The following is a 57,671-nucleotide window of genomic DNA, read 5'->3' as shown; positions in this document are numbered from 1 at the left end:
CCACTTCATCCAGATCGCGCCAGTGGTAGACCGTCGCCAGTTCAGGATGATGCTGGTAGCCACGGCGTGCCCAGAAGGTATCGAGCGGCTGGTAGTCAGCAGGCCGCCGCGGATGATCCGCCGGGCGCTGTACCGCGCAGAACGCAGACCAGTCGAAGCGGCCGAGGCGCCGCGCATGTCCTTCGCGCTCGGCAAAAAACCGCACGCCGAGCCCCTTGCCGCGCCATTCGGGCAGCACAACGGATTCGGCGCAATAAAAGATGCGTTCGCAATCCCAACCCTGTTCGACAAAGGGCTGCTTGAACTCGTCCGTCTCATCCGCCAACGGCAAGGCCGTAGACGCACCGACCACCTGCCCTTGGTCCTGCACCAGCACACACAGGCTGTCGGGACTGCGCAGGTAAGTAGACAGGTACTGCGCTTCGTACTCGCGGCTGCCGTCGTACAAATAGGGAAACTCGCGAAACACGCGGATGCGCAGATCGGCCAGCGCATCAATCCAGGGCGCGATCTGTTGCCCGCTGAGCAGTTGAATGTCCATACCAAAACTCGCTGCCAGTTTGTCTCGCCGGCGTCTATACCGGCACCTGCGGGCAACTTATCATGGCTGCAGCCCAACCCGTAACAGGAGCTCTATAACCGTGACCACCCAAGATCTGATTCAGGCCTACTACGACGCCTTCAATGCCGCCGACATGCCGGCCTTTCTTGCCCTGCTCAGCGACGACGTGGTGCACGACATCAATCAGGGCGAACGCCAGGTCGGCAAGGCGGTCTTTGCCGAGTTCATGAACAAGATGAATCGCTGCTACCGCGAACAGCTGACTGACATGGTCATTATGGTCAGCGCCGACGGCAGCCGCGCCGCTGCCGAGTTTGTCGTCAACGGTGAATACCTGGCCGACGACGAAGGCCTGCCGCTAGCCAACGGCCAGAAATACGTGCTGCCGGCCGGTGCGTTCTTTGAAGTCAAAGACGGCAAGGTCGCCCGTATCAGCAACTACTACAACCTGAACGACTGGGTCGCGCAGGTCTGCTGAAAGCAGCGCTACCGCACAACGCAAAACGCCCGGCAAAGCCGTAATGCTGTTCACTTAAGCATTAGCTTCCTAATGGCCATTCTAAAATCCCGCTGCCGAGCGTTCGGCAGCGGGATTTTTTATATTTTCCAGCCCATCCAAAAGGGATGGTGCTATTCCCAAGCTCAAAAAACATGCAATGGAAAACGCCGCACCCCTATTCGGAGCGCGGCGTTTCTATTAAGTGAACAGCATTACGGCAAAGCCGGGCGTTTTGGTTCCTGCAACGAACGCTTAGCGCACGCCAGACTGACGAAGAGCAGTCGGAGTGAACTCGGCGCCGGTCAACTCATAGCCATAGCTGTAGTTGCTACGCTCTTCGTTGTTGGCACCCATGACCAGGTAACGACCGGCGATCAGGTCGTACAGGGTTTCCATGGTGTAGCCCAACACGCCGTCAGCATAACGCTGAATAGCATGCGCCTCGCCTACACGCCACAGCTCGCCACGACCATCGTAGTGGTCGATGTGAGCGGCCTGCCAGGAGTCCTCGTCGATAAACATGTGACGCTTGGCGTAGATGTGACGCTCAGTCGGCTTGACGTTGGCAACCACTTCCCAGACGCGGTGCAGCTCATAGCGCGCCAGATCCTGGTTGATATGACCAGCCTGGAAGATCTGGTCGTACTTGACCTGCGGCGAGCCCAGCTCGTAGTTGTTGTAGGAGATGAACATCTCGCGCTTGCCCACCAGCTCCCAGTCGTAACGATCCGGAGCGCCGTTGTACAGGTCGAGGTTGTCGGAGGTGCGCATGCCGTCAGCAGCAGTACCTGGGCCGTCGTAGGAGACCTGCGGAGCGCGACGAACGCGGCGCTGACCGGCGTTGTAGATCCACGCCATACGCGGGGTGGCTACCTGGTTGATGGTCTCGTGAACCAGCAGCACGTTACCGGCCAGACGTGCCGGGTCGGTCACCTGTTGCTTGAAGTAGTACAGCATGTCGGTCGCGCTGCCGGCCTGGTAGTCCTGCAGGCCAGTCGGGATCGCATACTCTTCTACAAAGCGAACAACGTTGTAGTTGCCGTTAATCTGCGGAGTGGCTTGCACCACGGTGCGCTGGAAGGACTCACCACGGTAGCGGGTGACGTGGTTCCAGACCACTTCCAGGCCGTCAGCCGGGATCGGGAAGGCATTGGCCACAGAGTAGTTCTCCAGGCCGTTACCGCCCTGTACCAACGTGGTGTTGGTCGCGTTCTTCGCAGTGGCGTCATAGACAGCCTGCGGGAAGGCAGCAGAACGGTGGCTGGGGAATACGCGCATCTTGAAGGTGTCGGGGTAGCGCTTGAACATCGCGATCTGGCCCGGCGCCAGGTTATCAGCGTATTGCTCGTAGTTGGCGGCGGTGATCACAAACAGCGGCTGCTCACCACTGTAGGGGTTGGACAGAAAGCCATTGCCGTCGACAGGCGCGGCGTCGGTCGCCAGACCGCCGGTCCAGGCGGGGATGGTGCCCGCTGCGTTGCCTGCGGTTTCTGCACCGATCGGAGTCAGGCTGTCGCCCAGCTTGGCGGCTTCCTGCTCGCTCACGGCGGCGAAGGCAGACGGCGCCAGCAGCGCGGAGGCCAGGAGTGTAGATGCAAGATGTGTGGGTTTCATTGATTCGCCCTGTTCTGCTTGGAGTTGTTTGGGGTGACCGGCCCAGCGCAGAGCTGCAACGACCATGACCGGTGTGATTCCCTCAAGGGGCACACGCGGTGCCTGCCGTCAGACCTTCAGACGCACAACATCGCCCGCATTACCCAAAGAGTAGACAACAAGGGTAAGCAGCGACGGATTTATTAGGTTTTTTATAAGACTTGAGAGGGCCATGACTCTACTGCGTGAGTGCGAGCTAATCAAGCCTGAGTGTCCCGCGAAGACACGACAATAAACCAGCCGAATAACGCAAAAACCCACCAAAATCAGCACTTACAGCAGAAAAATCAACATCTTGTGCAAACGATCGTTTGAGACATTTATTAATAGATGAACCACACTGAGCAGCAAACGCCGGGCACAAAAAAGGCCGCAGCGGGCAACGCCCGGTGCGGCCTGTCTCAGCGCAGCCAGCTTAGTCCAGCGAGGAGATGCAGCTTGCCTCGGACTCCAGCCAGCCGGCGATATCACCACGGATACGCTTCTTGTCGAGCTTGCCGACACTGGTCTTGGGAATTTCCGATACCACAGCGATCTGGCGCGGAATTGCCCACTTGTTGATGTGGCCTTCTTCGACGCTCGGCATCAGGTGATCGGCAATCGCCTGAGCGGTCACGGTCTGACCGGCAGCCGGCACGACCAGCGCAAACGGGCGTTCATCCCAGCGCGGATCGGGGATACCGACCACAGCCACCTCAGCGATCAGCGGGCTGCGACTGATACGGTCTTCCAGCTCCAGGGAGGACAGCCACTCGCCACCGGTCTTGATCACGTCCTTGATGCGATCGCGGATTTCGATAGTGCCTGCCGGGCTGATGGTGGCCACGTCGCCGGTATGCATCCAACCGCCGGCCCACAGCTCCTGGCTCTTCTCCGGCTCGCGGAAGTAGGCCTGGGTCAGCCAGGGTGCACGCAGCACCAGCTCGCCCTGGGTTACACCATCCTTCGGCAGGAAGCTGCCGTCAGCGGCCATGAGTCGTGCCTCAACCAACGGGCCAGGTACACCGGCCTTAATGCGCTGGGAAATGCGCTGTTCCTCGCTGGCGGCTTCATCCTCGAGGTTGATATAGCCGGCAGAAATCAGCGGGCAGGTCTCGGACATGCCATAGGCTGCCCCCAGTTGCATGCCCTTGGCCTTGGCCGCGTTGTACAACGAGCGATTGAGGGCGCTACCGCCGATAATCACCCGCATACCGCCAAAGTCGAAATCTTTTGCGCCTTCGGCATTGAGTACCATCTGCAGGATGGTAGGTACGCAGTGCGAGAAGGTGACCTTGTGGTCCTTGATCATCTGCACCAGACGCTCCGGCTCATAGCGACCGGGATAAACCTGTTTTACCCCCAGCATGGTTGCCGTATAAGGCAGGCCCCAGGCGTGAACATGGAACATCGGTGTGATCGGCATGTACACATCGCGGTTGCCCAACAGGCGCACGCTGTCCAGCGCGGCCATTGAAGTAGCCTGGCCAAGGGTGTGCAGCACCAACTGACGATGGGTGAAATACACGCCCTTGGGGTTGCCGGTGGTGCCAGTGGTGTAGAAGGTGGTGGCGACCGAGTTCTCGTCAAAGTCCGGGAAGTCGTAGGTCGGCTCAGCAGCGGCCAGCAGTTGCTCATACTCACCGGCAAAGCCCGGCAGATCCGCGGTCTTGTCTGCTTCGTCCGTCAACAGAATGGTGGTGGTGACGGTGGTCAGTTGGTCTTCGATGGCCTTGTAGATCGGCACGAACTCGCTGTTGATCAGTACCACGATGTCTTCGGCGTGATTCATCGTGTAGAGAATCTGATCCGGGGACAAACGGACGTTGATGGTGTGCATCACCGCGCCGATCATGGGTACGGCAAACATGCACTCCAGATAACGGTGGCTGTCCCAGTCCATCATCGCAACCGTATCACCCGCCTTGACGCCCGCTTTGGTCAGAGCATCGGCAGCACGGCACACACGCTCATTAAAGGTGCGGTAATCGTAGCGCACCAGGTCACGGTAGATGATCTCCTGCGTCGGCTCGTAACGCTGGCCGGTCAGCAACAGGTTCTTGATCAGCAGCGGAGTGGAGTGAGCCTCGTCGGCCGGCTTGAGGATTCGAGTATTGAGCATTGAATGACCTACTGTTGTTGGGATTGTCAGGGCATGGAAGCGGTCGTAAAGCGCTGCCGACCAGCCACTTCAAGTGTGCAGACTGATTCGCCAAGCGCAAGCGAAATCATCATACGGATTTTCATTGGCACCATCATGCGTATAATTGTAAACAAAGTCGTTTTGTGACCAGAACGCCCGCCACAGTCTAAACAAGCAAAATCAACCTCTATCAGGAGCTGTCATGTCGGACCAAAGCATCGTAATCGTCGGGGGCGCACGCACCCCCATGGGTGGTTTTCAGGGCAGCCTGTCCAGCATCAGCGCTGTTGATCTGGGCGCCATCAGCATCCGTGAAGCGGTTGCCCGTGCCGGCATCGCCGCCACTGACGTCGACGAGGTCATCATGGGCTGCGTCCTGCCCGCCGGCCTGAAGCAAGGCCCCGCCCGTCAGGCCAGCCTCAACGCTGGCCTGCCAGCGGCGACTGGCTGTACCACCATTAATAAGCTGTGCGGCTCCGGCATGAAAGCCGTGATGCAGGCCCACGACGCGCTCAAGGCCGGCAGCAATAGCATCATGGTTGCCGGCGGCATGGAGAGCATGTCCAACGCGCCGTACATTATTGAGAAGGCCCGCAGCGGTCTGCGCATGGGTCATGGCGAGATCAAGGACCACATGTTCTTTGATGGTCTGGAAGACGCCCGCACCGGTCGCCTGATGGGCTCCTTTGCCCAGGACACGGCCGACCAGTACGGCCTGACCCGTGAAGAGATGGACGCCTACGCCATCGAGTCGCTCAAGCGCGCCCAGGCCGCCATCGAGAACGGCACGCTGGCCAGCGAAATCGTCCCGGTGACCGTCAAGACCCGCAAGGGCGAAGTCGTGGTCAAAGACGACGAGCAGCCGCTCAATGCCAACTTGGACAAGATCCCCAGCCTGAAGCCCGCGTTCAAAAAAGACGGCACCGTCACCGCCGCCAACGCCAGCTCCATCTCCGACGGCGCCAGCGCGCTGGTCATGATGACCGCAGCCGAGGCCGAGCGCCGTGGCCTCAAGCCACTCGCCCGCATCGTTGCCCACGCCACCCAGAGCCAGGACCCGAGCGAGTTCACCCTGGCCCCGATTGGCGCCATGACCAACCTGTTCAACAAAACCGGCTGGAGCGCAGCCGACGTTGACCTGTTCGAAATCAACGAAGCCTTTGCCATGGTCGCCATGCTGGCGATGCGTGAACACGGCCTGGACCACGCCAAGGTCAACATCTACGGCGGCGCCTGCGCCCAGGGCCACCCGGTCGGCTCCACCGGCTCGCGCATCATCATCACCCTGATCAACGCCCTGCAACAGACCGGCGGCAAGCGCGGGGTTGCCTCGCTGTGTATCGGTGGTGGTGAGGCGACGGCGGTTGCCATCGAGCTGGTCTGACGCTGTTTCCGAAAGCACCGGTGGTGAAGTGTGCACATGGGGTTCGTCCCGTTTACGCGGGCGAGTAGCGCAGGGCTGACGGGAAAAAGAGCCGTAGGATGTCTGAGGCGCGAAGCGCCGAGTTTTACGGCTCCCCGTCAGACCGAGCAACGCAGCGAACCCGAAGGGCCGCGTAGTCGGGTGCCCGGGGGGTTCAGGGAAGCACTAACCCATTTCACACGCCCTCCGCGAGTGCTCAAGCATGCAGATGCAAGGCGCGATGTGCAGCCAATAGTGGTTCTATTGGCAAACAGCGCAACGCAGTCAGATGCATGCTTGAGCGCTCGCCCTACGGGGCGTTCAGGCCGGTCCGCACCCTGCGTTGTGATTTCTCGACAGGTCCCGACATGCCATCGAAACCACGCCTTGATTGCGGACCGGCCTGAGCGCCAGAGGGCATGTGAAATGGGTTAGTGCTTCCCTTTGGGGGCTGGGCAAGCAGCCCCCCTTGGCTCGCCGTGAAAGGCGAAAAGCTGACTCAAATACAGCACTATGCAACAGTCGATCGGCAGGGAGCCTCTCCCAATTGATCCGGCAGAAACAAAAAAACGGCCAACCCTCTCGGGTTGGCCGTTTTGCGTAGCGGCAAACGCCTAGAACCGCATCGCCATACCCAAACGGATTTCACGGCCTGGCTCGTAAGCACCAATTACGCCTTCATAGCCGGGGATAGCCTCAAAGTCGCCATTGCTGGCGTGATCCAGATACTGCTTGTCGAACAGGTTCTTGACCGTCAACGACAGGGTCAGGCGCTCGTCGTCGAGGACCATCCAGTTGGCGTAGACGTCCTGTACGCCATAACCGGCCTTGTCGATTTCGCCCACCAGCGTATCCACCGACACCTGCTCGACAAAGCGGCCCTGCCAACCCATTTCCAGCGATTCGCTGAAGCGATAGTCAGCACTCAGGGTCCAGGTGTCACCAATGGTGGTGCCCAGTCCATTGTGCTGCCATATGTTCAGGTCGTAGCCGTCGTTCAGGTCAGTGTCGTTATGGTGGTAGCTCATGCCGACACGGAGCTGACTCCAGTGGTAGGCGGTTTCCAGCAGGTAGCCCCTGGACTCCAGATCACCCGCGTTTTCATAAATACGCGGGCGCGGTTCGGGGTCGCCGATGGCGTCCTGAATGGTCGAGCGATAGTACTTACCGGACAGCAACCAGCCACCACTGACGTAATCGAAGCCGATCTCGTTGCTGCGCGCCTTTTCAGGTTTGAGGTTCGGGTCCAGCGGCGCAATGTCGACCTTGAAGCCGTCACGAATCTGCGGCCCGCGGAAGGCACGCGCATGAGACACCCACAACCCAAGGCTATCGGTGGCCTGAAAGCGCAGGCTGGCGTTGGGGCTGAAGCCGCTTTCGCGGAAGCGCTCGCCCAGATTGCCATCTAGCTGGTAGCGGTCATAACGCCCGCCAAGGCCCAGCAGCCAGCGCTCACCCAGGCTCCAGTAGTCCTGCACAAAAACGCCGTACACCTTGCCCTGCTGCTCGTTCGCATCCGGGTTACTGCCCGGGCCAGCGGTCAGGCTGTCGCGCCGATAGTCCACGCCGTAGGTCAGCTCATGGCCGCCCAGGCGGCTGGTGTTGCGCACATCACCACCCCAGGACTGAGTCTGCGCGCCATAAATACCCCAACGACCGATGACGTTCTGCTCCAACTGGTTCTCGGTGTGATAGGCCGAGACCTCCAGGTGCAGCAGCGGGTTATCGCTGGGCGCCAGCTCATAGCCGACATTCCAGGTTTCACGCACGTTTTCCAGCGGGTAGCTGGGGTTCCAGCTGCTGGCTTGCCACTGCGGGCGCTGGTTACGCAACCCCGCATCCTCACGCCGCTCATAGCTCAAGCGCACGGTCTGGGTGTCAGTCAGATGCCCCACCACCTTGCCGAAACCAAGCGACTGACGAGCGCCGGTCGCAGCCACGGTGTCGCCGTTACCATCCTCGAAATCATCCAGATCCTGATAGGTGGCCATCAGCATGCCGGACCAGGCATCGTTCAGACGGCCAAACAGGGTACCGTTACCCTTGAAGCCTTCGGCGTTACTGAAGTAGGTGGTCTTGAGCAAGGCGCCAGCGGACTCGCCGGGGCGCAGCAGGTCTTCCGGGTCCTTGGTTTCAAAACGGATGGCACCACCCAGTGCACCCGGACCAGCCAAAGCGTCAGGCGTACCGGCCTTGACGTCGACCGCCTTCAGCAGCTCGGGCTCGACATTGATACGACCGGTGTGGTGAAAGGTCTGACCGACCTGCTGGGCTCCATCAATGCTGATATTCACCATGGTGTCTTCAACACCGCGCAGATACAGCTTCTGCGCCACGCTATGGCCGCCGCCAACGCTGACTTCCGGCTCAGACGCAAACACATCTTCCAGGTCCGTAGCCTGAAAATGCTCCAGCGTCTCGTTAGTCACTTCAGCTTCCTGGATGTGCTGGCCGGTCACATCCAGGGTGGGCAATTCGGCAGGCTCTTCGGCCTGGGCGCTGGCTGCCGCCAGTGCGAGCGCCAGAGTACAAAGACGAAATGGCAGGCCAGCGCGACCTGCTGTGGGGTAACGGTGCATACTGCATCCTCTGCATATTTGTTGGCATATATTCTTATTTGCGCAACATTCTTGTTTAGCAGAGACAAAAATCAAACCGCTTTTACATTTGTTACCTTTCAGCCCTTGGGTAAGCGGATAACCATGCACAGGCCACCGTTATCCGCGGCACAGGCCGCGATGCTGCCGCCGGTTGCCATAATCTGCCGCCGTGCCAGCGCCAGCCCCAGCCCAAAACCTGCGCGCTCAGCCCCACCGGGCGCCGTTTGCGGAGCACGGAAGAACGGCTGGAAGATGTCTTCCAGCAGCTCATCCGCAACGCCCTTGCCCTGATCACTGACGGTCAGCTGCCAGCTGTCGTTCAGCTCAACCAGCGCCAACCGCACCACACCGCCTGCCGGCGTGTGGTCCAGCGCATTGCGCAGTACATTTTCGATAGCCTGCCCCAGTGCCCGATGGCTACTGCGGCTCAGCGGCGCGACCGGCGGCAGCGAGACCTGCAGCTCGCGATCAGCGAACTCGAAGCGGGCGTCGTCAATCAGGCTGTCGAGCAGCTCGGTCAGGTCCAGCGACTCATCACGCAGCACCGGCGCTTCCTGCTCAATCCAGCTCAGAGTCAGGGCATCCTCTACCAGTTGGCGCATGCCATTGCATTCACCGCGGATACGCTCCAGCAACACCGCATCGCCGCCCTGCTGGCGCGCCAGGCTGACGGCCATCTCAATCCGCGTGAGCGGCGTGCGCAGCTCGTGGGACATATCCGCCAGCCGTTGGCGTTGATGCAGAATCAGCTCTTCGGTGCGCTCGGCCATCGCATCAAAAACCTTGGCCAGACCGGCCAGTTCATCCTTGCGCCCGCGCAGCTCATTGCCCACGCGAGCGCTGTAGTCACCATCACGAAAACGCCGGGTCGCCTGCTCCAGCCTACGCAATGGGTGCATCAAATGACGATAGAGCAGCAGGCAAATGATCAACAGTACGGTAAAGGGCAGCACCACCTGCAGCAGCACGCGCGAGTGGGTCCAGTAGTTGCCGGGGCGCATGCGCTGCGGCAACTTTATTAGAAAGCGCGTATGCCCATCGGCAAAGGGCACATCCATCACCGGATTTTCGGCAAAGTAGAGGTGGATCTTCCATGACAGGTCGCGCCCGAGCGCAATGCCATCGTCATATCCGGCGGGCACGACCGTGCCACCCAGCGGCGTCAGTTGGGTGCGTACCACACCGGCCCAGGTGTTCTCCTGCTGCTGCACCGTTTCCAGCCAGCGCGCCAGTGCCTGCTCGTCGCCGGCGTTGTGCAACGCCTCTGCCTGTGCCGCGTAACTGCGCAGGGTTTGCTGGTGGCCTTCATCTATAAAGCTCATCGCCTCTTCTGTCTGCAGCGCCAGTTGAGAGATAGCCCAGAACAGCACCAGCATACCCACCACCAGGGTCAGACACAGCTTCCACCACAGCCGCCGATTCATGCGAACAGATATCCCCTGCCATGCTGGGTTTGCAGCACATCGCCCAGCCCGGCATCAATCAGGCGTCGCCGGATACGGCTGATATGCATGTCCAGGCTGCGGTCATAGCGGCTGAACTCACGATCCAGCACCACGCGGTAAAGGTAAGGTTTGGACAGCACCTCGCCACGCTGCGCGACCAGTTGCCAGAGCAGGCGAAACTGCAGGGGCGTCAGATCAAGGCGCATACCGCCCGCCTCGGCCCATTGCTGGGCGCGGTCCAGCCGCAGCGAGCCAACCGCCAGTTGCTCCGGCTCGGGCTGCCGCGCACCAACGGGGCGCACGCGACGCAGCACCGCATCAATGCGCAGTTGCAGTTCTTCCAGGCTGTAGGGCTTGGCCAGATAGTCGTCCGCGCCATGACGCAAGCCGCGAATGCGCTCTTCTTCAGCGTTGGAGGCGGTGACCATGATCACCGGCATGCGGCTGTGCTGACGCAAGCGCTTGAGCAGACTGAAGCCGTTCAGGCCCGGCAACTTGACGTCCAGCAGCAACAGGTCGTGCTGCTCGCGCAGCGCCAGCTCAAGCCCCGCACTGCCATCACCGCAGCACTGCACACCGTAGCCGGCATGCTCCAGCAACTGGCCCAGCTGCCCGCTCAGCTGCCGGTCATCTTCGACAATCAGGATATGTCCCAGCGGCCCCGACATGCTGCGCCCTCAATGCAAATAAGAATGCGCATCATATACAAACAGACAGAGAACGCCCAATCGTCGCCACCGCACCGCAGTAGGGCGTTGCACCAAAAAAGGGCACGCCAATTCAGGGAAGCCGACAGCAGTGCCTCCCCACAAACCTGCGCAGACCCTCTGAAACAGGCTCTGCGGCTGACATTGTCACGCATTGTCAAACATTGGCACGTTACCTGCTCTCTACTCTGCAGGCGGCGAAACACCTGCCGGCACTCCAGACAACAACAGAGAAGGAAAGGAACATGACTCTGAAGAAGATCGTCAAACAGGTCGGCGCGCTGGGCGTTGCCTGTGGCATGGCTCTTGGGGCGATGAGCGCACAGGCCGAGGAAACCATCAAGGTCGGCGTGCTGCACTCGCTGTCCGGCACCATGGCCATCTCGGAAACCACGCTCAAAGACACCATGCTGATGCTGATCGAAGAGCAGAACAAAAAGGGCGGCCTGCTCGGCAAGCAGCTTGAGCCAGTCGTTGTAGACCCTGCCTCCAACTGGCCGCTGTTCGCAGAGCGCACCCGCGAGCTGCTGGAGCAACACGGCGTCGATGCGATCTTCGGTTGCTGGACCTCCGTCTCCCGCAAATCCGTTCTGCCGGTGGTTGAAGAGCTGAACGGCATCCTCTTCTACCCGGTGCAGTACGAAGGTGAAGAGTCCTCCCGCAACGTGTTCTACACCGGCGCTGCGCCTAACCAGCAAGCCATTCCGGCGGTTGATTACCTGAAAGACGAACTGGGCATCGAGCGCTGGGTTCTGGCCGGCACCGACTACGTTTACCCGCGTACCACCAACCGCATTCTGGAAGCCTACCTGAAGGCCAACGGCGTGGCGGAAGAAGACATCATGATCAACTACACCCCGTTCGGCCATGCTGACTGGCAGAACATCGTGGCCGAGATCAAACGTTTTGGCAGCGCCGGCAAGAAGACCGCCGTGGTATCCACCATCAACGGTGACGCCAACGTGCCCTTCTACCGCGAACTGGGTAACCAGGGCGTTTCCGCTGAAGACATTCCGGTTGTTGCCTTCTCGGTTGGTGAAGAAGAGCTCTCCGGTATCGACACCGCTCCGCTGGTCGGCCACATGGCTGCCTGGAACTACTTCATGAGCGAAGAGACTCCGGAAAACGAAGCCTTCATCCAGGCCTGGCACAACTACATCGGCGACACCAAGCGCGTCACCAATGACCCGATGGAAGCGCACTACATCGGCTTCAACATGTGGATCAAAGCGGTCGAAGCGGCTGGCACCACCGACACCGACAAGGTCATCGACGCCATGGTTGGCGTAGAAGTACCCAACCTGACCGGCGGTACCAGCACCATGCTTGCCAACCACCACATCACCAAGCCGGTTCTGATTGGTGAAATCCAGGACGACGGCCAGTTCCTGACCGTCTCCAGCACTGACGAGCTGGTGCCGGGCGATGCCTGGTCCGACTACCTGGAAGGCAGCAAGGACCTGATCTCCGACTGGACCGCACCGATCAGCTGCGGCAACTACAACACCGAAACCAAGAGCTGCGTTGGCGCCACTGCCGAATAAGCAGCCCACCCGGCGGACAGATAACTGCCCGCCACTGTCAGCGGGGCGCAGCGACGCCCCGTTGCGATGTTCCACCCGCCACCCAATCAGGACATGACCATGATCCCGACCTGCCGTTTGACACCCCGGCATGCCGTGCAGCAATGGCTTAGTCGCTTGCTGCTGCTGTGTCTGTGCAGTCTGCCCCTGCACGTCAGCGCCCAGGAAACCCCTGAGGCCGCCACCGCACAGCCCACCTTTGACGAGCTGGTACGTCAGCTGCCTACCGGCAACCTGCGTCAGCGCGCCACCACCGTTGAACAACTCGCCAGCCAGCAGGACGAACGCCTGGCTGACATTTTCACCGCCCTGATCGCCGGCGACCTGCTGGCCAACAAGGACAAACCACCGGTTGTTGCCATTCGCAGCGGCGACACCCTGACCGATGCTCTGAACGGCACCGACCTGACCGGCACCAGTGGACTGCGCCGCATCCCGGTCAACAACAGCCTGCGCACCCAACTACGCGGCATGGTTGCCCAGCTCAACCTCAGCCACCCCGACAGCGACAAGCGCTACGCCGCCGTGCAGCGCTTTATCCGTGACGGCGTAGACGCCGAGACGGCCGCTCTGCTGACCCAGCATCAGCCCAATGAAGAGTCCGGCCGCGTCAACGACGCCATCGACGCCGCCCTGGCCCTCTTTGCCCTGCAAGACGGCAACCGTGACGCGCGCCTCGTGGCCATCGACACGCTCAGCGGCTCGCTGGAGCAGGAAGCCCGCAACGCCCTGCGCAGCGTCGCTGAAAACGATGAAGACGCTGAACTGCGCGCCGCCGCCGCCAAGGCCATCGACTCCATTCAGGGCCGCATCAGCTTTTACCGCTTTATCGAAAACGTGTTCTTTGGCCTCAGCCTGGGCTCCATCCTGCTGCTGGCCGCCATTGGTCTGGCCATCACCTTTGGGGTAATGGGCGTGATCAACATGGCCCACGGCGAGCTGATCATGATCGGTGCCTACACCACCTGGGGTATTCAGGTGCTGTTCCCGGATCTGATCGAGTGGAGCCTGCTGATTGCGATTCCGGCTGCATTTCTGATCACCGCGCTGGTCGGCATCGCCATCGAACGCGGCGTGATTCGCTTCCTTTATGGCCGCCCGCTGGAAACCCTGCTGGCCACCTTCGGCCTCAGCCTGGTATTGCAGCAGGCCGTCCGCACCCTGTTCAGCCCGCTCAACCGCTCGGTCAGCTCACCGGAGTGGATCAGCGGCACCCTGAGCATCAATCCGGTGCTGTCGATCACCTACACCCGCCTGTACATCCTGCTGTTCGGGCTGGCGGTGTTCTTCGCGCTGATGCTGGTGATGAAACGCACCAGCCTTGGCCTCAAGGTCCGTGCCGTCTCGCAGAACCGCGCTATGGCCCGCGCCGTGGGCGTGCGCTCCAACTGGATCGACGCACTCACCTTTGGTCTGGGTTCCGGTATCGCCGGGGTTGCAGGCGTTGCCCTGTCACAGATCACCAACGTCGGCCCCAACCTCGGCCAGGCCTACATCATCGACTCGTTCATGGTCGTGGTATTCGGCGGCGTGGGTAACCTCTGGGGCACGCTGGTCAGCGCCATGAGCCTGGGTCTGATCAACAACTTCCTCGAGCCCTGGGCCGGCGCGATGCTCGCCAAGGTACTGGTGCTGATCATGCTGATCCTGTTTATCCAGAAGAAACCCAAGGGACTCTTCCCGCAGAAAGGACGGGCGGCGGCTGACTAGCAGGCTATTCAAAAACGTAGCCGAGGCAGCCAGCGCAAGGCGAAAACAGGTGAAAAGCGGAGTTTACCGAGAGTAAATGAGCATTTTGAGACTGTTTTCAACGCCGCGATGGCAACGCAGGTAGTTTTTCAACAGCCTGCAGTTCACTGCCTCCAATCCATTACCACACGTATTCTACGAGGGAAGCATGCTTACCCAACGACTGTTACTCAGTGATCGAGGCGGGATGCTGGTGCTGGGCCTGGTGCTGCTCACCGCCATCATCGTGCCGATTCTCAACCTGGCGGTGCCGTCTGACTCACCGCTGTACATTTCCAACTACACCGTGGCGCTGCTCGGCAAGTTTCTCTGCTTTGCCCTGCTGGCCCTGTCTGTCGACCTGATCTGGGGCTACGCCGGCATCCTGTCACTTGGCCACGGCGCCTTCTTCAGCCTGGGCGGTTACGCCATGGGCATGTACCTGATGCGCCAGATTGGCGATCGCGGTGTCTACGGCCACCCCGAGCTGATGGACTTCATGGTGGTGCTCAACTGGGACAAGCTGCCCTGGTACTGGCAGGGCTTCGACATGTTCTGGTTCGCCATGCTGATGGTGCTGCTGGTGCCGGGCCTGCTGGCTCTGGTGTTCGGCTGGCTGGCGTTCCGTTCGCGGGTGACCGGCGTCTACTTTGCCATCATCACCCAGGCGCTGACCTACGCCCTGATGCTCGCCTTCTTCCGCAACGAGATGGGCTTTGGCGGCAACAACGGCCTGAACGACTTCAAGGAAATCCTCGGCTTTGATCTGGCGGCCAAGACTACCCGGGTCGGGCTGTTCGTGGCCTCGGCGTTCGCCTTGATCATCGGTTATATGGCCTGCCGCTACATCGTTACCTCGCGCATGGGCCGGGTGATCATCGCCATCCGCGACGCCGAGAGCCGCACCCGCTTCAGCGGTTATCAGGTAGAAAGCTACAAGCTCTGGCTGTTCGTATTCTCCGCCATGCTGGCGGCAGTGGCCGGCGCACTTTACGTGCCGCAGGTCGGCATCATCAACCCGGGCGAGTTCTCCCCGCTCAACTCCATCGAAATGGTGGTCTGGGTCGCAACCGGCGGCCGTGGCACCCTGTTCGGCGCCATTGTCGGCGCGTTCAGCGTCAACTACGCCAAGACCTTCTTCACCACCTTCTCACCGGAAACCTGGCTGTTCATCCTCGGCGGTCTGTTCGTACTGGTAACCCTGCTACTGCCCAAGGGCATCGTGGGCCTGTTCGACCGCTTCAGCCGCAAGGGAGACAAACAATGAACCCGCTTGAACAACTGCGCGAAACCTGGCGCCGCGATCAGGTCTTTGACTTCGTCCAGCCGGCGCCGGACTTCTCCGCCAAGGTCGACACCACCCACGGCCCGATCCTGTATGTAGAGGACGTCAGCGTCAGCTTTGACGGCTTCAAGGCGCTGAACAACCTGAACCTTTACATCGATGACGGCGAACTGCGCTGCATCATCGGCCCCAACGGCGCCGGCAAGACCACCATGATGGACGTGATCACCGGCAAGACCCGTCCGGATACCGGCAGCGTCTGGTTCGGCCAGCGCATGAATCTGCTGAAACTGTCCGAGCACGAGATTGCCCGGGGCGGCATCGGCCGCAAGTTCCAGAAGCCGACCATCTTCGAGGCACTCTCGGTATTCGAAAACCTGGAGCTGGCCACAGCCTCCAACAAGCACGTCTGGTACACGCTGAACAAGAACCTGACCGGCGAACAGCTCGATCGCATCGACGAAGTGCTCAAGCTGATCGGCCTCACCGAGCAGTTCCGCATGGAAGCCGGCGCCCTCTCCCACGGCCAGAAGCAATGGCTGGAGATCGGCATGCTGCTGATGCAAAACCCACGCGTGCTGCTGGTCGACGAGCCGGTGGCCGGCATGACCGGGGAAGAAGTCGAACACACCGCCGAGCTGCTGACCTCGCTGGCGGGCAAGCACTCGGTCATCGTGGTCGAGCACGACATGGCGTTCGTGCGCTCCATCGCCCGCAAGGTCACCGTGCTGCACCAGGGCTCGGTGCTGGCCGAAGGCACCATGGATCAGGTGCAGAATGACCCGCGTGTGGTCGAAGTCTATTTGGGGGAATGACCATGCTCAGCATTCAAGGTATCAACCAGTTTTACAGCCAGAGCCACATTCTCTGGGACCTCGACCTGGAGCTGAAAGAAGGCAGCTGCAGCTGCCTGCTCGGCCGTAACGGCGTCGGCAAGACCACCCTGCTCAAATGCATCACCGGCCTGCTGCCAGTGAAAAGCGGGCAGATCAGCCTGATGGGCCGCGACATCACCAAGCTCTCGACCGAAAACCGCGCCCGCTCCGGGATCGGCTACGTACCGCAGGGGCGCGAGATCTTTCCGCTACTGACGGTGGAAGAGAACCTGAAAATCTCGCTCGGAGCCCGCCCCGACCGCGCCCGGCAGATTCCCGCGCACATCTATGAGCTGTTCCCGGTGCTCAAGGAAATGAAACACCGCCGCGGCGGCGACCTGTCCGGTGGTCAGCAGCAGCAACTGGCGATTGGCCGCGCGCTGGTGCTCGACCCCAAGCTGCTGATTCTCGATGAGCCGACCGAGGGCATTCAGCCCAACATCGTGCGCGACATCAGCGACGTTATCCGCAAGCTCAACACCGAGCTGGGGCTGACCGTGCTGCTGGTCGAGCAGAAGCTGCCGTTCGCCCGCCGGGCGGCGGAAAGCTTCTTCATCATGGAACGCGGGCGCATGGTTGCCAGCGGCCCGATGGATGATCTGAATGACGATCTGATCCAACGTTATCTGACCGTCTGACCCACCCTGCCCATCGCCTCGGTGCCCTCCGGCGGCGATGGGTCATTTCCCACCCATTAACCAAAAAACAATGGGTGAAAACCCGCCAAACCGCCTCAGCAAAAACCAGCAAAATCCATATAAAACAATAGCTTCCTTCTTGTGGCACAGCGCTTGCGTTGGTCTGTGCGTGATTGCCCACCCACTCGGGCCAAAAAAAACACAAGAACCGGAGTTATGCCATGAAAACCTTACGCACCCTGGCCGTTGCCGGCCTGTCTGCCACCACCCTGCTCTCCAGCTCCCTGGCTTTCGCTCAGGACCGCGACGGCTGGCCCTCCAGCTTCACCGTCGGCACAGCCAGCCAAGGCGGCACCTACTTCGCTTACGGTTCCGGCTGGGCCAACTTTATCGCCGAGCAAACCGGTGTTTCCGGTGGCGCAGAAGTAACCGGCGGCCCGGTGCAAAACATGGCGTTGGTCCACACCGGTGATTTGGCCTTCGGTTTCACCACCATGGGCCCGGCCCGCGACGCCATTGAGGGCAAGAGCCCGCTGGCCCCGGGCATGCCGCTGGATAACACCTGCGCCATGTTCCCGATGTTCGAAACGCCCTTCTCCATGGCCGCCCTCGGCAGCTCCGGCGTGAAAACCATCAGCGACATTCCGGCTGGCACCCGCATCGGCTTTGGCCCGTCTGGTTCCACCTCCGACAGCTACTTCCCGCGCATGATGGAAACCCTGGGCGTGGACTTTGAACCCCGCAACGGCAGCTGGGCTGACCTGGGCGGCCAGATGCAGGACGGCCTGCTGGACATGATCGGCTTTGCCGCCGGCATCCCGGTGCCGACCATCAGCCAATTGGAAGTGCAGACCGCCGTCAACGTGATCTCCTTCACCCAGGAAGAAGCCGACAAACTGGTCGCCAACTTCCCGGTCTCCGAATTCACCATCCCGGCCGGCACCTACGGCTCAGCCAAGGAAGACGTGCGCGCCGTGGCGATGTGGAACTTCGCCGTGGCCAACTGTGATCTGCCGGAGAGCTTCGTCTACGAAGTCACCCGCCTGACCATGGAAAACAACCCGCGCATGGTGTCTATCCACCAGTCTGCGGTGACCAGCATTCCGGAAAACCGCGACAAGAACACCTTTATTCCGTGGCACCCGGGTGCGGCGCGCTGGTTTGCTGAAAACGGCTACGAGCTGGACCCGGCACTGGTCAAGTAACGCTCTATCTCCCTGTCCACCGCCGCCCGGCCCACGCTGGGCGGCCCGTTCCCTTGCAGGTGCACCATGACTCAGCAAACTCACTCCCATGCGGATGATCCGCACGCCACCCTCGCGCCCACCGCTCCGGTCATGGCAGAAGGCGTGGACGACGAACCCGTTGAGGGCAACCGCCGCCTGTATCAAGGTTGGCGCATGCACGGCATGGCCGTGCTGGCCATCCTGTACTCGGCATTTCACCTTTACGTGCTGAACATTTCTCCGATGGAGACCTGGAGCTACCGCATCGTGCACGTGTGCGGCGCGCTGATTCTGGGCTACCTGCTGTTCTCGGGTCGCGGTTTTACCGAGGTCCCCAGCACCCTGCAACGCTGGATGAACGTTGCCGCCGTCGGCGCCCTGCTGCCGGCGGGCTACGCCCTGTGGCAAACCGTCTCGATGTACCTGCTGCTCAAGGGCGGCGCCATGCGCGTGCCGGTCGAGATCGAGACTCTGCACTACGGCTGGCCGCTGCTGGCCGCCACCGGTGTCGGCATTGTGCTGAGCTGGCTGCACCGCCAGCAGCGCAGCGGCTTCAACCTGCCCGACCTAGTGCTGATTGTCTGCTCGCTGGCCAGCGCCGGTTACTTTCTGGTGATCTTCAACTCACCGCTGCGCATGAGCACCGGCACCCCGTTCGCGCCCATCGGCATGAGCTTTGCCGCTGTAGCCGGTACCGCGCTGATCATGGAAATGACCCGCCGCGTGGCTGGTCTGGCGCTGGTAGTCATCGCCCTGCTGTTTGTTGCCTACGTGTTCGCCGGCCCGCACCTGCCGAGCTTCCTGGGCTATCCGGGCCTGAGCATTCAGCGCTTCTTCAGTCAGGTCTACACCGACATCGGCGTACTGGGCCCGACCACCGCTGTATCCTCGACCTACATCATTCTGTTCATCATCTTCGCTGCGTTCCTGCAGGCCTCGAAGGTGGGTGACTACTTCGTCAACTTCGCCTTTGCCTGCGCCGGTCGTTCACGCGGCGGCCCGGCCAAGGTGTCGATTTTTGCTTCCGGCCTGATGGGCATGATCAACGGCACCAGCGCCGGGAACGTGGTCTCCACCGGCTCGCTGACCATCCCGCTGATGAAGAAAGTCGGCTACAGCAAAAAGACCGCCGGCGCGGTTGAAGCCGCTGCCTCCACCGGTGGCCAGATCATGCCGCCGATCATGGGCGCAGGCGCCTTCATCATGGCCGAGATCACCGGTATCCCCTACACCGAGATCGCGATTGCCGCGGTTATCCCGGCGATTCTGTACTTCGCCTCGGTGTACTTCATGGTCGATCTGGAAGCGGCGAAGACCGGCATGCGCGGCATGCGCAAAGACGAGCTGCCGCAGCTCAAGGCGCTGCTGCGTCAGGTCTATCTGTTTGTGCCGATTCTGATCCTGGTGGTGGCCCTGTTCCTCGGCTACTCGGTCATCCGTGCCGGCACCCTGGCAACCGTTGCCGCTGCGGTGGTCAGCTGGCTGTCGCCCAACAAGATGGGCCTGCGCGGCATGCTCAAGGCACTGGAGCTGGCCGGCATTATGTCGATCCAGATCATCGTCGTCTGTGCCTGTGCCGGTGTGATCGTAGGCGTCATCGCCCTGACCGGTGTCGGCGCGCGCTTCTCCTCCATGCTGCTGGGCCTGGCTGACGCCAGCCAGCTGCTGGCCCTGGTCTTCGCGATGCTGATCTCCATCGTACTGGGCATGGGGATGCCGACCACAGCCGCCTACGCGGTCGCCGCCTCGGTCGTGGCTCCCGGTCTTATCCAGCTCGGCATCGACCCGCTGACTGCGCACTTCTTTGTGTTCTACTTTGCGGTCGTCTCGGCGATCACCCCGCCGGTCGCGCTGGCCTCGTTCGCTGCAGCGGGCATCTCGGGTGCCAACCCGATGCAGACCTCGGTTGCCTCGTTCAAGATTGGTCTGGCCGCGTTTATCGTGCCGTTCATGTTCTTCTACAACAGCGCTCTGCTGATGAACGACAGCATCCCGGCCATCATCCAGGCACTGATCACCGCCAGCGCGGGCGTCTACCTGCTGTCGGCCGGCGTACAGGGCTGGTTCATGAACCTGCGCACCAACTGGCTGGTACGCGGCCTGCTGATCGTCGCGGCCTTCCTGATGATCGAGGGCGGCGGACTGACCGACCTGGTCGGCATCGCCACTGCCGTGCTTGCCGCTGGCCTGCAAAAGAAACTCGGCGCGCGTCAGCTGGCACCGGCTGCCTGAGCCAAAACCGGACAACCTGCACATTGCGGGTTGTCCGGCCTGCTGGCTGGGGCTACGCTCGCGTGGAGCCCACGAACACCAGACCATGAAAAAAAATCTGCCCATCGCCCTGTGTTTCAGCCTGATCGCCCTGCTGGCATGGCAGCTTGGCGGTCATTTTGGTTATCGCCAGCTGGAACAACACGGGCGCGATGAGGCCTTTCGCTACAGCCAGCTGATCAGCAACGAGATCAAGCGCTACGAACCCATTGTGGCTCTGGCAGCCCAGCATCCGCAGCTACGCCAGGCCCTGAACAGCCCCGAGCAGGCGCAGCATATCGACGCTGCCAACAGCATCATGCAAACCATGGCAACCATCGTTGCCAGCTCGGATGTCTACCTGATGGACGCCGGCGGTCACACCATCGCCGCCAGCAACTATCAGCAAAGCGCCAGCTTCATTGGCCGCAACTTCGCCTTTCGCCCCTATTTTCGCCGCGCCATGGCTGACCCCGGCGCACCGGCGTTCTACTTTGCCCAGGGCACCACCTCGCGGGTGCGCGGCCTGTATTTTGCCCAGGCGGTGATGCCCAACGATGGCAGCAACCAGCCCATCGGCGTAATCACCATGAAAGTGCAGGTCACCGCACTGGAGCAGCAGTGGCAGCGGCCCGACGCCGCCCGTACCAGCGAAATGCTGATTACCGACGCCCAGGGCGTCAGCTTTATCGCCAGCCGCCCCGACTGGCTGTATCGCAGCATCAAACCACTGGACAGCTGGCTGGAGCGTCAACTGGTTGAGGAGCAACGCTACGACCGCCAGGCCATTGCACCGTTGGTCACCACCACCCTGCCAACACCCTGGGGTATCGATGCGGAATATCTGATGATCGCTGAGCAGCAACGCCAGCGCAGCTACCTCAGCGTCAGCATGCCGCTGCCCAGCGAAGACTGGACCCTGCGCGTACTGAGCGACACCCGCCCGGTATTCTGGGCGCGCACTCTGTTCCTGCTGGGCAGCTGCCTGCTGGTCTCCGGTGTGCTGCTGACCTGGCTGTACCTGCGCGAACGTCACCGCCGCGAGGGCGAGCTGGCCCAGCGCAGCACCCTGCTGGAACAACGCGTGGCCGAGCGCACGGCCGACCTGGAAACCTCCAACCGCCAGTTGCTGGCCGAGATCAGCGAACGCGAGCGCGCCGAAACCGAACTGAAAGCCGCCCAGCAGGAGCTGATCCAGTCTGCCAAGCTGGCCGTACTCGGACAGATGTCCGCCGGGCTAAACCATGAGATGAACCAGCCGCTGACCGCCATTCAGGCCTACGCGCGCAACAGCCAACGCTTTCTGGAGCGTGGCGAGCAGGAGACAGTAGCGGCCAATCTCCAGGAGATCATCAGCCTGTGCGACACCATGGCCGAGCTGACCCGGCAGTTCAAAGTGTTTGCCCGCAAGTCTGCCGACCTGCCCTCTCAGGTTGATCTGCGCCAGCCCATCGACGCGGCCCTGAAGATCATCAACGCCCAGGAGAGCAGCCGCGGTATTGATATCCAGTGGCAGCGCCCTGACCAACCGGTGCCCGTACACGGCGAGCTGATTCGCATCGAGCAGGTGCTGGTCAACCTGATTGCCAATGCCGTGCATGCCGTGGAGGCCGTACCCGATGGCCAGATCAGCCTGGAGATTCAGCGCAGCGACCACCAGATCACCTGCCACGTGCGCGACAATGGCCACGGCCTGCCGGCTGACAGCGAGCAACTGTTCGAGCCGTTCTACACCACCAAGTCGATGAAACAGGGCCTTGGCCTTGGCCTGTCGATTTCACGGCAGATCATGGATGCCCTGGGCGGCAGCCTGACCGGCCAGAACCGCCGCGATGCACGCGGCGCCGACTTTATCCTGCGCTTTCAGCCGCCGCGCGGCGCAGCGCACCCCGCGGAGAGGCCATGAGCGAGCCCGTGATTTTCTTTATCGATGACGACGCCCACATCCGCCAGGCCATCACCCAGACCCTGGCGCTGGAAGACCTGCCCGTGCGCGCCTTTGCCGATGGTCCCAGCGCGCTGGCCGAGCTGACTGCCGACTTCCCCGGCATCATCCTCTGTGACTACCACATGCCCGGCATGGACGGCCTGGCCGTACTGCAGGCGGTGCGCGACTGCGACGACAGCATTCCGCTGATCATCCTCACCGGGCAGGGCGACATCAGTACGGCAGTGGCCGCCATGCGCAACGGTGCCTACGACTTTATCGAAAAGCCGTTCCATCACGACGGGCTGATCGAAATCATCAAACGCGCCCTCGACAAGCGCCGCCTGGCGCTGGAGAACCGCCACCTCAAGGCCCAGGTGCGCGGCCTGACCCGCCCCGGCCCGCGCCTGCTGGGCGACTCGGCCAGCATGCAAACCGTGATCGGCCTGCTCGAGCCCCTGCTCAACACCAGCGCCGACATCCTGCTGCACGGCGAAACCGGCTCGGGCAAAGACGCCATCGCGCGTTACATCCACGAGAACAGCAACCGCAGCGACCACAACTTTGTCGCCATCAACTGCGGCGCGGTGCCGGAAAACCTGATCGAGAGCGAACTGTTCGGCCACGAGGCCGGCGCCTTTACCGGTGCCGACAAGCGCCGCATCGGCAAATTCGAGCACGCCAACAAAGGCACATTGTTTCTTGATGAACTGGAAAGCATGCCGCTGAACCTGCAGGTCAAACTGCTGCGCGTGCTGGAGGAGCGTAAGGTCGAACGCCTTGGCAGCAACCAGCCGATTGCCGTTGATGTGCGCATCGTCGCCGCCACCAAGTCCGACCTCAAAGCCCTGAGCGACGCCGGCGAATTTCGCTCCGACCTCTACTACCGCCTCAACGTCGTGCAGATCAAGATTCCGCCGCTGCGCGAGCGCAAGCAGGACGTGCCACTGCTGTTTCACCACTTCGCCCTGATTGCAGCCTCCCGCTACGACCGCGAGATCATCCCGCTGGACGCCGCCCAGGCTGCCGCCCTCATGCAGCACGACTGGCCCGGCAACGTGCGGGAACTGCGCAACCTGGCCGAGCGCTACGTTCTGATGGGCACCGCCGCCCTGAGTGGCCCGGAAACAGCGCAATTGCCTGCTGCTGGCGGCCAGCAAACCCTGGCTGAGATGCTGGACGCCTACGAGCACAGCCTGCTGGCCAGCGCGCTCAAGGCCTGCAACGGCAGTATCAAGGAGGTCATGATGCAGCTTGGCCTGGCGCGCAAAACCCTCTACGACAAGATGAAACGCCACGGCCTGGACAAGGCCGACTTCAAGGACTAACCCACATTGCGGGCGCGGCATGCCGCGCCCCTACGCCCCGACTGCACACCACCTGCTGGCCCATACCTCCTGCGCAGCACCAGCGCCTTATCAACCCCGTAGCGCCACGACATGTCGTGGCCGAACCCCGGCAAAAGCGCCAATGTCGCCGCTCGCGCCATTTATGAGCCAGTATTCACCGCCGCCCCACCCCCTTGCCATGTTCAAACAAGTGTTCGACACTGATCGGCGTTTTTTCATCCGTACACGAATTTAGGGGACAACCCATGAGCGATATCCGTTTCGACGACAAAGTCGTCATCGTAACCGGTGCCGGTGGCGGCATTGGCCGCGCCCACGCCCTGCTGTTTGCCAAGCACGGTGCCAAAGTTGTGGTCAACGACCTGGGTGGCAGCACCAACGGCGAAGGCGCCAACAGCGAAGCCGCGCTCAAGGTTGTGGAAGAAATCAAAGCCGCTGGCGGCACCGCCATCGCCAACCCCGACAACGTCATCAACGGTGACCGCATCGTTGAGTGCGCGATGGACAACTTCGGTCGCATCGACATCGTCGTCAACAACGCCGGCATCCTGCGCGACAAGAGCTTCGCCAAGATGACCGACGCTGACTGGGACCTGATCTACAAAGTCCACGTCGAAGGCGCCTACAAGACCACCAAGGCCGCCTGGGACCACATGAAGAACAACAACTTCGGTCGTGTGATCTTCACCTCCTCCACGTCCGGCATCTACGGCAACTTCGGTCAGGCCAACTACGGCATGGCCAAGCTGGGCCTGTACGGCTTCACCCGTACCCTGGCTATCGAAGGCCGCAAGAACAACATCTTCGTCAACGCCATTGCCCCCACCGGCGGCACTCGCATGACCGAAGGCCTGTTCCCGGAAGGCGCATTCGACAAGCTGAAGCCTGAACTGGTCAGCCCGCTGGTTACCTACCTGTGCTCCGAAGAGTGCAAAGAAACCGGCAGCCTGTTCGAAGTCGGCGGCGGCTGGATGGGCAAGGTACGCTGGGAACGCTCCCTGGGTATCGGCTTCAACCCGGACGAAGGCTTCACCCCGGAAGACGTTGCAGCCAACTTCGAACAGCTGTGCAGCTTCGAAGGCGCCGTCCACCCGAAAGACAACATCGAAGCCCTGCGCGAGCTGATGGCTAACATCCAGAAGTTCGCCTAACGGCTCACTTCTGGAGCGGCAAGCTTTAAGCCTCAAGCGGCAAGCTAACGGCAAAAGCGCTGCCCGATGTTAAAAAGCCCGCCCCTGGGTTCAGGGGCGGGCTTTTTGTTTGTATTGCGGTAGGATGCTCACTCCCCACACACAAGGAGGTTGTATGGCAAAGCGCTGGACTCAGGACGAGTTACTTGTCGCGCTCGGCTTGTATTGCCAACTGCCATTTGGCCAGTTTCACCGTCGCCAGCCGCTAATTATTCAGGCTGCCAAGTCGTTGCAACGCACGCCGGACTCGCTGGCAATGAAGCTAAGCAATCTCGCTAGTCTTGACCCCCAAATAACCGGCACTGGCCGAAAGGGCCTACCTGGAGCGTCAGAGCTTGACCGTCAGATGTGGCAAACCTTTACCAGTGACACGTCCACGGTAATGCCACTAGCGGAACAAGCCCTGGCTTTTGCGCTTGGTACAGAAACAACCAAAGAGCCTGAAGATCCATCCTCTTACCAAGAGTCTGATCATTTCGCTAAAACCAAAGTCCGCAAGGGCCAACAGCTATTTCGTGCTGCAGTTCTATCGGCCTACAACAATAGCTGCTGTATCACTGGACTGAGCGATGACCGTTTCCTAATCGCCAGCCATATTCGCCCATGGCGCATCGACATCCAAAACCGGCTCAACCCAAGTAACGGGCTGTGCTTAAGCCTGATGTTCGACAAGGCTTTCGACAGCGGGCTTATCACGTTCTCCGACGACTACCGACTCGTCCTATCGAATGAACTGCGTGACCAACAACGCAACACGTATATGGCAGCCACCTTCTTCGCTCACCAAGGAGCCGTCTTGCAGCTTCCAAGTAAGTTCTCACCCGACGCGACCCTACTAGCGTGGCATCGCGAACATTGCTTCGTAGGTGAGCCACTTTGAAACACAGCCATCATTAGCCACCCGCTATAACCCGCATAGCATCTCGCCGCTTCAACGCCAGCACGATCACCCGCCCTGGCCACACCGAGCGCCACGTCATCACAAACGCCCCGTACAGCGTGAGTGACCGCTTCCCGTCTGGATCAATTTCCGGCTTCACCAATCCTTTGGCCAACAGCGCATCCGACTCTTCGCGCAGAAAGGCGGTGATCTCGGCGAAGCCTTGCTCCGCTTGGTAATCAACTGGCCGTGAATCGCCCTTCAGGCACTGACGCAGCTGCGCGTGCAGCGACAGCAACTGCTCGACAACCATCACCTTGGGGAACTGGAAGCTCTGTTTGATGGGTAGCGGCGGATAAGCTTCCGGCCGGTTGCCATTGAGAACATTCAACCAACGGCCATCCACGAATTTCTGCGAGAACTCGCAGTAGGTAAGATCAGGCTGATTGGTCGCACTGATGCCGACGACCGTTCCTGCCAACTTCAGGTGCTCGTGCCAGTAGACGCGGAACCAAGTATCGGTGTGACTATCGTGCAGTGACGAGTTGCCTACCACAACGAACCCAGCATCCATCATTTGCTCGTCAAAATAGGGGACACCCTCAGTGCATCGCTCGAAAAAGTCATCATCGGACAGTGGTTCAAACTGGACGATGGTTGGAATTTTTTGCGTCCGCCAAACGATGAAAGGGCCGACCAGATTCATAAACAGCGGCCCAATCAGCACCAGTCCGATCAGTCCCCAAAACGCAATCTCAAGCATACGACTCCCTATATGCGGTCTGTGTGTCCTGCCCGAAATGTAACAAACCCGAGAGCAACCCGTGACCCGCTGCTTGGCACACCATCTGCCGGCACATTGAAACTGCGACCTGTGCCCCACAAACAAAAACCCCGCGCCATTTCCGACGCGGGGTTTTCTCTTGCAGCTTGAAGCTTACCGCTTGCCGCTGTCTGACGCGCTGCGCGCGTCAGACATAGATCGCTTCCAGCGGCGGGAAGCCGTTGAACTCGATGGCGCTGTAGCTGGTGGTGTAGGCACCGGTGGACAGCCAGTACAGACGGTCGCCGATGGCCAGGTTCAGCGGCAGGCCGTATTTGTAGTGCTCGTACATGATGTCGGCGCTGTCGCAGGTCGGGCCGGCGATGACGGCTTCTTCCAGTTCACCCTGCTTCTCGGTCCACAGCGGGAACTTGATGGACTCGTCCATGGTTTCGATCAGGCCGGAGAACTTGCCCACGTCGGTATACACCCAGCGCTCCAGTGCGGTGTGCGACTTGCGCGATACCAGCACCACTTCACTGACCAGAATACCGGCGTTGGCGATCAAGGAGCGGCCTGGCTCGAGGATGATTTCCGGCAGCTCGTCACCAAAGTCTTCCTGCAGGAAGCGGGTGATCTCTTCCGCGTAGGTCTGCAGGGTGTTGGTCTTGGTGATGTAGTTGGCCGGGAAGCCGCCACCCATGTTGATCATCTTCAGGGTGATGTTGTCTTCCTCTTTCAGGCGCTCGAAGATCACCTTGACCTTGGCAATGGCAGCATCCCAGGCGCCGATGTCGCGCTGCTGCGAACCGACGTGGAAAGAAATACCGTAGGGCTCCAGGCCCAGCTCTTTGGCCAGCACCAGCAGGTCCATCGCCATGTCGGTCTGGCAGCCGAACTTGCGCGACAGCGGCCAGTCGGCGGTGGTGGAGCCTTCGGTCAGGATGCGGACATAGATTTTCGAACCCGGTGCGGCCTTGGCGATGTTGCGCAGGTCAGCTTCGGAGTCGGTGGCGTACAGGCGCACACCCTTTTCATAGAAAGCACGGATGTGACGGGCTTTCTTGATGGTGTTGCCAAAGCTGATCTGTTCGGGTTTGACGCCCAGCGCCAGCACCTTCTCCAGCTCATAGATGGAGGCGATGTCGAAGTTGGAGCCTTTGTCGCGCAGCAGCGACAGTACTTCATTGGCAGGGTTGGCCTTTACCGCGTAGTACACCTTGGCAAAGGGGAAGCCGTCGACCAGCTCGTCGTAAGCACGGTCAATGGTTTTCAGGTCAACGACGAGAAAGGGCGTTTCGTGTTGATCGGCACAGGCCTTGATGCGACCAAAAGTGTCGCGGTCGAAATAATCTTCCATTTTGATGGACATGGCGTCGGCTCCAAAGCGTTAAGTTCTGGTGACGGACCGTGTGAGACGAATAGAGGATCAGATATGCAGGGCAGAGGTGCACGCGTGCGCTCTGCTCGCCTGAGCAGGAACCTGCAGTACGCCTTCCGACGGAAGCGACTCTGAACGTTTTCGGCCAACACACAACCCGGGGGTGCGAACGTCTGATCAGTATCCCCACTTTGGTTCGCCTACTTCCCAAGGCGTGCGCCGAAAGCAATAAGTCCGTCCTCTTATTAAAGACGGTCTTGCTGTCTCGTCGTCAGTACTTGAGCCGTATGGATCGTGCCAGCCTCAACGTTCGGAGCGAACCTTAAGACCAAGCGATCCGGCGGTCAATAGGGATGCACTGATTAATGCCCCATGCCCTCTGGCGTGTGGGATTGACCAGTGCTTCCCAAGTGGGCCCTTGTTTCTTTATTGACTCCGTTGGTCAGGTCAAATTCCCTCGGCTGCAACATCCGGCCACTAGCGCTTGCACTAGAAAATGAGAACCCATATCATTTGCGCCTCAATTTTCCCTCTTGGAGGCCACTGTGACCACCGAAGCCGCCGCTCCAGACGCAACCGAAACCACCTCTGCCGCCACTGAAACCACGGCAGCAGGCGCTTCCACTACTCCGGCTGATGCGACGACTCCGGGCACCGAGGGTGCTCTGCCCGACGGTGGTCTGAGCGGTGCAGCCGATGCACTGAACGGCGCGCCCCTGGACCCCAGTATGGCCGCTGCAGTTGACAATGCCGAGACAGCTCGCACGCTGGCCGAAACCCTGCAGGACTGGCTGGTCGTCGGTGGCCCGGTGGTCTGGATTCTGCTGGGCATGTCGGTCGTGGCACTGACCATCCTGCTGATCAAGCTGTGGCAATTCTATGTGCCGGCCCCGGAAGGCAGCCGCGCCGTGCGTCGCAGCCTGGCGCTCTGGCATCAGGGTCACACCGATGACGCCATCGCTCAGCTGAACACGCGCCAAACCGTGCCGTCGATTCTGCTGCTGGCCATGCGTGGCAAGCGCAGCGGTACCGATCAAGCGCTGCTGCGCGAGGAGCTGGAGCGCGTTGCTACCTTCCGCCTCAACCAGCTGAAAATGCTCCTGCGCCCGCTCGAAGTCATTGCCAACCTGGCGCCGCTGCTGGGTCTGCTGGGTACCGTACTGGGTATGATCGTGGCCTTCCAGAATATGGAAGCGGCTGGTAGCCGTGTTGATCCGTCGGTGCTGTCGGGCGGTATCTGGCAAGCCCTGCTGACCACCGCTGTCGGTCTGGCCGTTGCGATCCCCACCGTTGCCGTACACAGCTGGCTGGAGCGCCGCGTGGAGCGCGTTGCCGCCGCCATCAACGATGCGGTCACCCAGGTCTTTACCCACCAGCCCAAGTCGCAGTCCAACGCCAGCGGGAAGGTGGCCAATGCAGCTTGAGGCCTTTCCGGGCAAGAAGCGACGCGGTATCAGCCTGACACCACTGATTGATGTGGTGTTCATTCTGCTGCTGTTCTTCATGCTCTCGTCCAACTTCATGCACTGGCGGCAAATCTCGCTGTCCTCGGCCAACCAGACCGAGAACACGCCGGATGAGATTCTGGTAGTGCGCGTGGAAAGCGATGCCGGCCGCGTGACCCACGATGGCAAGACCTATCAGCTGAGCGACCTGGACGGCCTGCGCACGCTGGTCGCCGAAGCACCCGAGGCAGTCTATGCGGTTGAGGCCGCGCCCGAGGTCAAAACGCAGACACTGGTCAGCCTGCTGGATCAGCTGCACCGTGCCGGTGCCCAGAAGGTCTCCATGACGGGAGTGTTGCCGTGAAGCTGGTTGCCGAGAACACCCACCGCAAGGATAACGGTGACGATGCGCTGATCCCGTTGATCAACATCGTGTTTCTGATGCTGATCTTCTTCATGGTCGCCGGCCAGATCAGCAAGTCAGACGCTGCGTTCGTGTCGCCGCCAGAGTCCATCAGCGAGGCCTATGTTGATGACGAAGCCCTGCAGATTCTGCTCGATGCAGACAAGCAGCTGTGGCTGAACGATGAGCAGATTGCCCTCGATGACATTGATGCGCCGCTGATCGCGGCCTTCGAGCAGGTCGAAGATCCGGACAGCTTCAGCCTGGCCATCAAGGCCGATGGTGATGTCCCGGTCGAAGCCCTGCAGGCGCTGATGCAGCGCATCAAGGCGGCAGGCTTTCGCCGTATCACCCTGCTGACCCAGCCCGGTGAGGAGCAGCCATGATTCGTCCTCAGCACTGGATCGTCGCGCTGGTCATCGCCCTGGCGCTGCACCTGGGCGTCTTTGCCTACGTCAACTTCAACGCGCCGGTGGCCACTGCCGCCGCCGAAGGTGCGCTGGGTGTGGAGATTGACCTGGGCATGCTGGGCGATCTGGGTGAAGCCGAAGAAACCGAGCAGCCGGAAGAGGTCGCGCCGCCCAAGCCGACACCTCCGCCGCCGCCCCCACCGCCGCCACCGCCAGAGCCACCGCGCCAGCAGGCACAGGCTCAGGTACGCGAAAAGCCCAAGCCCAAACCGGAGCCGCCGCGTGAGGAAGAGGTAGCGCCTGAACCGGCCCCCGAGCAACCCACAGCCAATGAAGCCGTTGAGCCGGGCCAGTCGGAAAACCGCTCACAGCTGAGTCGCTCCAGCGGTGTTGGCAGCGCGCCGACCACCGGTGGCGCCGGCGGCGCCTCGACTGACTACAAGTCGAAGATCGCCGCCCAGCTGGCACGCCACAAGCGCTATCCTTCGGCCTCGCGCCGCCGGCGTGAGGAAGGTGTCGCCACGCTGAGCTTCGTTATCCAACGTGACGGTAGCGTCACCGGAGCGGAGATCAGGCAGAGCTCCGGCTATGCGCGCCTGGACCGTGCGGTCATCCAGATGCTGGAACGGGCCTCGCCCTTCCCGCCCTTCCCGGACGACATGCCCGAGCAGCAGCTGGCACTGACCATCCCGGTCAACTTTGAAGTCGTCAACGGCCGCTGAGCCGTAACCAGAAAGGGCCCAATCGGGCCCTTTCTGGTTTTGTACCGTTACTCCGCCGGCCGGCGCTGGCGCTCGTAGAGAAAACTCAGCACCTGCGACCGGAAGTAGTTGTAGCGCTCGTCACTGGCCAACGCCAGGCGGTCACGCGGACGCGCCAAATCCACCTCCAGCACCTCGCCTACAGTCGCAGCCGGGCCGTTGGTCATCATCACGATCTTGTCCGACAGCAAAACCGCCTCGTCTACATCGTGGGTCACCATGATCACGGTGTTATTCAGATCGGCCTGAATCTCCATCACCGAGTCTTGCAGGTGGGCGCGGGTCAGCGCATCCAGCGCCCCGAAGGGCTCGTCCATGAGCAGCACTGAGGGCTCCATTGCCAACGCCCTTGCTATCCCTACCCGTTGCTTCATCCCGCCGGATATCTCGGCGGGATACTTGTGAATGGCGTGGTCCATGTGCACGAGCTTGAGGTTGTGCTCAATCCACTCGCGCATCTCGGCCTTGCTCTTGCGGCCCTTGAACACGGTTTTTACTGCCAGCTCGACGTTCTGATAGCAGGTCAGCCAGGGCAGCAACGCGTGGTTCTGGAACACCACCGCGCGCTCCGGCCCGGGCTGATTGACCTCGCGACCGTTGAGGATCGCACCGCCCTCGGTCGCCTGATACAGGCCGGCAACAATGTTCAGCACCGTCGACTTGCCGCAGCCGGAGTGCCCGATGATGGACACAAACTCGCCCTTGGCGATCTTCAGGTTAACGTCGTCGAGCGCGCGAAACGGGCCCTTGCGGGTCGGAAAGTCAATGGACACACCGGACAGATCAAGGAAGGCACGCGGGCGGCTTGGCGCTTCGCCGGCGATATCGACCGGCGGCTCGGGCAGTTCTTTACGCATGGCAATAACAGACATGGTGAATTCTCCTGATGATCAGTTGCCGGCAACTTTCTGGTGGGACAGCAAGCCTTGCAGGGTCAGCATCAGCCAATCCAGCAAAAAGCCGATGATGCCGATGGTGATAACCGCAACCATGATGCGGCCCAGCGAGTCGGAGCTGCCGTTCTGGAATTCATCCCAGACGAACTTACCCAGCCCCGGGTTCTGCGCCAGCATTTCGGCGGCAATCAGCACCATCCAGCCAACCCCGAGCGACAGACGCAGGCCGGTGAAGATCATCGGCAGTGCCGCCGGGATGGCGATCTTGAATACCTGGGTGCTCCAGTTCAGACGGATCACCCGGCCAACGTTGATCCAGTCCTTGTCGATGGAGGCCACCGCCACCGCCGTGTTGATCAGCGTTGGCCACAGCGAGCACAGGGTCACGGTGACCGCCGAGGTAATGAACGACTTCTGAAACAGCGGATCGTCAGAGATGTACACCGCGCTCACCACCATGGTCACGATCGGCAACCAGGCCAGCGGCGACACCGGCTTGAAGATCTGCACCAGCGGGCTGATCGCGCCGTACAGCTTGGGGCTCAGACCACAGGCCACACCAACGGGAATGGCAATCAGGCTCGCCAGCACAAAGCCGGTAAACACCGTCAGCAGGCTGGTGCCGATCTGGTCGAAAAAGGTCGGCTTGCCGGTGTACTCGCGCCACTTGATCTCGGCGTCGGGGTTGCGCTCCAGCTTGGCGGCGTTGCGCTCCTCCTGCCGCTGATAGAAGGCGTCCGCCTTGTCGCGCTGCACCTGGTGCTCGTCGTACAGGTTGACGGCCTGGTGCCAGACCGCGGTCGGGCCGGGCAGCACGCCCAGACTGGTTTTCACCTGTGAGGCGCCCACCGACCACACTAGCAGAAACACCAGCACGGCGATCAGCGGCAGGCCGACCTTGGTAAAGAGTTCGCTGGCCTGCTCGCGGGCATCCTCGCCACGGCACAGCCGCACCACAGGTACGGCCCAGTTCAGGCCGGCGGTTTCCAGATAGTTGATCAGCTTGTTGCTCATAGCCTCATACCTCTGCCATCACGGGATGGATGCCCCGGCCAGCTGGCCAGGGCGCTGTTGTGGTTACGGTTGGGTGTCGCCCTTCAGGCCAATCTCGAACTGCTGCAGATAGGCGTTGGGCTGGGTGCCGTCGTAGGTCACGCCATCGATGAACTCGCTGGTCGCCGGCTTAAAGCCAGTCTCGCTGGCAAAGTCCGGGAAGGCCTCTGCTGGCAGCGTGCCTTCGTCGATCAGCTCCTGCGCGGCCAGCGCATAGATGTCCGGGCGGTATACCTTTTTCGCCACGTCCATATACCAGCTGTCCGGCTGAGCCTGCCCAACCTGGCCCCAGCGGCGCATCTGCGTCAGGTACCAGATGGCATCGGAGTAGTAGGGATAGGTCGCGTTGTAGCGGAAGAACACGTTGAAGTCCGGCACCTCGCGCACGTCGCCCTTCTCGTATTCAAAGGTGCCGGTCATCGAGTTGGCGATCACCTCGGCATCGGCGCCCACATAGGCAGGCTGTGACAGGATCTGCACGGCCTCACCCCGGTTGGCGTTGTTGTCCGCATCCAGCCAGGCGGCCGCACGTATCAGCGCCTTGACCACCGCGATGTGGGTGTTGGGGTTCTCATCCGCCCACGCCTGGCTGACGCCAAACACCTTCTCCGGGTTGTTCTTCCAGATCTCGTAATCGGTGATCACCGGCACGCCGATACCCTTGAACACCGCCTGCTGATTCCACGGCTCACCGACGCAGTAGCCATAGATGGTGCCAGCCTCCAGCGTGGCCGGCATCTGCGGCGGCGGCGTAACCGACAGCAGCGCCTGGGCATCAATCTGCCCTGAGGTATCGCCCTTGTGCGGCGCGTAATAGCCCGGGTGAATGCCACCAGCCGCCAACCAGTAGCGCAGCTCGTAGTTGTGGGTCGACACCGGGAATACCATGCCCATGTTGAACGGCTTGCCGGCGGCCTGATACTGCTCGATTACCGGCTTCAGCGCTGCCGCACTGATCGGGTGCTGGGGCTTGCCGTCGGCGCCTAGCGGGATGTGCTTTTTCATCTCTTCCCAGACGTCGTTGGACACGGTAATGCCGTTGCCGTTGAGGTCCATCGAGAAGGCCGTGATGATGTCGGCCTGGGTGCCAAAACCGATTGTCGCGCCCAACGGCTGACCCGCCAGCATGTGCGCGCCGTCCAGCTCACCGTCAATAACGCGATCGAGCAGCACTTTCCAGTTGGCCTGCGCTTCGAGGGTGACATACAGCCCCTCGTCCTCGAAAAAGCCCTTCTCGTAGGCAATGGCCAGCGGCGCCATGTCGGTCAGTTTGATGAAGCCAAATTTCAGGTCTTCCTTTTCCAGATCCTCAACCGCCAGCGCCGAGGTCGACAGCAGGCTGCCGAGGCCCAGAGAAACCGCGAGCGAGAGGGTGGCAGCGAGAGACTTGCGCTTGAACGTGTTCATGGTCGTACTCCGTTAAACAGTGATCAAAGGAAAGCCAGCGGCTCAGAAGGCGACCTGCGCCATCAGCCAGAGCTTGTCGGTATCGGTGGCAAATTCGTCGGCGTTGTAACTGGCGTACTTGGCGAGGAGCGTGACATCGCCAAACTTGCGGGCAGCCAGCAGATCCAGTTCGCTGCCGTAGTCATCGCCGCCCTTGTCAGCAGAAAAGTCGTGATAAACCGCCTGCAGTTTGAAGCCGGCCAGCGTGCCGCCGAGTTGCAGATACAGGTCTTGCAGGCCGTTGGCCGGGGTATTGAGGAACTTGTCAGCCCAGCCGTTAAAGGCGTGTCCGGTCGCCAGCGGCGTGCTGAAAGCGGAGTCGTCGGCACCCAGCAGCTCATAACCGCCAAGCAGCTGCAGCCCGCCCAGATTCAGGCCCAGCTCGGCCAACCAGTAATCGGCGCCGATGTTGCTGCCATCCTCATAGTCGCTCTGCCGGGCGTACTCCAGCGCGTAGCTGAGGCTGGTGCCTTCGCTCAGCGTGGGCGCTCCGGTCAGGCGCAGGCCGAGGGTTTTATTCGAGGCGGCCGGTGCATCTTCCAGATCGAGGAAATAGCCGTACCCGGTGATCTTGACCAGATCAAAACCGCCGTACGCCAGGTTGACGAAGTGAGCCTTGGTATCCAGATCACCGTTGGGCGAGTCTTCACCAAAGATGCGGTTCACGTTGTAGACGTAGGCGTAATTGAGGGTGGTGTCAGCCAGGCTGCTGTTGCTCAGGCTGAAGCCGTCGTAAGTCTGCTCGTTCTGACGCCAGCCGACGTTGCCGATAAAGCGGGCGTTGTCGTAGATGATGCGCTGGCGACCAAACTTCAGGGTGGTGGCGTCCAGCCCGGCATAGCTCAGCCAGGCCTGGTTGATCTCGGTGCCATCCGGGTCGGCGACGACCGGATATTGGGTCTTGGCGCTCGGCAGGCCGGTAGCGTTGTTGTAGCGCTCACTGCCAATAACGGTGACATCGTCTGCTTCAACAAAGGCGCCAAAGCCGCGATAGGGCGCAGTGGCAAAGTTGATACGGGTGCGCAGTGTTGAGGCGCCGGCGCTCTTGTCGATGCCGTCCTGATCCACATATTCGTAGCGATAACGCAGATCCAGCCCCGCCTTGCCGCCGGTTACTGCCTGACTGATAGAGGTAGCCTCGGCCAACACCATACTGCTGCCCATCGCCAGAACGGCTCCCATCAGCCATGCCCCGGTAATCCCTGCCCGACATTTCAGCCCCATGTTCATGCCTCCCCAAAAAACGCGCACAAAAAAAGGCGCCCACAAACATGGCCGCTGTGCGCAGACATGTTGGTGGACGCCTTTGTCCGGAAAATATGTGTGGTCGGGATTCCCGCCGTTGGGATGCCCGACACCCAGGGCGCAGAGCAAGCCCTGTGCCAGTTTTTTCAAGTCGTTGTTTTTACATGCAACATCCGTGACCGGCCAGCCGGCCGCTATCTGAACAAGCGTAACCACGGTGCAAGAACCCCAGCGCATGCACCGCAGGTGAGCAGATATTTTGCCAAGCAGCACTTAGACTGGCAGAGTCTATTGCTCAGCTTTTTTCGCCAAGGCGAGACGCGGCAGGCATCGAGCCGTTATTCTATTCACCAAGCCAACAACGCGAAGGCGACAACGCCCGAACAAGACATCAGGCATGCGCGGTCATCTCGAGCCAGGACCATGGAACAACGCAAAGAGCCACGTCACGCCTGTGCAGTAGAGGCAGTGCTGGCAATCACGGATAGCGATACCCACCGCTGCATCATCAGTGAGTACAGCCGCAACGGGCTGCGCCTGACCTTTGCCCCAAACGAGGCCACGCGAGTGCTGCGCCAGCTGTCACTGCGCCCAGGCCTGCACGGCACCGCTACGGTCAGTTTCCAGCAGGGCCGTCAGCCACTGCATCTACCTGTCATCCTGATGCACATTGGCGAGAACTACGTGGGCCTCAGCCTGCGTCATCCAGACCCGGCGATCTACCACGTACTGCAGCACCTAGCTGCCGCGCAGGCCGCCCAGCAGGATGATCAGGGCCCAGCTCAAGGCGCCTTGCAGGGTCGTCAGCCGATGCTGGCACCGCGGCAAAAACAACACCTCATGCAGGCCGCCTGCAGCCGTATTCATCAGTATCTGCACCAGCACTACTCCGGCTTCTGCTATCAGCTTGACCACGCCCTGCTGGCGGCGGCCGACAAGGAGCTGACCAATGAGGCGCAGCAGCACTACCTGATTGCCCAGCGCGCCTTTCGCCAGCAACGCCAGAAGATCTTCACGTCGCTCAGCCGTAGCCTGGTGACCAATGCCCTAGCACTCAGCCGTGGCGAGATACCGGACTCCCCTGCCGACCCGCAACAAAACGCGCCCTTGGCGCTGGTGACCAAGAACGACTTTGAAGACTGGCTGCTAGTGCGGGTGATCATCTCGCGCTTTGAGCTACGCCTGCGCAACGAGTTGATCGAGCTGCAGATTCGACTCGACGCAGCCTTTGGCCGGCCCGGCGGCAAGCGCAACACCAACCCCTTTTCACCGGCAGCGCTGTGCAACGGATTCTTCGATCAGATTCGTCACCTGGAGCTGGGCAACCCGCAGCTTGAAGTCGTCTACGGGGTACTGCAGCAAACCGTGCTCGGCGGGCTGGAGCCACTCTACCGGCAACTCAACCAGCTGTTTATCGACGCAGACATCCTGCCCGGTATCGACGTAACCCGCTATCTGGCCGATCAGGCGCGCCCTGCCGCCACTCAGCCACCCAAATCCCAGGCCGCCCAGCCAGTAGCCGCTGACGAACCGCCCAAAGCTCAGCCCGACGCTGCCACGCCTGCGCGGCGCGGCAATACCGCCGCCACCGCGTACGGTACTGCCAGCCAGCTGATGGCCCTGCACCGTCAGGCCCAGGGCCAGCGCGCCGGCGCCATCAACTCGCCCGAGCAGCAGCAGGCAACGCTGGAACAACTGGCCGAGCTGCAGCAGCAGCTCATGACCGACGGCGACCGCCTGCAACGCAGCGGTGGCCTGCGCCAATTGCTGCAGCAGGCCAAGGGACTGGGCAAGTTACTGTCAGAGCAGGAGCAGGACGCCGCCGATACAGTAGAAAGCCTGTTCGACAACATCATGCAGGGCGAGCGCATCGACGGTGAGCTGGCCGATGCCTTTCGCAAACTGCAGGTGCCGTTGTTGCGCAGTCTGCTGGACAACCCCGACCTGTTTGCCGAAGACAGTCACCCGGCGCGTCAGGCACTGAACCATATCGCGCTGCTGGCCGACCGCGGCAGCAGCAACCTCGCGGCCAACACACCGGTCATTCTCGAGGCCATCAACGGCATCCTCGGCGACAGCTCCAGCAACGCCGGCTTCACCCAGGGCATGGCCCAGCTCGACCAACTGGTAACCCGCGAGAAGCGCCTGATCGAGCGCAACCTGCTGCGTCTGCGCCAGAGCTGCGACGGCAAACAGCGTCTGCGCCACGCCAACCGGCAGATCCATCAGGAGCTGAGCCGTATCCTGTCCAAGCCGGTGCCCCAGGCAGTGCCTGACCTGCTGGAGCACGGCTGGCGCAGCCTGCTGCTGCTCAGCTACCTGCGCGAAGGTGTGGCCAGCCGCAGCTGGGCGATGACCCTGCAGGTGATCGAACAGCTCGCTGCCAATCGCCAGCCACAGTATCTGAACACGCTAGAGCGGGTGCTGGACGACGCTGAGTTGCTGCAACTGGTGGAAAAGGGGCTGGCCAAGATTCCTACCCTGCACTTCAGCCCGCAACAGCAGCTCAAGCAGGTCTCCAGTCTGCTGGCCTGCGATCCGGCCGGCGTGCCGCTGGTCAGCGTTGAGGTACCGCCGCTGCCGGCCGATGACCAGCCGCCGCCGGCCACCCCGACCCCGGCGCTGCAACGCTGGATTCGCCGCGCCCGCGCCCTGCGCAATAACCAGTGGTTTCAGTACAGCCAGGAAGGACAGCCCGACAGCCTGCTGCAACTGGTGTGGATAGCCGACGATTACGGGCTGTTTGTCTTTGCCAATCACCAGGGCACCCGCAGCCTCGACCTGGGGCAAAAGCAAATTGCCATGGCCCTGCGCGACGGGCGCCTGAGCCTGCTCAGCGAAGCCGCCCTGCCCGCCGTGGAGCAGGGCCTTGATGCGCTGGTACAAAAGGTCTACGACAAACTGGCCTTTGACTCCTGCCATGACCCGCTCACCGGCTTTCTCAACCGCAAAGCCTTCTGCCGCTCGCTGGCCCAGCAGATAGCCGCGCCGGCACCCGATGAGGAGTCCAGCCACTGCAGCCTGATGTTTATCGACATCCTGCAGTTCAAGGTGATCAACAACGCCTGCGGCTACGACGCCGGCGATCAGTTTCTCAGCGAACTGGCGCGCCGTCTGACCAACTTCCTGCCGCCGGGCACCCTGATTGGCCGCCTGGGCGCAGACCAGTTTGCCCTGCTGCTGGACGAAGAGGTGGAAAACCAGGGCTACGCCAGCGCCCGCCAGCTCAAGGCAGTAATTGAGGAAGCGCGCTTTCATTACGAAGAGCACAGCTTTGTAATCAACTGCGCGCTGGCCGTGGCCGGTATCGCCCGCGGCAGCAATCAGGCCATGGAGCGCCTGCGTTCGGTCGAGGCCGCCGCCAGCCTGTCGAAGAAAAAGGGCTACAAGGACGTGCTGATGGTGCGCCCCGGCGACCGTCAGCTCGAAGCGTTGGATCAGGTCATGGTCTGGGTCACGCGTATCAACCGCGCACTGGACAACGACAACCTGGCCCTGCGCTGCCAGCAGATCACGCCGATTGGCGGCAACAGGAGCCTGCCCCACTACGAGATTCTGCTGAGCGTATTGGATGAACAGGGCGAGGCCATGCCCCCGGCCGAGTTCATCAAGGTGGCCGAAGAATACAACCGCATGGCAGCGGTGGATCGCTGGGTTATCGAGCACGTGCTGCTGTGGATGCACGAGAACCCCGAGCAGTTGCCACTGTTTGGTGGTTTTTCGGTCAACCTGTCGGGGCAAAGTCTGAACGACGACACCTTTCTGGACTTTATCTTCGACGCCATGGTGCGCTACCCGGTGCCGCGCGAGAAGCTGGTGTTCGAGATTACCGAGACGGTGGCCATCACCAACCTGGAGGACGCCGCGGACTTCATTGGCGAAATGCGCGGCATCGGCTGTCGCTTCTCGCTGGACGACTTTGGCGTGGGCCAGTCCTCCTACTCCTACCTCAAACAACTGCCGGTCGACTTCATCAAGATCGACGGCAACTTCGTGCGCGACATCAACAACAGTGACGTCGACTTTGCCCTGGTCAAGTCCATCACCGAAATGGGGCACTACCTGCGCAAGAAGGTTATCGCCGAATACGTTGGCAACCAGGCCACCCTCAACACCGTCACGGAACTGGGCGTGGACTACGCGCAGGGCTACCTGTTTGGCCAGCCGCAGATGCTCGACAACCTCGACCTGCGCCCACGCTAGCGCACCAATCTGGATCGAGCGCCCAACCCATAGCGCACCATTTCGGTGCGACGCACACCAAGCCGCCGACCCCACAGCGGCAGCCAGCCCCCGTCATACCGGCATTCCCGATGTTTGGTCCGCATATTGCTTTGATACAAGCGTTCGCACTCCGTACCACTGCGCAACACACAATTTGCAAATAGAGCGCTAGGGTTCCGGCCGCGGTAGCGGTGACTGGTCCGAGAGCACTCGACCTTTCAGACAAAGGTTACACGGCGGGATAAAAGCCCGGGAGACGATTGGCAACCCTGCCAGGAGTGCTCCACGTGACATTGACTGAGAGGTTCAAATGAAAAGATTCTCCGCCCTGCTGCTCAGCTCCATGCTGCTGTCGACCGCCGCCCAGGCACAGGACAGCTTCAAGGTCTGCTGGTCTATCTACGCTGGCTGGATGCCCTGGGCCTACGGCGCCGAGAGCGGCATCGTCAAAAAGTGGGCCGACAAGTACGACATCAACATTGATGTGGTGCAGATCAACGATTACATCGAGTCCATCAACCAGTACACCGTGGGCGAGTTCGACGCCTGCACCATGACCAACATGGACGCGCTGACCATCCCGGCCGCTGGCGGCGTCGACAGTACTGCGCTGATCGTCGGCGACTTCTCCAACGGCAACGACGGCATCGTGCTCAAGGGCGAAAGCGAGCTGGCCGCCATCAAGGGCCAGAACGTCAATCTGGTCGAGCTGAGCGTGTCCCACTATCTGCTGGCCCGCGCACTGGACTCAGTTGGCCTGAGCGAAGCCGACGTGCAGGTGGTCAACACCTCCGACGCCGACATGGTCGCCGTCTACGGCACCGACGACGTCACCTCGGTCGCCACCTGGAACCCGCTGCTGAGCGAAATCAGCCAACAGCCCAGCAGCACCGTGGTGTTCAACTCGGCGCAGATTCCGGGCGAGATCATCGACCTGCTGGTAATCAACACCGACACTCTCGCCGCCCACCCGGAACTGGGCAAGGCGCTGACCGGCGCCTGGTACGAAATCATGGCGACCATGAGCATCGACAGCGAGCAAGGCGTGGCCGCACGCAGCTACATGGCCGAAGCCTCCGGCACCGATCTGGCCGGTTATGAAGCGCAGCTCGCCGCGACCGAGATGTTCTACACCCCGGCCGCCGCGCTGGAGCTGACCAACAGCCCGCAACTCAAACAAACCATGCAGTACGTTGCCGAATTTTCCTTCGACCACGGCCTGCTCGGCGACGGCGCACCGGATGCCGGCTTTATCGGCGTGCAGATGCCCGCCGGCGACTACGGCGACAGCAGCAACCTGAAGCTGCGCTTTGACCCGACCTACATGCAGATGGCTGCCGACAACCAGCTCTGAGCCCAGAACCAGACAGGGCGCGAACTGGCGCCCAGCGGGATGCATATGAAGCGACTGATCAACCTCACACCGCCACCGGCCAGCAAACTGTTTCTGGGTTTGCTGCCGTTCGCCCTGCTGCTCTTGCTTTACGTAGTGGCCTCGGACGCGCGGCTGGCCGAAAACGCCAACGACAAGCTGCTGCCCGCCTTCAGCCAGATGGGCGCTGCCATTGACCGCATGGCGCTGGAGCCGAGCAAGCGCACCGGTGAATACCTGTTCTGGCAGGACACCGCCAGCAGCATGAAGCGACTCGGACTGGGTGTGCTGATCGCCGCAGCCATCGGTCTGGCGCTGGGGTTGTTTACCGGCTCCCTGCCGCTGGTCAACGCCGGTTTCAGCCCACTGCTGACCGTCGTGTCGCTGATTCCTCCGCTGGCGATCTTGCCGGTGCTGTTCATCCTGTTCGGGCTGGGTGAAGCCTCCAAGGTGATCCTGATTGCCATCGGCATCACCCCGTTCATTGCCCGCGACATCCAGCGCCGCACCCAGGAAATCCCCAGCGAGCAACTGGTCAAGGCGCAGACCCTCGGCGCCAACACCAGCCAGATCATGGTCCGCGTGCTGCTGCCGCAGCTGATGCCCAAGCTCATCGACGCTGTGCGCCTGTCGCTCGGTGCCGGCTGGCTGTTCCTGATCGCCGCCGAGGCCATCGCCGCAACCGACGGCCTCGGCTACCGCATCTTTCTGGTCCGCCGCTACATGTCGATGGACGTGATCCTGCCGTATGTCGCCTGGATCACCCTGCTGGCCTTCCTGTTCGACTGGCTGCTGGCGACCCTGTCGCGCCGCCTGTTCCCGTGGAACGCCCAAGGAGCCCACTGATGATTGAAGTAAAGAACGTCGGCAAGAGCTACGACGGCAACCCGGTGCTCGAACGCCTGAACGTCACCGTTCAAGAGGGCGAGTTTGTCACTCTGGTCGGTGCCTCCGGCTGCGGCAAGAGCACCTTTCTGAAGATGCTGCTGGGCACCGAATCACCCACCAGCGGCGAGCTGCTGCTCGACGGCAAGCCGATCGCCGATGAGCCCGGCCCGGATCGCGGCATCGTCTTCCAGCAGTACTCGGTGTTCCCGCACATGACCGTGCTGGAGAACGTCATGGCGGCCGTCGGCTTTGCCCAGCGCGGGCTGACCGGTTACCTGTTCGGCAGCAAGCGCAAGCAGGCCCGCCTGGATGCCGAAGCCATCCTCAAGGAGGTCGGCCTTGGCCACGCGCTGAAGAAGTACCCGCACGAGCTGTCTGGCGGCATGAAACAGCGTCTGGCGATTGCTCAGGCGCTGCTCGGCAAGCCGCGCATTCTGCTGCTGGACGAACCCTTCGGCGCACTCGACCCGGGCATCCGCGCCGACATGCATGAGCTGGTGCTGCGCCTGTGGCAGGAACACAAGCTGACCATCTTCATGGTCACCCACGACATCAAGGAAGGCTTTCATCTCGGCACCCGCCTGTGGGTGTTCGACAAGCTGCGACACGACCCGCACGCACCACAAGCCTACGGCGCAACCATCACCTATGACCTGCCGATCGACCACCGCGCCCGGCAGCCTGCGCCGCAAACCACCGAACAAACCATTGCCCCGCTGCTGGCCGAAGCCGCCAGCTGAGCCACCGAATCACGGAGACAAGGCAGATGACACTGACCACCTATACCACCGAAGTCGCCGGCGCCAGCCACTGGTCCCTGCGCGTGCGCAAGGGCACCCTGATGCGCCTGACCGACCTGGCTGGCGATGCCAACGTCGGCATGCTGTTCTACAACCCGGAAAACCTGCTGGAGCGCTACAACGCGCCAGACACCCTGAAGTGCCAACACACCTTCAAACTGACCCGCGGCAATTGCCTGTACTCCGACATGGGCCGCATCTTCGCCTCCATCGTTGAAGACGATCTGGGCTGGCACGAAAGCGTCTGTGGCAACAGCAACGCCGCTCAAGTAGCCGAGCGCTGGGGCGCACGCGACTATCAGAACGCCCGCAACGAATGGCACCAGAACGGCTACGACGCCTTTCTGGTCGAGCTGGCCAAGTACGGTCTGGGCCGCGCCGACATGGCCGCCAATCTCAACCTGTTCAGCAAGGTCGCCACCGACGACGAAGGCCGCATGCAACTGGTCTCCGGCCACAGCAAAGCCGGCAACCAGGTGGCCCTGCGCTTCGAAATGGACACCTTGGTGGTGCTGCACACCTGCCCGCATCCGCTCAGCAGCGCCGACAGCTACCCCTACAACCCGGTCCGCATCGAGCTGAGCCAGGCCGCGCCGGTCAGCGATGACGACTTCTGCCGCAACTTCCGCCCGGAAAACCAGCGCGGCTTCCAGAACAACGCCCTGTACCACCTGGGCAAGTAAGCGAGGACACCATGATCAAGCACAGCTCCCTGCTCCCCGAAAACGCCGCCTCGCGCACCACCATCGGCGCCGGCGATTACTCCATCGGCATCGTCAAGGCCGGCCAGACCCTGCGCCTGCTGGACCTGGAGGGCAATCAGGCCGCCGACACCCTGTTCTTTAGCGCCGCCAACCCGGTTGAGCGCTACAGCGCCACCGACACCATCCGCGAACAGGGCAACGTTTACCTGACCGCAGGTTCGGTGATTCGCTCGAACGAAAACAACCCGATGCTGGAAATCGTCGCCGACACCTGCGGCCGCCACGACACCCTCGGCGGCGCCTGCGCCAGCGAAAGCAACACCGTGCGCTACGACCTGGAAAAACGCTGCATGCACTCGTGCCGTGACAGCTGGATGCTGGCCGTGGCGGAGAACCCGCAATACGGCATCAGCAAGCGCGACATCACCCACAACATCAACTTCTTCATGAACGTGCCGGTGACCGCCGAGGGCGGCCTGACCTTTGAAGACGGCATCTCCGGCGCTGGCAAGTACGTCGAGCTGACTGCCCTGATGGACGTGGTGATCCTGATTTCCAACTGCCCGCAGCTGAACAATCCCTGCAACGGTTATAACCCGACGCCGGTTGAGCTCCTCGTCTGGGATTAAGGGAACCACGGAGAAGCTACCTGCGTTGCTGCTGCAGCGTTGAAACAGGCTCAAAATGCTCATTTACCCACTTGTAAACTGCGCTTTTTCGCCTGTTTCGCCTCGCATCAGCTGCCTCGCCAACGCTTCTCCGCGGTCCCCGTGAAACGTGACATTACATCTTCAGTGGACGGCCACTGTCGTAATCAGCTGCCTGGGACGGCCCGGCAAAGGCTAGCGAAATGTTCAACAAGGTTCTGATCGCCAACCGTGGCGCCATCGCCACCCGCATCATCCGCACCCTGCGCAACCTGGGTATCGGCTCCGTTGCCGTTTACGCCGAATGCGACGCCGACAGCCTGCACGTGCGGCTGGCCGACGAGGCCTACAGCCTCGGCGAAGGCGCTGCTGCCGATACCTACCTGCAGGTCGACAAGCTGCTGGCCATTGCCGCCGACACCGGCGCCCAGGCCATCCACCCCGGTTACGGTTTCCTCAGCGAGAACGCCAACTTCGTGCGCCGCTGCGAGGCCGCCGGTGTCGCCTTTATCGGCCCGACGCCCGAGCAGATGCTGGCCTTTGGTCTCAAGCACCGCGCCCGTGAGCTGGCCGAGCAGGCCAATGTGCCGCTGCTGCCGGGCACCGATCTGCTGACCGATCTGGCTGCTGCCAAAACCGAGGCTGCGCGGATCGGCTACCCGGTGATGCTCAAAAGCACGGCGGGCGGCGGCGGTATCGGCATGCAGCTGTGCCACAGCGAAGATGAACTGATCGGCGCCTTCGACAGCGTCAAGCGCCTCGGCGCCAGCAACTTTGCCGACGACGGCGTGTTCCTGGAAAAATTCATCGCCCGCGCCCGGCATATCGAGGTGCAAGTGTTTGCCGACGGCAAAGGCAACGCGCTGGCGCTCGGTGAGCGCGACTGCTCCAGCCAGCGCCGCAACCAGAAAGTAGTGGAAGAGTGCCCGGCACCGAACCTGAGCGACGCGGTACGCAGCGAGCTGCACGCCACTGCTGAAAAGCTGCTGTCCAGCGTCAGCTACCGCAACGCCGGCACCGTCGAGTTCATTTACGACGCCGACAGCCATCAGTTCTACTTCCTGGAAGTGAACACCCGCCTGCAGGTGGAGCACGGCGTTACCGAAGAGGTGTTCGGCGTTGATCTGGTCGAGTGGATGGTGCGTCTGGCCGCTGACGAAGAGCTGGAGCTGAACGCTCGCCGCGCCAACCTTGTACCCAAAGGCCACTCCATTCAGGTGCGCCTGTACGCCGAAGATCCGTTCCGCGACTTCCAGCCCTGCGCAGGCCTGCTGAGCGAAGTGGCCTTCCCTTCCGGTGACGGCATCCGCATCGACCACTGGATCGAATCCGGGCTTGAAGTCCCGCCCTACTTCGACCCGATGCTGGCCAAGGTCATCGTCCACGCCGAAGACCGCGCCGCCGCGCTGAGCAAACTGCAGAACACGCTGGACGCCACCCGCCTGTACGGCAGCGAAACCAACCTCGACTACCTGCGCGCGCTGACCCGCGACCCGGCGCTGCTGGCTGGTGAAGTCACCACCCGCTACCTCAACAGCTTCCGCTTCCAGCCAGCGCGCATCGACGTACTGGCTGGCGGCACCCAGACCACCATTCAGGACTTTCCGGGCCGCACCGGCAGTTGGGATGTTGGCGTGCCGCCGTCCGGCCCGTTCGACAGCTATGCCTTCCGCCTCGGCAACCGCCTGCTGAACAACCCGGCCGACGCCGCCGGGCTGGAAATCACCCTGCAAGGCCCGACTCTGCGCTTTGCCAGCGCCAGCCAGATCGTACTGAGCGGCGCCGCGATTGACGCCAAACTGGATGAGCAACCGATTGCCGCCTGGCAGGTCATCGACGTCGCTGCCGGTCAAACCCTGACCCTTGGCCGTATCAAGGAAGCCGGTGCCCGCGCCTATCTCGCGGTGCTCGGCGGCCTGCAATGCCCGGACTACCTCGGTTCCAAATCCACCTTCACCCTCGGTCAGTTTGGCGGCCACAACGGGCGCGCGCTGCGCACCGGTGATGTGCTGCACCTGAGCGCAGGCGTCAGCCCGGTTGCGCTTGCTGAAGTACCCGGCGAACTGCGCCCGGCGATCAGCAACCAGTGGGAGCTGCGGGTGATCTACGGCCCGCACGGCGCGCCGGATTTCTTCACCAGCAAGGACATCGACAGCTTCTTCGCTACCGACTGGGAGATTCACTACAACTCCAGTCGCACCGGCGTGCGCCTGATCGGCCCGAAACCGGAGTGGGCGCGTGAAGACGGCGGTGAAGCCGGTCTGCACCCCTCCAACATCCACGACAACGCCTACGCCTTCGGCACCGTCGACTTTACCGGCGACATGCCGGTGATCCTCGGCCCGGACGGCCCGTCGCTCGGCGGCTTCGTCTGCCCGGCAACCGTGATCACCGCCGATCTGTGGAAACTCGGCCAACTCCGCGCCGGCGACAAGGTGCGTTTTGTACCGGTCAGCATCGAGCAGGCGGTCGCGCTGGAAGCGGCGCAGATTCAGCAGATCGACGCGCTGGCAGCCGCACCGATTGACTGGCAGCCGGTCCCGGTCGACAGCCCGATCCTCAAGCGCCTGCCCGCCGAGCAGTTCGGTGACGAGATCGTCTACCGCGCCGCTGGCGACCACTTCCTGCTGGTCGAGTACGGCGAGCAAATGCTGGATATACGCCTGCGCTTCCGCGCCCATGCGTTGATGCAGTGGCTGCAGCAAAACCCGGTGGTCGGTCTGCGTGAGCTGACTCCGGGCATCCGCTCACTGCAGGTGCATTTCGACAGCCAGCAGCTGTCGCACAGCGCCCTGCTCGATCACCTGTTCAAAGCTGAACAGGCGCTGTCGGAACGCCTCAACGAACTGGCCGTACCCTCGCGCATCGTGCACATTCCGCTGTCCTGGGACGACGAGGCCTGCCAGCTGGCGATCGAAAAATACACTCAGTCGGTGCGCAAGAACGCGCCCTGGTGCCCGAGCAACCTGGAATTCATCCGCCGTATCAACGGGCTGGACAGCATCGACGACGTCAAGAAGGTGCTGTTCGAGGCGTCCTATCTGGTCATGGGCCTCGGTGACGTCTACCTCGGCGCGCCGGTGGCCACGCCGACGGACCCGCGCCACCGTCTGGTGACCACCAAGTACAACCCGGCGCGCACCTGGACCGCGGAAAACTCGGTCGGTATCGGCGGTTCCTACCTCTGCGTCTACGGCATGGAAGGCCCCGGCGGTTATCAGTTTGTCGGTCGTACCCTGCAGATGTGGAACCGCTATCGCCAGACCCGCGAATTCAGCAAGCCGTGGCTGCTGCGCTTCTTTGACCAGATCCGCTTTTATGAGGTCAGCCACGAGGAGCTGCAGCAGATTCGCCGCGACTTCCCGCAGGGCCGCTATCCGCTGCGCATCGAAGAAAGCCAGTTCAGCCTCGCCGAGCACGAAGCCTTCATCAACGACAACGCCGACGACATCGAAGCCTTCAAGCAGCAGCGCAACGCGGCCTTCGCCGAAGAGCTGCGCCAGTGGCACGCCAACGGCCAATTCAACTTCGAGAGCGAGGAGCTGGAGAGCAGCGACGAGGATGTCAGCTGGCCGGAAGACAGCGTCGGTGTCGACAGCCCGGTATCCGGCAGCCTGTGGCAGGCCGAGGTCAAGGTCGGCGACACGGTCAAGGCCGGCCAGACCCTGCTGATTCTGGAGTCCATGAAAATGGAAATCCCGCTGCAGGCGCCGTGTGACGGCGTGGTGACCCACGTGCTGCAGCAGCCGGGTGGCCGCGTGCAGGCCGGTCAGCCGCTGGTGGTGCTGCGCGACGAAGCATTGGACACCGTCGCCTGAGCAAAAAAGATGCTTTCTGGTGCTTTTAAAGCATCAGAAAGCATCATGTCGTATCAAGTTACAAACTCCCCAAGCGTGGTGTCACACGCTTCAATGAGCCTGCCCAATCCACAATAAAATTCGGCTCACCGAAAGGAGTTAGTCATGCTTTCCGCCCTCAGCGACCTGCTGTGGAGCAAGGTCCTCATTGCTCTGCTAGTCGGCATCGGTATCTGGTTCACCTTCGCTACCCGCTTCGTACAGTTTCGTTACTTCGGCAAGATGTTCGGCATTCTCACTGCCAACCATCATGAGGCGGACGGACGCCACCTCAGCTCCTTTCAAGCCCTGATCCTGTCGGTCGCTGGCCGCGTGGGCGGCGGCAACATCGCCGGCGTCGCGGTGGCTATCACTCTGGGTGGCCCCGGCGCCATCTTCTGGATGTGGGTTGTCGGCCTGATGGGCATGGCGACCAGCTTTATCGAATGTACCCTGGCGCAGGTCTATAAGACCGCCGAGCCAGACGGCGCCTACCGTGGCGGCCCGGCCCACTACATCGAACGCGGCCTGGGCAGTAACTGGAAGTGGCTGGCGGTGATCTATTCCATCCTGCTGCTGGTGACCTTTGGTATCGGCTTTATCGCGCTGCAATCCTATGCGGTCGCCACCTCCCTTAAGGATGCCTTCGATATTCCGCTGTACTACAGCGGCATTGGTCTGGCGCTGGTGGTTGGCCTGATCATCTTCGGCGGCGTTAAGCGTATCGCGCAGGTTGCCGAGGTGCTGGTGCCGATCATGGCGGGCGGTTACCTGCTGATCGCCATCGTGGTGCTGGGCCTGAACTTCACCGAGATTCCTGCCACCCTCAAACTGATCGTGGAAAGCGCCTTTGGTATTGGCCCGGTGGTCGGCGGCGGCATCGGCGCAGCGATCCTGATGGGCGTCAAACGCGGCCTGTTCTCCAACGAAGCGGGTCTCGGCAGCGCGCCCAACGTGGCAGCAGTCGCGTACGTACCGCACCCGGCCAATCAGGGCGTGGTGCAGTCGTTCTCGGTATTCATCGACACCATCATCCTGTGCACCTGTACCGCACTGATCATCCTGATGGGTACGGCCTACGATCCTAGCCTGACCGACTCCAGCCAGGGCGTTGCCCTGACCCAGGCCTCGCTGGCCACTCATATCGGTGAGTGGGGCCGCGTGTTCGTCAGTATCGCCATGCTGCTGTTCGGTTTCAGCACCGTGCTCTACAACTACTACCTGGGCGAGAACAGCGTCAGCTACCTGACCACCGGCCGCAGCAACGAATTCGTGATGAACGGTTTCCGCGTGGTGGTGATCTGCCTGTGCTGCCTGGGCGCGATCATGGATCTGGGCACCGTATTCGGCTTTGCCGACCTGACCATGGGCCTGTTGGCGCTGGTCAACCTGATTGCTCTGGCGCTGCTGTTCAAGACCGGCAAGCGCGTGCTCGGCGACTACGATCGTCAGCTCAAGAGCGGCAACAAGGTCCCGACCTTCCACGCCGAAGAATTCACCGATCTGAACCTGGACGCCGAGTCCTGGCCGGTCGCTGACAACAGTCGCAAACAACCCTGACACCACCTGAGAGCGCCGGGTCCTCCGGCGCTCCGTTTCCCTGCGGAAGCACACCCCATGAACACCCGCTCAGAATACGATCTGCTCGGTTATCTCGATGTACCCGCTGATGCCTGGTACGGCATCCAGACCCAACGCGCTGCCAACAACTTCGCCATTACCGGCGTGCCGATCTCCCATTTTCCGGAGCTGATCCGCGCACTGGCCATGGTCAAACAGGCAGCAGCACTGACCAACCACGATTTCGGCCTGCTCAACGCCACCAAGACCGAGGCGATTGTCTCGGCCTGCGAAGACATCGCCGCCGGTCAATATCTGGACCAGTTCATCGTTGATGTCATTCAAGGTGGCGCTGGCACCTCGACCAACATGAACGCCAACGAGGTGATCGCCAACGTTGCGCTGGCCAAGCTCGGTCATGCCCGCGGCGAGTACGCTCAGCTGCACCCCAACGATGACGTCAACCGGTCGCAGTCGACCAACGACGCCTACCCGACCGCTGCCTGCCTCGGCATTCAGTTTGCCGCTGACAACTTCGTCCCGGCGCTGGCCTCATTGAAAGCAGCACTGGAAGACAAGGGCCGCGAATTCGCCCACATCCTGAAGATGGGCCGCACCCAGCTGCAGGACGCGGTACCGATGACCCTGGGCCAGGAGTTCGACGCCTTTGCGGTGAACCTGGGTGAAGACATCGACCGCATCCGCGAAGCCTGCGCCCTGCTCTGTGAGGTCAACCTCGGCGGCACCGCCATCGGCACCGGGATCAACACGCCCGACGGGTATTCCGCCAAGGTCGTCGCACGGCTGGCCGAGGTGTCCGGCAAACCGCTGGTACCGGCCTGCAACCTGGTCGAGGCGACGTCCGACATGGGCGCTTTCGTATTCTTCTCCGGCATCCTCAAGCGCCTGGCGATCAAGCTGAGCAAAATGAGCAACGACCTGCGCCTGCTCTCCAGCGGCCCGCGTACCGGTCTGGGCGAGATCCAGCTGCCGCCGATGCAGCCCGGCTCCTCGATCATGCCGGGCAAGGTCAACCCGGTGATTCCCGAAGCCATGAACCAGACCGCGTATCAGGTGATCGCGTCAGATCTGGCGGTGACACTGGCGGCCGAGGCCGGGCAACTGCAGCTCAACGCGATGGAGCCGATGATCATCTACAACCTGCTCAATTCGTTGAAGATGCTCAAGGAAGCCTGCGAGATGCTCGAACACCGCTGCATTCGTGGCATCATCGCCAACGAGCAGGCGTGCGCCGCCCACGTCGACAACAGCATCGGTATCATTACCGCGCTGGTGCCCCATATCGGCTACAGCAACGCCTCCCGTATCGCCCACACGGCGCTGATGACCGGCAGCACGGTCAAGGCACTGATCATCGAGGAAAGCCTGATGAGCGAGTCAGAACTCAACCGCCTGCTGAGCCCGCAGTCCATGCTGGCTCCCCAGAAGAGCGCCTCATGACCGCCGAGGTTCTGATCCTGCATACCGGGGGCACCATCGGCATGGTGCCCGGCCCGAATGGGCTGGCACCCGCCCCCGGCCTGCAGCAGCGCATCGAACAGCAACTGGGTAGCAGTCTTGCGCTGCTGCCCAGCTTTGACCTGCTGGAAATCAGTCCGCTGATCGACAGCGCGGACCTGACGCCCGGCCACTGGCAGCAACTGGCCGCCCTGCTGGCCGAGCACTGGGATGGCTACCGCGGCTTCATCATTCTGCACGGCACCGACACCATGGCTTACAGCGCCGCGGCGCTGTCGTTCATGCTTGGCGCCAGCGAGCGCAACGTGCTGCTCACCGGCTCCCAAGTTCCGCTTGGACTGCCGCGCAGCGACGCGGTGGCGCACCTGCAGGCAGCGCTGCAGCTGGCAGCAGGCCCGCGTCTGGGTAATGTCGGATTGGTGTTCAACAACCGATTGCTCAACGGCAGCCGCCTGCGCAAAGTCAGCAGCCAACAGTTTCAAGCCTTCGACACGCCCAACGCCGCGCCGCTGGCCGAACTCAATATCCGCCCGCTGCTCCATCGCGAAAGACTGCTTGGTGAGCGTGTTGCCAGCCGCCATCCGCGCGAGGCCGCGGCGCTGAACTTCCAGCCGGGTGCGGTTGCCATGCTCTGTCTGCATCCCTCAATGCCGACCGCGCTGTACGACGCGGTTCTGGCCGACAACAACTGCAAAGCCGTGGTGCTGCAGAGCTTTGGCGCGGGCAACATTCCGAGCCGCGATCCGGCCTTCAATGCGTTCATCAAACGCGCTGCAGCCCGCGATAAGGTCGTAGTCAACGTGACCCAATGCCTGCAAGGCGGCATCAGCCCCGGTGCCTACGCGGCGAGCGCAGGGCTACAGGAGCAAGGCGTGCTGGACGGCGGCGACATGACGCCGGAAGCGGCGTTCTGCAAACTGCACTGGTTGCTGGCCGGCGGCCGCGACACCGCCGCCGTGATCCGCGACTGGGCACTCAACCTGAGCGACGAACGCACTCAGCTCTAAACGTTAGAATCGTGCCCGGAAGTGCCACTCGCCCGGGCCAATGTCATTGCGGATAGCCGCCCGGATATCCGCATCCAGCACCGGATCATCGCAGGCATACAACCCGCACAGCGCCAGCACCCGCTGGCGATCGACCTCTCGGCCCAGATACTCGTAGAGCACCCGGGTGCAGCACGGCACCCGCTCGCCGCTGCCGGAGACGCCGATGCGCAGCCCGGTCAGCCGATCCACCCGATTGCGGAACGACGGGTAGAGCACCGTCTGGGTCATCTCGAAATTGGTCAGGGTTTCATAGTCGGCAAGAAAGATTCGGTCCGACAGAAATTGCACCATGCCACGATACACCCCGTGAAACGGCTTGCTGCCCGGCCGCTCGCGAATCCGCTCGGTGCGCTGGTAGTAGGTCTTGCCTTCATGTTCTTCCAGACACACCAACGTGCGCAGAATGCTGCCGGGATAGGCCATCGACAGGTAGTACTCGAAGTAATAGCCCAGATACTTGTCCAGCCCGCTCTGACCGACCTGACTGAGTCTGGCCAGATACTCCTGCTCCAGCGAATCGGGCTGTGACGGTACCAAGGCAGGTCGCTCTGTCTGGTGCGGGCGCACCTGAATAAGCCGCTGGAACTGGCCGTGGGGAAGCAGTATCTCGTGCACCTCCACGCCGAAGAAGTCGCACAGCCGCCGCATGGTGCTGTCGGATGGACGGTTGACGCCGTTGAGATAGCGATTGAACTGCGGGCGATTGATACCCAGCCGGCGGCACACCTCGGCGGTGGACTTGTAGTAGCTGCACAGCAGCCGCAGATTGTCGCCAAAATCGTCGTGCATAGGGTTTCTCGCTTCAGGGTCTGTCGCCACGTCCCTACCCCCCTGTTTACGGGCTGCCCGGTAGGCAGGCACATGGCTAGCCTACCGGAACAACTACATGAATAGGGAGTGGGGCATGACCAATCATCCATGGAGCTACCTGAAACTACCAGGCACCCTGCTTGGCGCAGCGCTGCTGAGTGCCTGCCTGGGTGGTGGCGGCGGAGGTGGCGGTGGCAGTGACGGCGGTGGCGCAGCCGCCAGCGCTACCGTGAGCGGCACTGCCGCCACCGGCGCAGCCATTGTCAGCGGCACGGTCACGGCGGTCTGCGCAGACGGCTCCGGCTTTACCGATACCGTGACCACCGACACTGACGGCAGCTGGCGCGGCGAGATCAGCAATGCACAGGTGCTGCCCTGCGCCCTGCGCATCAACGGCGGTACGCCAAGCGTTACGCTCTACAGCCTGGCCACCGCGACCGGCAACGTGAACATCACACCGCTCACCGACCTGGCACTGGCCCTGCAGGTCAACGATCTGTCGGGGCAGAACCTGGCAGACTGGTTCAGTGCACCCAATGACGGTAGCGCCGACCTGGCAACCCTGGGCGCTCAGCTCAGCGCTGCGGCCGACGCCCTGCGCACCCTGCTCGACGCTGCCGGCTACACGCTGCCCGCCAGTTGGGGCGCCGGCTCCACCGCGCCGTTCAGCACCGCGTTTACACCGGACCCGAACAGCGACCCCTATGATCAGTTGCTTGAGGCCCTGGCCCAGGCAATTAGCGATAACCCCAACCTGAGCGACTACAACGCACTGGTCAGCTCCTTGCTCGGCGGCGCCAGCATGCCGGCAGCGCCCGGCTCGCAAAGTGGTGGCGGCAGCGTTCCGGCAACCTTGAACAGCGCACTGGTCGGCAGTCTGGATCTGGTCTTCAAACAAGGCAGCGGTGCCGGCTGCGGTAGCGTCTGCGCCTTCAGCGAAGATCAGGCCGTCAGCGTGGTACTGGGCGCCGACAACAGCCTGACCATCAACGGCAAGACCCTGACCAACCCGATCCACCGCATTCTTGGCGACAGCCCGCATCTGCCGGAAATCATCTGGCAGGACGGCAACATCGACTACGCCCTGAGCGACAACGAGGTTGGGCATTTCAACGAGATCAACGTGGGTGATCTGAGCAATAGCAGCGGGCCGTTCAACACCCCGGCCTTCCTCGGTCAGCTACGCGTCGAGCAACCGGTCAACCCCGCAGCTACCGCTGTTGGCGCGCTGGCAGGCACCTACACACCGACCTTCGTCAACCGCAGCGCCCGCTTTGACGCCACCGCACTGGCACTGGGCGATCAGGCGCAGGTACTGGTGCAGAGCAACGGCGTGGTGAGCATTGAAGACTTTGAGTTTGACCCGAGCGACCCAACCTTCAATTTCTGGGACGGCAGCAACTCGCCCTACCAGAACACACCGGTGTACCAGCTCACCGTCAAGCCCAGCGAGGATGTGACCCACACCTTGACCGCAACACTCGACCAGCAGCGCAAAACCCCGGTCGCCTGGCGCGTTGCCGTGACCACCCGCATCGGCTCCGGCGCCTACAGCAACAGCTACATGGACCTGGAGGACCGCCCGCTGGCACCGGAAATCACCACCCTGTTCCAGGCCCTGCAGGCGCGCAGCCCGATCACCCTGACCGGTTTTGTCGACAGCACACTGCAATCAGGCTTTACCCTCTGCGAAGAAGTTGACCTGAGCATCGAAGGCGACGGCAGCATCGCCGATCCGTGGCGCTACGACCTTAACCCCAAGGGCGTTACCACACCCGGCATCAGCAACGGCCAGAAAGGCACTGAAACCTTCAGCCTGCGCAACGCCTACTACGCAGCTGAAAGCAACGGTGAACGTGCAGCCCTGGAGCGTTTGCAGATCCTGCTGCGCGACGACGGCGAGGTTGAGCTGCAGCAGTTCAACGGCGGCATCATCCGCGATCAGGCCAGCACCGACCCGACGCAGATTGCCACCGCCAACTGCGAGGCCTTCCAGTAACCCCTGAATGGCTGCCGGCAGGCGGCTAAACGATAAGGCAACAGACCCTCACGCCGGCGGGCCCCACCCGCCGGCTTTTCCCTTTGTCATCCCCCGGTTGATCGGCGACAATACGCAGCCAATTTTCTTGCCGGGCCGCAGCGCGCTTAAGCGTGCCACCATCGCGCCCCGCCAACTGCTCAGTAGCCGACATGTCCAACGCCATTGAAAAAGAAGTCGCCAAGCGGCGCACCTTCGCCATCATCTCCCACCCGGATGCGGGTAAGACCACCATCACCGAGCGCCTGCTGCTGATGGGCCAGGCGATCAGCGTGGCCGGTACGGTCAAGTCGCGCAAATCCGACCGCCACGCCACCTCCGACTGGATGGCGATGGAAAAGGAGCGGGGCATTTCGGTGACCACCTCGGTGATGCAGTTCCCCTATCGCGACGCCATGGTCAACCTGCTCGACACCCCCGGCCACGAAGACTTCTCGGAAGACACCTACCGCACCCTGACCGCGGTGGACTCGGCGCTGATGGTGCTGGACGGCGGTAAGGGTGTTGAGCCGCGTACCATTGCGCTGATGGACGTGTGCCGTCTGCGCGACACGCCCATCGTCAGCTTCGTCAACAAACTCGACCGCGACATCCGCGACCCGATCGAGCTGCTCGACGAGATCGAAGCGGTCCTGAACATCAAGGCCGCGCCGATCACCTGGCCGATTGGCTGCTACCGCGACTTCAAGGGCGTGTATCACCTGGCTGACGACAAGATCATCGTCTATGTGCCGGGCCACGGCCACGAGCGCACCGAGCAGCAGGTCATCGACGGCCTGGACTCCGACGAAGCCCGCGCGCACCTGGGCGACCTGTACGACAACTTCGTTGAAGAGCTGGAACTGGTGCAGGGCGCCTGCCACGAGTTTGATCAGGACGCCTTCATCAAGGGCGAGATGACACCGGTATTCTTTGGTACCGCACTGGGTAACTTCGGTGTTGATCAGGTGCTGGACGCTATCGTCGACTGGGCACCGCGCCCGCAGCCGCGCGCCAGCCACGAGCGTGACGTGCAGCCGACCGAAGCGCCCTTCACCGGTTTTGTGTTCAAGATTCAGGCGAACATGGACCCGAAACACCGCGACCGTATTGCCTTCGTGCGTATCTGCTCCGGCCGCTACGAAAAGGGCATGAAGCTGCACCACGTGCGCACCGGCAAGGAAGTGCGCATCGCCGACGCGCTGACCTTCTTCGCCGCCGAACGTGAGCACCTGGAAGAAGCCTGGGCCGGCGACATAATCGGTCTGCACAACCACGGCACCATCCAGATCGGCGACACCTTCACCGAAGGCGAGAAGATCGGCTTCACCGGCATCCCGCACTTTGCCCCGGAACTGTTCCGCCGCGTACGCCTGAAAGACCCGCTGAAATCCAAGCAGCTGCGCCAGGGCCTGCAGGAACTGGCCGAGGAAGGCGCCACCCAGGTGTTCTTCCCCGAGCGCAACAACGACATCATCCTGGGTGCAGTCGGTGTGCTGCAGTTCGACGTGGTGGCAGAGCGCCTGAAGCAGGAATACAAGGTCGAGTGCATCTACGAGCCGGTCAACGTCTGGTCAGCGCGTTGGGTCGAATCCAGTGATCGCAAGAAACTGGACGAGTTCAGCAACAAGGCCACCGATAACCTCGCCGTCGACGGCGGCGGCCACCTGACCTATCTGGCTCCAACGCGCGTCAACCTGAGCCTGACCGAAGAACGCTGGCCGGAAATCAGCTTCCGCGCGACGCGAGAGCATCACTGAGCGGCGTAGCCGCGCAGTGATGCTCAGCTGGAAGCTGGAAGCTGGAAGCTGGAAGCTGGAAGCTGGAAGCGTCTTCAGCATGAGCTCGACGTAAACCGCGTCAAGGTAAAGCCCGGTTGAGAGCTGCAGTCTCCAACACCTCGGACTGCTTCAAGCTTCAAGCCTTCAGCTTCCAGCCGCGTCCGGCCCAGCCGGACGCCTGCTTGCCTATCAAGGCAAGCAGGCGTAGCGTCCCCCCATGCCCTACATCGACACCCACACCCACCTCGACTTTGCCGCCTTTGACCCTGATCGTGATCAGGTGCTGAGTGATTGCGCGCGGCTGGGTGTGGAGCGGCTGGTGGTGCTGGGTGTCACCCGCAGTAACTGGCAGGCGGTCTGGCAGATGTGCAAGCAACATACCAGCCTGTACGCCGCCTTTGGCCTGCACCCCATGTTCATGGCCGAGCATGCCGCTGAGCACGTGACCGCGTTGCAGCAGTGCCTGGCCGAGCGGCTGGGGGACGCGCGCTGCTGCGCGGTGGGGGAATTTGGGCTGGACTACTGGCACAAAGGCACAGACCGGGCGGCGCAGCAGCAGCTGTTTGAGGCGCAGTTGCAGCTGGCGGTGGAGTATCAGTTGCCCAGTTTGCTGCATGTTCGCAAGGCCCATGCTGACGTGATCGCCACACTCAAGCGCTATCGCCCGGCGCGTGGTGGCATCATCCATGCCTTTAGCGGCAGCTCGGAGGAAGCACGCGAGTACCACAAACTCGGCTTCAAGCTGGGCCTGGGCGGCGCAGCTACCTGGCCGCAGGCAAC

At 61.8% G+C, this 57,671-nt stretch carries 43 protein-coding genes and 1 riboswitch (2 of these 44 running past the window's edge); of the genes, 30 read left to right on the top strand and 13 right to left on the bottom strand.

Features of this window, described 5'->3' with window-relative positions; genetic code table 11:
* On the bottom strand, positions 1 to 541 hold the 5' portion of the coding sequence (locus BM116_RS05325) for a GNAT family N-acetyltransferase (RefSeq protein ID WP_083727501.1). Its footprint begins 47 nt before the window's first position; the window shows 541 of its 588 coding nt (coding positions 1–541); the start codon lies at positions 539 to 541; its stop codon lies off the left edge, out of view.
* Between the two features lie 100 nt (positions 542 to 641).
* Here BM116_RS05325 and BM116_RS05320 point away from each other — a divergent pair, with 100 nt between their 5' ends.
* Positions 642 to 1,040, top strand: coding sequence for a ketosteroid isomerase-related protein (locus BM116_RS05320; protein WP_083727499.1), 399 nt, complete (start codon positions 642 to 644; stop codon positions 1,038 to 1,040).
* A 273-nt stretch (positions 1,041 to 1,313) separates the two neighbouring features.
* On the opposite strand, the gene BM116_RS05315 is transcribed toward BM116_RS05320, so the two are convergent.
* Both BM116_RS05315 and BM116_RS05310 read right to left on the bottom strand, forming a co-directional pair.
* Positions 1,314 to 2,675: a DUF1329 domain-containing protein gene (locus BM116_RS05315; protein ID WP_083727596.1), complete on the bottom strand. Its 1,362-nt coding sequence runs from the start codon at positions 2,673 to 2,675 to the stop codon at positions 1,314 to 1,316.
* Between the two features lie 454 nt (positions 2,676 to 3,129).
* Entirely contained in the window at positions 3,130 to 4,815 is a 1,686-nt protein-coding gene (locus BM116_RS05310) for a fatty acid--CoA ligase (protein WP_083727497.1), read from the bottom strand.
* A gap of 223 nt (positions 4,816 to 5,038) precedes the next feature.
* Between BM116_RS05310 and BM116_RS05305 the strand changes: the two genes are divergently transcribed.
* Positions 5,039 to 6,220, top strand: coding sequence for an acetyl-CoA C-acyltransferase (locus BM116_RS05305; RefSeq protein WP_083727495.1), 1,182 nt, complete (start codon positions 5,039 to 5,041; stop codon positions 6,218 to 6,220).
* A gap of 632 nt (positions 6,221 to 6,852) precedes the next feature.
* Here BM116_RS05305 and BM116_RS05300 read toward each other — a convergent pair.
* The 3 genes from BM116_RS05300 to BM116_RS05290 all read right to left on the bottom strand — a co-directional run bounded on the left by BM116_RS05300 (position 6,853) and on the right by BM116_RS05290 (position 10,951).
* On the bottom strand, positions 6,853 to 8,817 hold the full coding sequence (locus BM116_RS05300) for a TonB-dependent receptor domain-containing protein (protein WP_083728707.1): 1,965 nt from the start codon (positions 8,815 to 8,817) through the stop codon (positions 6,853 to 6,855).
* Between the two features lie 98 nt (positions 8,818 to 8,915).
* Positions 8,916 to 10,262: a sensor histidine kinase gene (locus BM116_RS05295; protein ID WP_083728709.1), complete on the bottom strand. Its 1,347-nt coding sequence runs from the start codon at positions 10,260 to 10,262 to the stop codon at positions 8,916 to 8,918.
* Entirely contained in the window at positions 10,259 to 10,951 is a 693-nt protein-coding gene (locus BM116_RS05290; RefSeq protein WP_083728711.1) for a response regulator transcription factor, read from the bottom strand. The genes BM116_RS05295 and BM116_RS05290 overlap by 4 nt, the downstream gene beginning before the upstream one ends.
* Positions 10,952 to 11,289: 338 nt before the next feature.
* Between BM116_RS05290 and urtA the strand changes: the two genes are divergently transcribed.
* The 11 genes from urtA (at position 11,290) to BM116_RS05235 (ending at position 25,921) form a co-directional block, all read left to right on the top strand.
* Positions 11,290 to 12,534: an urea ABC transporter substrate-binding protein gene (gene urtA, locus BM116_RS05285; protein WP_407920303.1), complete on the top strand. Its 1,245-nt coding sequence runs from the start codon at positions 11,290 to 11,292 to the stop codon at positions 12,532 to 12,534.
* A 99-nt stretch (positions 12,535 to 12,633) separates the two neighbouring features.
* Entirely contained in the window at positions 12,634 to 14,283 is a 1,650-nt protein-coding gene (gene urtB / locus BM116_RS05280) for an urea ABC transporter permease subunit UrtB (RefSeq protein WP_083728715.1), read from the top strand.
* 226 nt (positions 14,284 to 14,509) lie between these two features.
* On the top strand, positions 14,510 to 15,568 hold the full coding sequence (urtC, locus tag BM116_RS05275; RefSeq protein ID WP_235846705.1) for an urea ABC transporter permease subunit UrtC: 1,059 nt from the start codon (positions 14,510 to 14,512) through the stop codon (positions 15,566 to 15,568).
* Positions 15,565 to 16,401: an urea ABC transporter ATP-binding protein UrtD gene (gene urtD, locus BM116_RS05270; protein WP_083728720.1), complete on the top strand. Its 837-nt coding sequence runs from the start codon at positions 15,565 to 15,567 to the stop codon at positions 16,399 to 16,401. The genes urtC and urtD overlap by 4 nt, the downstream gene beginning before the upstream one ends.
* A 2-nt stretch (positions 16,402 to 16,403) precedes the next feature.
* Complete coding sequence (urtE, locus tag BM116_RS05265) at positions 16,404 to 17,099, top strand: urea ABC transporter ATP-binding subunit UrtE (RefSeq protein WP_083728722.1); 696 nt, start codon at positions 16,404 to 16,406, stop codon at positions 17,097 to 17,099.
* 221 nt (positions 17,100 to 17,320) lie between these two features.
* Entirely contained in the window at positions 17,321 to 18,304 is a 984-nt protein-coding gene (locus BM116_RS05260; RefSeq protein WP_083728724.1) for a TAXI family TRAP transporter solute-binding subunit, read from the top strand.
* A 132-nt stretch (positions 18,305 to 18,436) separates the two neighbouring features.
* On the top strand, positions 18,437 to 20,557 hold the full coding sequence (locus BM116_RS05255; RefSeq protein WP_235846704.1) for a TRAP transporter permease: 2,121 nt from the start codon (positions 18,437 to 18,439) through the stop codon (positions 20,555 to 20,557).
* Between the two features lie 85 nt (positions 20,558 to 20,642).
* Entirely contained in the window at positions 20,643 to 22,481 is a 1,839-nt protein-coding gene (locus BM116_RS05250; RefSeq protein WP_083728728.1) for a sensor histidine kinase, read from the top strand.
* Complete coding sequence (locus BM116_RS05245; RefSeq protein WP_083728730.1) at positions 22,478 to 23,830, top strand: sigma-54-dependent transcriptional regulator; 1,353 nt, start codon at positions 22,478 to 22,480, stop codon at positions 23,828 to 23,830. The genes BM116_RS05250 and BM116_RS05245 overlap by 4 nt, the downstream gene beginning before the upstream one ends.
* A gap of 266 nt (positions 23,831 to 24,096) precedes the next feature.
* Positions 24,097 to 25,002: an SDR family oxidoreductase gene (locus BM116_RS05240; RefSeq protein ID WP_083728732.1), complete on the top strand. Its 906-nt coding sequence runs from the start codon at positions 24,097 to 24,099 to the stop codon at positions 25,000 to 25,002.
* Between the two features lie 154 nt (positions 25,003 to 25,156).
* Entirely contained in the window at positions 25,157 to 25,921 is a 765-nt protein-coding gene (locus BM116_RS05235; protein WP_083728734.1) for an HNH endonuclease, read from the top strand.
* A gap of 13 nt (positions 25,922 to 25,934) precedes the next feature.
* Here the strand turns inward: BM116_RS05235 and BM116_RS05230 are convergent, their stop codons facing one another.
* Positions 25,935 to 26,684, bottom strand: coding sequence for a hypothetical protein (locus tag BM116_RS05230; RefSeq protein ID WP_083728736.1), 750 nt, complete (start codon positions 26,682 to 26,684; stop codon positions 25,935 to 25,937).
* A 208-nt stretch (positions 26,685 to 26,892) separates the two neighbouring features.
* Positions 26,893 to 28,056, bottom strand: a complete 1,164-nt coding sequence (locus BM116_RS05225; protein ID WP_083728738.1) for a type III PLP-dependent enzyme — start codon at positions 28,054 to 28,056, stop codon at positions 26,893 to 26,895.
* A gap of 554 nt (positions 28,057 to 28,610) precedes the next feature.
* On the opposite strand from BM116_RS05225, the gene BM116_RS05220 reads away from it, so the two are divergent.
* From BM116_RS05220 to BM116_RS05205, 4 genes are read left to right on the top strand one after another with little or no spacing between them, the layout of a single operon-like run.
* Positions 28,611 to 29,489 carry a MotA/TolQ/ExbB proton channel family protein gene (locus BM116_RS05220; RefSeq protein WP_211276312.1) on the top strand — a complete coding sequence of 293 codons (879 nt, stop codon included), beginning with the start codon at positions 28,611 to 28,613 and terminating at the stop codon, positions 29,487 to 29,489.
* Positions 29,479 to 29,874: an ExbD/TolR family protein gene (locus BM116_RS05215; protein ID WP_169847317.1), complete on the top strand. Its 396-nt coding sequence runs from the start codon at positions 29,479 to 29,481 to the stop codon at positions 29,872 to 29,874. Before BM116_RS05220 ends, BM116_RS05215 begins: the two co-directional genes overlap by 11 nt.
* Positions 29,871 to 30,299 carry an ExbD/TolR family protein gene (locus BM116_RS05210; RefSeq protein WP_083728742.1) on the top strand — a complete coding sequence of 143 codons (429 nt, stop codon included), beginning with the start codon at positions 29,871 to 29,873 and terminating at the stop codon, positions 30,297 to 30,299. The genes BM116_RS05215 and BM116_RS05210 overlap by 4 nt, the downstream gene beginning before the upstream one ends.
* Complete coding sequence (locus BM116_RS05205; protein WP_090475036.1) at positions 30,296 to 31,045, top strand: energy transducer TonB; 750 nt, start codon at positions 30,296 to 30,298, stop codon at positions 31,043 to 31,045. The genes BM116_RS05210 and BM116_RS05205 overlap by 4 nt, the downstream gene beginning before the upstream one ends.
* Before the next feature lie 47 nt (positions 31,046 to 31,092).
* Here BM116_RS05205 and BM116_RS05200 read toward each other — a convergent pair whose 3' ends face one another.
* From BM116_RS05200 to BM116_RS05185, 4 genes are all read right to left on the bottom strand, one after another.
* On the bottom strand, positions 31,093 to 31,956 hold the full coding sequence (locus BM116_RS05200; RefSeq protein WP_407920300.1) for an ABC transporter ATP-binding protein: 864 nt from the start codon (positions 31,954 to 31,956) through the stop codon (positions 31,093 to 31,095).
* Between the two features lie 18 nt (positions 31,957 to 31,974).
* Complete coding sequence (locus BM116_RS05195) at positions 31,975 to 32,994, bottom strand: ABC transporter permease (protein WP_083728661.1); 1,020 nt, start codon at positions 32,992 to 32,994, stop codon at positions 31,975 to 31,977.
* A gap of 63 nt (positions 32,995 to 33,057) precedes the next feature.
* Positions 33,058 to 34,440 (bottom strand): CmpA/NrtA family ABC transporter substrate-binding protein, encoded by a 1,383-nt coding sequence (locus tag BM116_RS05190; RefSeq protein ID WP_083728660.1) that lies wholly within the window; start codon positions 34,438 to 34,440, stop codon positions 33,058 to 33,060.
* A 42-nt stretch (positions 34,441 to 34,482) separates the two neighbouring features.
* Positions 34,483 to 35,661 (bottom strand): alginate export family protein, encoded by a 1,179-nt coding sequence (locus tag BM116_RS05185; RefSeq protein WP_169847315.1) that lies wholly within the window; start codon positions 35,659 to 35,661, stop codon positions 34,483 to 34,485.
* Between the two features lie 486 nt (positions 35,662 to 36,147).
* Here BM116_RS05185 and BM116_RS05180 point away from each other — a divergent pair, with 486 nt between their 5' ends.
* The 10 genes from BM116_RS05180 (at position 36,148) to BM116_RS05135 (ending at position 52,241) form a co-directional block, all read left to right on the top strand.
* Positions 36,148 to 39,927, top strand: a complete 3,780-nt coding sequence (locus BM116_RS05180) for a DUF1631 family protein (RefSeq protein ID WP_169847314.1) — start codon at positions 36,148 to 36,150, stop codon at positions 39,925 to 39,927.
* A gap of 178 nt (positions 39,928 to 40,105) precedes the next feature.
* A riboswitch (guanidine-I (ykkC/yxkD leader) is annotated at positions 40,106 to 40,206 on the top strand.
* Between the two features lie 52 nt (positions 40,207 to 40,258).
* Positions 40,259 to 41,302 (top strand): putative urea ABC transporter substrate-binding protein, encoded by a 1,044-nt coding sequence (locus tag BM116_RS05175; protein WP_083728657.1) that lies wholly within the window; start codon positions 40,259 to 40,261, stop codon positions 41,300 to 41,302.
* A gap of 45 nt (positions 41,303 to 41,347) precedes the next feature.
* Positions 41,348 to 42,166, top strand: coding sequence for an ABC transporter permease (locus BM116_RS05170; protein ID WP_083728656.1), 819 nt, complete (start codon positions 41,348 to 41,350; stop codon positions 42,164 to 42,166).
* A complete protein-coding gene (locus BM116_RS05165) occupies positions 42,166 to 42,948 on the top strand; it encodes an ABC transporter ATP-binding protein (protein ID WP_083728655.1) in 783 nt (260 codons plus the stop codon). Before BM116_RS05170 ends, BM116_RS05165 begins: the two co-directional genes overlap by 1 nt.
* Positions 42,949 to 42,974: 26 nt before the next feature.
* Positions 42,975 to 43,691, top strand: coding sequence for an urea amidolyase associated protein UAAP1 (locus tag BM116_RS05160; protein ID WP_083728654.1), 717 nt, complete (start codon positions 42,975 to 42,977; stop codon positions 43,689 to 43,691).
* 11 nt (positions 43,692 to 43,702) lie between these two features.
* Complete coding sequence (locus tag BM116_RS05155) at positions 43,703 to 44,341, top strand: urea amidolyase associated protein UAAP2 (protein ID WP_083728653.1); 639 nt, start codon at positions 43,703 to 43,705, stop codon at positions 44,339 to 44,341.
* A 221-nt stretch (positions 44,342 to 44,562) separates the two neighbouring features.
* On the top strand, positions 44,563 to 48,177 hold the full coding sequence (gene uca, locus BM116_RS05150) for an urea carboxylase (RefSeq protein WP_083728652.1): 3,615 nt from the start codon (positions 44,563 to 44,565) through the stop codon (positions 48,175 to 48,177).
* Between the two features lie 144 nt (positions 48,178 to 48,321).
* On the top strand, positions 48,322 to 49,755 hold the full coding sequence (locus BM116_RS05145; RefSeq protein WP_083728651.1) for an alanine/glycine:cation symporter family protein: 1,434 nt from the start codon (positions 48,322 to 48,324) through the stop codon (positions 49,753 to 49,755).
* Positions 49,756 to 49,812: 57 nt separating this feature from the next.
* Complete coding sequence (locus BM116_RS05140) at positions 49,813 to 51,216, top strand: aspartate ammonia-lyase (RefSeq protein WP_083728650.1); 1,404 nt, start codon at positions 49,813 to 49,815, stop codon at positions 51,214 to 51,216.
* Entirely contained in the window at positions 51,213 to 52,241 is a 1,029-nt protein-coding gene (locus BM116_RS05135) for an asparaginase (protein WP_083728649.1), read from the top strand. The genes BM116_RS05140 and BM116_RS05135 overlap by 4 nt, the downstream gene beginning before the upstream one ends.
* A 3-nt stretch (positions 52,242 to 52,244) precedes the next feature.
* Here BM116_RS05135 and BM116_RS05130 read toward each other — a convergent pair whose 3' ends face one another.
* Positions 52,245 to 53,072: a helix-turn-helix transcriptional regulator gene (locus BM116_RS05130; RefSeq protein WP_083728648.1), complete on the bottom strand. Its 828-nt coding sequence runs from the start codon at positions 53,070 to 53,072 to the stop codon at positions 52,245 to 52,247.
* Between the two features lie 115 nt (positions 53,073 to 53,187).
* On the opposite strand from BM116_RS05130, the gene BM116_RS05125 reads away from it, so the two are divergent.
* From BM116_RS05125 to BM116_RS05115, 3 genes are all read left to right on the top strand, one after another.
* Positions 53,188 to 55,092: a hypothetical protein gene (locus BM116_RS05125; RefSeq protein WP_083728647.1), complete on the top strand. Its 1,905-nt coding sequence runs from the start codon at positions 53,188 to 53,190 to the stop codon at positions 55,090 to 55,092.
* 191 nt (positions 55,093 to 55,283) lie between these two features.
* Entirely contained in the window at positions 55,284 to 56,870 is a 1,587-nt protein-coding gene (locus BM116_RS05120; protein ID WP_083728646.1) for a peptide chain release factor 3, read from the top strand.
* Between the two features lie 238 nt (positions 56,871 to 57,108).
* Positions 57,109 to 57,671, top strand: partial view of a TatD family hydrolase gene (locus BM116_RS05115; RefSeq protein ID WP_090475034.1) — the 5' portion only. Its footprint extends 220 nt past the window's final position; 563 of the gene's 783 nt are visible here — the first part of the coding sequence; its start codon is at positions 57,109 to 57,111; its stop codon lies off the right edge, out of view.

Source organism: Halopseudomonas pachastrellae, assembly GCF_900114765.1.
GTDB lineage: Bacteria > Pseudomonadota > Gammaproteobacteria > Pseudomonadales > Pseudomonadaceae > Halopseudomonas > Halopseudomonas pachastrellae.
The sequence above is the reverse complement of the archived record's forward strand: the minus strand, read 5'-3'. Positions and strand labels throughout refer to the sequence as shown.

Bases quoted from the DNA above. Each gene is read 5' to 3' on its own strand.
- BM116_RS05315 (WP_083727596.1), bottom strand. From the start codon at position 2,675: ATGAAACCCACACATCTTGCATCTACACTCCTGGCCTCCGCGCTGCTG.
- BM116_RS05310 (WP_083727497.1), bottom strand. From the start codon at position 4,815: ATGCTCAATACTCGAATCCTCAAGCCGGCCGACGAGGCTCACTCCACT.
- BM116_RS05305 (WP_083727495.1), top strand. From the start codon at position 5,039: ATGTCGGACCAAAGCATCGTAATCGTCGGGGGCGCACGCACCCCCATG.
- BM116_RS05300 (WP_083728707.1), bottom strand. From the start codon at position 8,817: ATGCACCGTTACCCCACAGCAGGTCGCGCTGGCCTGCCATTTCGTCTT.
- BM116_RS05295 (WP_083728709.1), bottom strand. From the start codon at position 10,262: ATGAATCGGCGGCTGTGGTGGAAGCTGTGTCTGACCCTGGTGGTGGGT.
- BM116_RS05290 (WP_083728711.1), bottom strand. From the start codon at position 10,951: ATGTCGGGGCCGCTGGGACATATCCTGATTGTCGAAGATGACCGGCAG.
- urtA (WP_407920303.1), top strand. From the start codon at position 11,290: ATGGCTCTTGGGGCGATGAGCGCACAGGCCGAGGAAACCATCAAGGTC.
- urtB (WP_083728715.1), top strand. From the start codon at position 12,634: ATGATCCCGACCTGCCGTTTGACACCCCGGCATGCCGTGCAGCAATGG.
- urtC (WP_235846705.1), top strand. From the start codon at position 14,510: ATGCTGGTGCTGGGCCTGGTGCTGCTCACCGCCATCATCGTGCCGATT.
- urtD (WP_083728720.1), top strand. From the start codon at position 15,565: ATGAACCCGCTTGAACAACTGCGCGAAACCTGGCGCCGCGATCAGGTC.
- urtE (WP_083728722.1), top strand. From the start codon at position 16,404: ATGCTCAGCATTCAAGGTATCAACCAGTTTTACAGCCAGAGCCACATT.
- BM116_RS05260 (WP_083728724.1), top strand. From the start codon at position 17,321: ATGAAAACCTTACGCACCCTGGCCGTTGCCGGCCTGTCTGCCACCACC.
- BM116_RS05255 (WP_235846704.1), top strand. From the start codon at position 18,437: ATGGCAGAAGGCGTGGACGACGAACCCGTTGAGGGCAACCGCCGCCTG.
- BM116_RS05250 (WP_083728728.1), top strand. From the start codon at position 20,643: ATGAAAAAAAATCTGCCCATCGCCCTGTGTTTCAGCCTGATCGCCCTG.
- BM116_RS05245 (WP_083728730.1), top strand. From the start codon at position 22,478: ATGAGCGAGCCCGTGATTTTCTTTATCGATGACGACGCCCACATCCGC.
- BM116_RS05240 (WP_083728732.1), top strand. From the start codon at position 24,097: ATGAGCGATATCCGTTTCGACGACAAAGTCGTCATCGTAACCGGTGCC.
- BM116_RS05235 (WP_083728734.1), top strand. From the start codon at position 25,157: ATGGCAAAGCGCTGGACTCAGGACGAGTTACTTGTCGCGCTCGGCTTG.
- BM116_RS05230 (WP_083728736.1), bottom strand. From the start codon at position 26,684: ATGCTTGAGATTGCGTTTTGGGGACTGATCGGACTGGTGCTGATTGGG.
- BM116_RS05225 (WP_083728738.1), bottom strand. From the start codon at position 28,056: ATGTCCATCAAAATGGAAGATTATTTCGACCGCGACACTTTTGGTCGC.
- BM116_RS05215 (WP_169847317.1), top strand. From the start codon at position 29,479: ATGCAGCTTGAGGCCTTTCCGGGCAAGAAGCGACGCGGTATCAGCCTG.
- BM116_RS05205 (WP_090475036.1), top strand. From the start codon at position 30,296: ATGATTCGTCCTCAGCACTGGATCGTCGCGCTGGTCATCGCCCTGGCG.
- BM116_RS05200 (WP_407920300.1), bottom strand. From the start codon at position 31,956: ATGTCTGTTATTGCCATGCGTAAAGAACTGCCCGAGCCGCCGGTCGAT.
- BM116_RS05195 (WP_083728661.1), bottom strand. From the start codon at position 32,994: ATGAGCAACAAGCTGATCAACTATCTGGAAACCGCCGGCCTGAACTGG.
- BM116_RS05190 (WP_083728660.1), bottom strand. From the start codon at position 34,440: ATGAACACGTTCAAGCGCAAGTCTCTCGCTGCCACCCTCTCGCTCGCG.
- BM116_RS05185 (WP_169847315.1), bottom strand. From the start codon at position 35,661: ATGGGAGCCGTTCTGGCGATGGGCAGCAGTATGGTGTTGGCCGAGGCT.
- BM116_RS05180 (WP_169847314.1), top strand. From the start codon at position 36,148: ATGGAACAACGCAAAGAGCCACGTCACGCCTGTGCAGTAGAGGCAGTG.
- BM116_RS05175 (WP_083728657.1), top strand. From the start codon at position 40,259: ATGAAAAGATTCTCCGCCCTGCTGCTCAGCTCCATGCTGCTGTCGACC.
- BM116_RS05170 (WP_083728656.1), top strand. From the start codon at position 41,348: ATGAAGCGACTGATCAACCTCACACCGCCACCGGCCAGCAAACTGTTT.
- BM116_RS05165 (WP_083728655.1), top strand. From the start codon at position 42,166: ATGATTGAAGTAAAGAACGTCGGCAAGAGCTACGACGGCAACCCGGTG.
- BM116_RS05160 (WP_083728654.1), top strand. From the start codon at position 42,975: ATGACACTGACCACCTATACCACCGAAGTCGCCGGCGCCAGCCACTGG.
- BM116_RS05155 (WP_083728653.1), top strand. From the start codon at position 43,703: ATGATCAAGCACAGCTCCCTGCTCCCCGAAAACGCCGCCTCGCGCACC.
- uca (WP_083728652.1), top strand. From the start codon at position 44,563: ATGTTCAACAAGGTTCTGATCGCCAACCGTGGCGCCATCGCCACCCGC.
- BM116_RS05145 (WP_083728651.1), top strand. From the start codon at position 48,322: ATGCTTTCCGCCCTCAGCGACCTGCTGTGGAGCAAGGTCCTCATTGCT.
- BM116_RS05140 (WP_083728650.1), top strand. From the start codon at position 49,813: ATGAACACCCGCTCAGAATACGATCTGCTCGGTTATCTCGATGTACCC.
- BM116_RS05135 (WP_083728649.1), top strand. From the start codon at position 51,213: ATGACCGCCGAGGTTCTGATCCTGCATACCGGGGGCACCATCGGCATG.
- BM116_RS05130 (WP_083728648.1), bottom strand. From the start codon at position 53,072: ATGCACGACGATTTTGGCGACAATCTGCGGCTGCTGTGCAGCTACTAC.
- BM116_RS05125 (WP_083728647.1), top strand. From the start codon at position 53,188: ATGACCAATCATCCATGGAGCTACCTGAAACTACCAGGCACCCTGCTT.
- BM116_RS05120 (WP_083728646.1), top strand. From the start codon at position 55,284: ATGTCCAACGCCATTGAAAAAGAAGTCGCCAAGCGGCGCACCTTCGCC.